The organism is Vibrio cionasavignyae (assembly GCF_050337155.1).
Taxonomy (GTDB): Bacteria; Pseudomonadota; Gammaproteobacteria; order Enterobacterales; family Vibrionaceae; genus Vibrio; species Vibrio nomapromontoriensis.
In genome coordinates, this window is record NZ_JAKJSR010000024.1 from 57,672 (window position 1) to 115,342 (window position 57,671).

At 45.4% G+C, this 57,671-nt stretch carries 54 protein-coding genes and 1 tRNA gene (1 of these 55 only partly in view); 42 read left to right on the plus strand and 13 right to left on the minus strand.

The window, feature by feature from the left end; all coding sequences use genetic code 11:
- On the plus strand, positions 1-522 hold the 3' end of the coding sequence (locus L4D74_RS18960) for an argininosuccinate synthase (RefSeq protein WP_428753994.1). The gene continues 699 nt to the left of window position 1, outside the view; the window shows 522 of its 1,221 coding nt (coding positions 700-1,221); its start codon lies beyond the left edge, outside the window; its stop codon occupies positions 520-522.
- Positions 523-786: 264 nt separating this feature from the next.
- Positions 787-2,661 (plus strand): argininosuccinate lyase, encoded by a 1,875-nt coding sequence (argH, locus tag L4D74_RS18965; RefSeq protein ID WP_428753995.1) that lies wholly within the window; start codon positions 787-789, stop codon positions 2,659-2,661.
- Between the two features lie 213 nt (positions 2,662-2,874).
- On the opposite strand, the gene L4D74_RS18970 is transcribed toward argH, so the two are convergent.
- Complete coding sequence (locus L4D74_RS18970) at positions 2,875-3,603, minus strand: glutathione peroxidase (RefSeq protein WP_428753997.1); 729 nt, start codon at positions 3,601-3,603, stop codon at positions 2,875-2,877.
- A gap of 162 nt (positions 3,604-3,765) precedes the next feature.
- On the opposite strand from L4D74_RS18970, the gene oxyR reads away from it, so the two are divergent.
- On the plus strand, positions 3,766-4,647 hold the full coding sequence (gene oxyR, locus L4D74_RS18975; RefSeq protein WP_428753999.1) for a DNA-binding transcriptional regulator OxyR: 882 nt from the start codon (positions 3,766-3,768) through the stop codon (positions 4,645-4,647).
- 192 nt (positions 4,648-4,839) lie between these two features.
- On the opposite strand, the gene L4D74_RS18980 is transcribed toward oxyR, so the two are convergent.
- The gene (locus tag L4D74_RS18980; protein ID WP_428754000.1) at positions 4,840-7,476 is read right to left on the minus strand and encodes a penicillin-binding protein 1A; all 2,637 of its coding nucleotides are present in this window, start codon (positions 7,474-7,476) and stop codon (positions 4,840-4,842) included.
- Positions 7,477-7,622: 146 nt separating this feature from the next.
- Between L4D74_RS18980 and pilM the strand changes: the two genes are divergently transcribed.
- The 18 genes from pilM to L4D74_RS19070 all read left to right on the plus strand — a co-directional run bounded on the left by pilM (position 7,623) and on the right by L4D74_RS19070 (position 27,832).
- Positions 7,623-8,603, plus strand: a complete 981-nt coding sequence (pilM, locus tag L4D74_RS18985; protein WP_428754002.1) for a pilus assembly protein PilM — start codon at positions 7,623-7,625, stop codon at positions 8,601-8,603.
- On the plus strand, positions 8,604-9,203 hold the full coding sequence (locus L4D74_RS18990) for a PilN domain-containing protein (RefSeq protein WP_428754003.1): 600 nt from the start codon (positions 8,604-8,606) through the stop codon (positions 9,201-9,203).
- Entirely contained in the window at positions 9,200-9,802 is a 603-nt protein-coding gene (locus L4D74_RS18995) for a type IV pilus inner membrane component PilO (protein WP_428754004.1), read from the plus strand. The genes L4D74_RS18990 and L4D74_RS18995 overlap by 4 nt, the downstream gene beginning before the upstream one ends.
- The gene (locus L4D74_RS19000; RefSeq protein ID WP_428754006.1) at positions 9,792-10,301 is read left to right on the plus strand and encodes a pilus assembly protein PilP; all 510 of its coding nucleotides are present in this window, start codon (positions 9,792-9,794) and stop codon (positions 10,299-10,301) included. Before L4D74_RS18995 ends, L4D74_RS19000 begins: the two co-directional genes overlap by 11 nt.
- Positions 10,302-10,314: 13 nt before the next feature.
- A complete protein-coding gene (locus L4D74_RS19005) occupies positions 10,315-12,018 on the plus strand; it encodes a type IV pilus secretin PilQ (protein ID WP_428754008.1) in 1,704 nt (567 codons plus the stop codon).
- Between the two features lie 195 nt (positions 12,019-12,213).
- Positions 12,214-12,732 (plus strand): shikimate kinase AroK, encoded by a 519-nt coding sequence (aroK, locus tag L4D74_RS19010; protein ID WP_428754010.1) that lies wholly within the window; start codon positions 12,214-12,216, stop codon positions 12,730-12,732.
- A gap of 30 nt (positions 12,733-12,762) precedes the next feature.
- Positions 12,763-13,848, plus strand: a complete 1,086-nt coding sequence (aroB, locus tag L4D74_RS19015) for a 3-dehydroquinate synthase (protein ID WP_428754011.1) — start codon at positions 12,763-12,765, stop codon at positions 13,846-13,848.
- Positions 13,849-14,078: 230 nt separating this feature from the next.
- Positions 14,079-15,530 carry an SPOR domain-containing protein gene (locus L4D74_RS19020; RefSeq protein ID WP_428754013.1) on the plus strand — a complete coding sequence of 484 codons (1,452 nt, stop codon included), beginning with the start codon at positions 14,079-14,081 and terminating at the stop codon, positions 15,528-15,530.
- Positions 15,531-15,641: 111 nt separating this feature from the next.
- On the plus strand, positions 15,642-16,538 hold the full coding sequence (locus tag L4D74_RS19025) for a Dam family site-specific DNA-(adenine-N6)-methyltransferase (protein ID WP_428754014.1): 897 nt from the start codon (positions 15,642-15,644) through the stop codon (positions 16,536-16,538).
- 70 nt (positions 16,539-16,608) lie between these two features.
- Entirely contained in the window at positions 16,609-17,283 is a 675-nt protein-coding gene (gene rpe, locus L4D74_RS19030; RefSeq protein ID WP_428754016.1) for a ribulose-phosphate 3-epimerase, read from the plus strand.
- 12 nt (positions 17,284-17,295) lie between these two features.
- Positions 17,296-17,991 (plus strand): phosphoglycolate phosphatase, encoded by a 696-nt coding sequence (locus L4D74_RS19035; protein ID WP_428754018.1) that lies wholly within the window; start codon positions 17,296-17,298, stop codon positions 17,989-17,991.
- Between the two features lie 165 nt (positions 17,992-18,156).
- The gene (trpS, locus tag L4D74_RS19040) at positions 18,157-19,173 is read left to right on the plus strand and encodes a tryptophan--tRNA ligase (protein ID WP_428754019.1); all 1,017 of its coding nucleotides are present in this window, start codon (positions 18,157-18,159) and stop codon (positions 19,171-19,173) included.
- Positions 19,174-19,436: 263 nt separating this feature from the next.
- The gene (locus L4D74_RS19045) at positions 19,437-22,052 is read left to right on the plus strand and encodes an ExeM/NucH family extracellular endonuclease (protein ID WP_428754020.1); all 2,616 of its coding nucleotides are present in this window, start codon (positions 19,437-19,439) and stop codon (positions 22,050-22,052) included.
- A gap of 147 nt (positions 22,053-22,199) precedes the next feature.
- The gene (locus L4D74_RS19050) at positions 22,200-22,778 is read left to right on the plus strand and encodes an aminodeoxychorismate/anthranilate synthase component II (RefSeq protein WP_428754022.1); all 579 of its coding nucleotides are present in this window, start codon (positions 22,200-22,202) and stop codon (positions 22,776-22,778) included.
- A gap of 393 nt (positions 22,779-23,171) precedes the next feature.
- Positions 23,172-24,383 (plus strand): aspartate aminotransferase family protein, encoded by a 1,212-nt coding sequence (locus L4D74_RS19055; protein ID WP_428754023.1) that lies wholly within the window; start codon positions 23,172-23,174, stop codon positions 24,381-24,383.
- An 82-nt stretch (positions 24,384-24,465) separates the two neighbouring features.
- Positions 24,466-25,485, plus strand: coding sequence for an arginine N-succinyltransferase (astA, locus tag L4D74_RS19060; RefSeq protein ID WP_428754024.1), 1,020 nt, complete (start codon positions 24,466-24,468; stop codon positions 25,483-25,485).
- Between the two features lie 87 nt (positions 25,486-25,572).
- The gene (gene astD, locus L4D74_RS19065; RefSeq protein WP_428754026.1) at positions 25,573-27,030 is read left to right on the plus strand and encodes a succinylglutamate-semialdehyde dehydrogenase; all 1,458 of its coding nucleotides are present in this window, start codon (positions 25,573-25,575) and stop codon (positions 27,028-27,030) included.
- A 10-nt stretch (positions 27,031-27,040) separates the two neighbouring features.
- Positions 27,041-27,832 (plus strand): DUF1338 domain-containing protein, encoded by a 792-nt coding sequence (locus tag L4D74_RS19070; protein WP_428754027.1) that lies wholly within the window; start codon positions 27,041-27,043, stop codon positions 27,830-27,832.
- Positions 27,833-27,900: 68 nt separating this feature from the next.
- Here L4D74_RS19070 and crp read toward each other — a convergent pair whose 3' ends face one another.
- The 5 genes from crp to L4D74_RS19095 form a co-directional block, all read right to left on the minus strand.
- Complete coding sequence (gene crp, locus L4D74_RS19075) at positions 27,901-28,533, minus strand: cAMP-activated global transcriptional regulator CRP (RefSeq protein ID WP_009602948.1); 633 nt, start codon at positions 28,531-28,533, stop codon at positions 27,901-27,903.
- 244 nt (positions 28,534-28,777) lie between these two features.
- Entirely contained in the window at positions 28,778-29,647 is an 870-nt protein-coding gene (locus tag L4D74_RS19080; RefSeq protein WP_265676873.1) for a phosphoribulokinase, read from the minus strand.
- A 235-nt stretch (positions 29,648-29,882) separates the two neighbouring features.
- Entirely contained in the window at positions 29,883-30,095 is a 213-nt protein-coding gene (locus tag L4D74_RS19085) for a YheU family protein (RefSeq protein ID WP_250617910.1), read from the minus strand.
- A gap of 61 nt (positions 30,096-30,156) precedes the next feature.
- Complete coding sequence (locus tag L4D74_RS19090) at positions 30,157-31,155, minus strand: hydrolase (RefSeq protein ID WP_428754030.1); 999 nt, start codon at positions 31,153-31,155, stop codon at positions 30,157-30,159.
- Positions 31,152-32,540 carry an aminotransferase-like domain-containing protein gene (locus L4D74_RS19095; RefSeq protein WP_428754031.1) on the minus strand — a complete coding sequence of 463 codons (1,389 nt, stop codon included), beginning with the start codon at positions 32,538-32,540 and terminating at the stop codon, positions 31,152-31,154. Before L4D74_RS19095 ends, L4D74_RS19090 begins: the two co-directional genes overlap by 4 nt.
- Before the next feature lie 130 nt (positions 32,541-32,670).
- Here L4D74_RS19095 and L4D74_RS19100 point away from each other — a divergent pair, with 130 nt between their 5' ends.
- On the plus strand, positions 32,671-33,267 hold the full coding sequence (locus tag L4D74_RS19100; RefSeq protein WP_428754033.1) for a LysE family translocator: 597 nt from the start codon (positions 32,671-32,673) through the stop codon (positions 33,265-33,267).
- A 90-nt stretch (positions 33,268-33,357) separates the two neighbouring features.
- Here L4D74_RS19100 and L4D74_RS19105 read toward each other — a convergent pair whose 3' ends face one another.
- Both L4D74_RS19105 and L4D74_RS19110 read right to left on the minus strand, forming a co-directional pair.
- On the minus strand, positions 33,358-33,837 hold the full coding sequence (locus tag L4D74_RS19105; RefSeq protein ID WP_428754035.1) for a TIGR02444 family protein: 480 nt from the start codon (positions 33,835-33,837) through the stop codon (positions 33,358-33,360).
- Positions 33,837-35,756, minus strand: a complete 1,920-nt coding sequence (locus L4D74_RS19110; RefSeq protein ID WP_428754037.1) for an ABC transporter ATP-binding protein — start codon at positions 35,754-35,756, stop codon at positions 33,837-33,839. The genes L4D74_RS19105 and L4D74_RS19110 overlap by 1 nt, the downstream gene beginning before the upstream one ends.
- Before the next feature lie 145 nt (positions 35,757-35,901).
- Here L4D74_RS19110 and kefG point away from each other — a divergent pair, with 145 nt between their 5' ends.
- From kefG to rplI, 8 genes are all read left to right on the plus strand, one after another.
- Entirely contained in the window at positions 35,902-36,513 is a 612-nt protein-coding gene (gene kefG / locus L4D74_RS19115) for a glutathione-regulated potassium-efflux system ancillary protein KefG (protein ID WP_428754038.1), read from the plus strand.
- A complete protein-coding gene (kefB, locus tag L4D74_RS19120; protein WP_428754040.1) occupies positions 36,500-38,296 on the plus strand; it encodes a glutathione-regulated potassium-efflux system protein KefB in 1,797 nt (598 codons plus the stop codon). Before kefG ends, kefB begins: the two co-directional genes overlap by 14 nt.
- Positions 38,297-38,336: 40 nt before the next feature.
- Positions 38,337-38,540 carry a YheV family putative zinc ribbon protein gene (locus tag L4D74_RS19125; protein WP_102469739.1) on the plus strand — a complete coding sequence of 68 codons (204 nt, stop codon included), beginning with the start codon at positions 38,337-38,339 and terminating at the stop codon, positions 38,538-38,540.
- A 100-nt stretch (positions 38,541-38,640) separates the two neighbouring features.
- Positions 38,641-39,228, plus strand: coding sequence for a peptidylprolyl isomerase (slyD, locus tag L4D74_RS19130; protein ID WP_428754042.1), 588 nt, complete (start codon positions 38,641-38,643; stop codon positions 39,226-39,228).
- A 104-nt stretch (positions 39,229-39,332) separates the two neighbouring features.
- Positions 39,333-40,274: an isoaspartyl peptidase/L-asparaginase family protein gene (locus L4D74_RS19135; protein ID WP_428754044.1), complete on the plus strand. Its 942-nt coding sequence runs from the start codon at positions 39,333-39,335 to the stop codon at positions 40,272-40,274.
- Between the two features lie 188 nt (positions 40,275-40,462).
- A complete protein-coding gene (gene rpsF, locus L4D74_RS19140; protein WP_250617921.1) occupies positions 40,463-40,852 on the plus strand; it encodes a 30S ribosomal protein S6 in 390 nt (129 codons plus the stop codon).
- A 179-nt stretch (positions 40,853-41,031) separates the two neighbouring features.
- Positions 41,032-41,259, plus strand: a complete 228-nt coding sequence (gene rpsR / locus L4D74_RS19145; RefSeq protein ID WP_000090472.1) for a 30S ribosomal protein S18 — start codon at positions 41,032-41,034, stop codon at positions 41,257-41,259.
- Between the two features lie 33 nt (positions 41,260-41,292).
- Positions 41,293-41,745, plus strand: a complete 453-nt coding sequence (gene rplI / locus L4D74_RS19150) for a 50S ribosomal protein L9 (protein ID WP_265676863.1) — start codon at positions 41,293-41,295, stop codon at positions 41,743-41,745.
- A gap of 140 nt (positions 41,746-41,885) precedes the next feature.
- Here rplI and L4D74_RS19155 read toward each other — a convergent pair whose 3' ends face one another.
- The gene (locus L4D74_RS19155) at positions 41,886-42,653 is read right to left on the minus strand and encodes a DUF481 domain-containing protein (protein ID WP_428754047.1); all 768 of its coding nucleotides are present in this window, start codon (positions 42,651-42,653) and stop codon (positions 41,886-41,888) included.
- Positions 42,654-42,827: 174 nt separating this feature from the next.
- Here L4D74_RS19155 and L4D74_RS19160 point away from each other — a divergent pair, with 174 nt between their 5' ends.
- Together L4D74_RS19160 and alr are read left to right on the plus strand one after the other, a co-directional pair.
- Entirely contained in the window at positions 42,828-44,222 is a 1,395-nt protein-coding gene (locus L4D74_RS19160) for a replicative DNA helicase (RefSeq protein WP_250617938.1), read from the plus strand.
- Between the two features lie 18 nt (positions 44,223-44,240).
- Entirely contained in the window at positions 44,241-45,332 is a 1,092-nt protein-coding gene (gene alr, locus L4D74_RS19165) for an alanine racemase (protein WP_428754069.1), read from the plus strand.
- Between the two features lie 93 nt (positions 45,333-45,425).
- On the opposite strand, the gene L4D74_RS19170 is transcribed toward alr, so the two are convergent.
- Positions 45,426-45,857, minus strand: a complete 432-nt coding sequence (locus tag L4D74_RS19170; protein ID WP_428754050.1) for a secondary thiamine-phosphate synthase enzyme YjbQ — start codon at positions 45,855-45,857, stop codon at positions 45,426-45,428.
- A 305-nt stretch (positions 45,858-46,162) separates the two neighbouring features.
- Here L4D74_RS19170 and pgi point away from each other — a divergent pair, with 305 nt between their 5' ends.
- Positions 46,163-47,815, plus strand: coding sequence for a glucose-6-phosphate isomerase (pgi, locus tag L4D74_RS19175; RefSeq protein ID WP_428754051.1), 1,653 nt, complete (start codon positions 46,163-46,165; stop codon positions 47,813-47,815).
- 73 nt (positions 47,816-47,888) lie between these two features.
- Here pgi and L4D74_RS19180 read toward each other — a convergent pair whose 3' ends face one another.
- Positions 47,889-48,362 (minus strand): RDD family protein, encoded by a 474-nt coding sequence (locus tag L4D74_RS19180; protein ID WP_428754053.1) that lies wholly within the window; start codon positions 48,360-48,362, stop codon positions 47,889-47,891.
- Between the two features lie 193 nt (positions 48,363-48,555).
- Here L4D74_RS19180 and L4D74_RS19185 point away from each other — a divergent pair.
- The 4 genes from L4D74_RS19185 to L4D74_RS19200 all read left to right on the plus strand — a co-directional run bounded on the left by L4D74_RS19185 (position 48,556) and on the right by L4D74_RS19200 (position 52,072).
- A tRNA-Leu gene (locus tag L4D74_RS19185) sits at positions 48,556-48,640 on the plus strand.
- 264 nt (positions 48,641-48,904) lie between these two features.
- Positions 48,905-49,864, plus strand: a complete 960-nt coding sequence (locus L4D74_RS19190) for a hypothetical protein (protein WP_428754054.1) — start codon at positions 48,905-48,907, stop codon at positions 49,862-49,864.
- Positions 49,865-49,906: 42 nt separating this feature from the next.
- Complete coding sequence (locus L4D74_RS19195) at positions 49,907-50,686, plus strand: hypothetical protein (protein WP_428754056.1); 780 nt, start codon at positions 49,907-49,909, stop codon at positions 50,684-50,686.
- A 126-nt stretch (positions 50,687-50,812) separates the two neighbouring features.
- Positions 50,813-52,072: an HD-GYP domain-containing protein gene (locus tag L4D74_RS19200; RefSeq protein ID WP_428754057.1), complete on the plus strand. Its 1,260-nt coding sequence runs from the start codon at positions 50,813-50,815 to the stop codon at positions 52,070-52,072.
- An 11-nt stretch (positions 52,073-52,083) separates the two neighbouring features.
- On the opposite strand, the gene L4D74_RS19205 is transcribed toward L4D74_RS19200, so the two are convergent.
- On the minus strand, positions 52,084-53,370 hold the full coding sequence (locus tag L4D74_RS19205; protein WP_428754059.1) for a polysaccharide deacetylase family protein: 1,287 nt from the start codon (positions 53,368-53,370) through the stop codon (positions 52,084-52,086).
- A gap of 191 nt (positions 53,371-53,561) precedes the next feature.
- Between L4D74_RS19205 and L4D74_RS19210 the strand changes: the two genes are divergently transcribed.
- From L4D74_RS19210 to chbG, 5 genes are read left to right on the plus strand one after another with little or no spacing between them, the layout of a single operon-like run.
- Entirely contained in the window at positions 53,562-53,867 is a 306-nt protein-coding gene (locus tag L4D74_RS19210) for a PTS sugar transporter subunit IIB (protein WP_428754060.1), read from the plus strand.
- A 37-nt stretch (positions 53,868-53,904) separates the two neighbouring features.
- Complete coding sequence (locus L4D74_RS19215) at positions 53,905-55,230, plus strand: PTS sugar transporter subunit IIC (RefSeq protein WP_428754062.1); 1,326 nt, start codon at positions 53,905-53,907, stop codon at positions 55,228-55,230.
- 22 nt (positions 55,231-55,252) lie between these two features.
- The gene (locus tag L4D74_RS19220) at positions 55,253-55,564 is read left to right on the plus strand and encodes a PTS lactose/cellobiose transporter subunit IIA (RefSeq protein WP_428754063.1); all 312 of its coding nucleotides are present in this window, start codon (positions 55,253-55,255) and stop codon (positions 55,562-55,564) included.
- Between the two features lie 4 nt (positions 55,565-55,568).
- A complete protein-coding gene (locus tag L4D74_RS19225) occupies positions 55,569-56,885 on the plus strand; it encodes a 6-phospho-beta-glucosidase (RefSeq protein WP_428754071.1) in 1,317 nt (438 codons plus the stop codon).
- 22 nt (positions 56,886-56,907) lie between these two features.
- Positions 56,908-57,627: a chitin disaccharide deacetylase gene (gene chbG, locus L4D74_RS19230; RefSeq protein ID WP_428754064.1), complete on the plus strand. Its 720-nt coding sequence runs from the start codon at positions 56,908-56,910 to the stop codon at positions 57,625-57,627.
- The last annotated feature ends 44 nt before the right edge of the window (positions 57,628-57,671 follow it).

Below are 57,671 nucleotides of genomic sequence, written 5' to 3' on the forward strand. Positions count from 1 at the left end.
GCGGTCGATGGTGAAACGATGACGCCATACAATGCGTTGGTTTACCTTAATGAAAAGGGTGCTAAACATGGCGTTGGTCGTATTGATATCGTTGAGAACCGTTTAGTAGGCATGAAGTCTCGTGGCTGTTACGAAACTCCAGGTGGCACCATCATGATGGAAGCGTTGCGTGCTGTGGAGCAATTGGTTCTGGATAAAGCGGCGTTTGAGTTCCGTGAAGAGTTGGGTGTGAAAGCTTCTCACCTTGTTTACGATGGTCGTTGGTTTACACCGCTTTGCAAATCAATTCTTGCCGCAACGGAAGAGCTTGCGCAAGACGTAAATGGCGAAGTGGTTATCAAGCTTTACAAAGGTCAAGCGACGGTGACTCAGAAGCGTTCAGACAACAGCTTATACTGTGAAGAATTTGCGACCTTTGGAGAAGATGAAGTGTATGACCAAAGCCATGCCGAAGGCTTCATCCGTCTTTACTCACTTTCAAGCCGTATCCGCGCATTGAATGAAGTGAAGAAAAATAAATAATAAAGTGTAGAAAAACAAATAATGCCAACATAGGCGATTTGGATTAAGGTAAACCCACTTGCAGTGCAAGTGGGTTTCTTGTTTTATAAGGATAAAGAAAACAAGAATATGGAATTGCGGTGAATAATTATGTGAAATAAGTGAATTTTTACTTTATTTTCTTTTTGATTTGCCGTAAGTTGAACCTATCAAAAAAACAAACTGACTTTGATTAGATTCCATCGTTAGACAAGCAGTGAATACCGAGCAGTTAGGAGAGTGACAATGGCATTATGGGGCGGAAGATTTACCCAAGCAGCAGATACGAGATTCAAAGACTTTAATGACTCATTACGCTTTGATTATCGATTAGCTGAGCAAGACATTGTCGGCTCAATTGCTTGGTCTAAGGCACTGGTTTCAGTGGATGTATTAACCGTTGATGAGCAGCAAAAGCTGGAATTGGCGTTGAACGAGCTGAAACTTGAAGTGATGGAAGACCCTGAGCAGATTTTACGCTCCGATGCGGAAGATATTCATAGCTGGGTTGAACAGCAACTGATCAGCAAAGTCGGCGATTTAGGCAAAAAGCTGCACACAGGCCGTTCACGTAACGATCAAGTGGCGACTGACCTTAAATTGTGGTGTCGCCAGCAAGGGCAACAGCTTTTAATCGGTTTGGATAGACTACAAACCCAAATGGTGGATGTGGCGAGAGCACACCAAGAAACAGTACTGCCTGGTTATACGCACCTTCAGCGTGCTCAGCCGGTGACATTTGCTCATTGGTGTATGGCTTATGTGGAAATGCTTGAACGTGATTACTCTCGTTTGGAAGATGCCATTAAGCGTTTGGACACTTGCCCGCTGGGTTCGGGTGCACTAGCGGGTACTGCTTATCCAATGGATCGTGAAGAGCTAGCACATAACTTAGGTTTTCGTCGTGCGACGCGCAATAGTCTAGATTCTGTTTCCGATCGTGACCATGTGATGGAGTTAATGTCGATCGCCTCTATTTCGATGTTGCATCTTTCTCGTCTCGCAGAAGATATGATTTTTTATAATTCAGGTGAATCTAACTTCATCGAATTGGCAGATACGGTAACCTCTGGTTCATCGTTAATGCCACAAAAGAAAAACCCCGATGCACTGGAACTGATTCGTGGTAAAACCGGGCGTGTTTACGGTTCGCTTGCGGCGATGATGATGACGGTAAAGGCATTACCACTGGCATACAACAAGGATATGCAAGAGGACAAAGAAGGCCTGTTTGATGCGCTCGATACATGGAATGATTGCATGGAAATGGCGGCGCTTTGTTTCGATGGCATCAAAGTGAATGGTGAGCGTACGCTAGAAGCGGCGAAGCAAGGTTACGCCAACTCGACAGAGCTTGCTGACTACTTGGTAGCAAAAGGTATTCCTTTCCGTGAAGCACACCATATTGTCGGTGTGGCGGTTGTCAGTGCGATTGCTAAAGGCTGCGCACTAGAAGAGCTCTCCATTGCTGAGTTGCAAGAATTCTCGCCAGTCATTGAGCAAGATGTTTACGATATTCTGACCATTGAAAGCTGCCTTGAGAAGCGTAACGCTTTGGGTGGGGTCGCACCTCAACAAGTCGCGTACGCCGTGGACCAAGCTGAGAAACGTCTAAGCTCTCGAGATAACTCGGCGGTGAAAGTTCGCTCAGCTCGTCTAACCGACATTGATGCACTAGAAAGCATGGTGGCATATTGGGCAAACCAAGGTGAGAATTTACCAAGAAACCGCAATGAGTTAGTACGTGATATTGGCTCCTTTGCTGTCGCAGAGCACCATGGTGAGGTCACAGGTTGTGCTTCCTTGTATGTGTATGACTCAGGGTTAGCCGAAGTTCGTTCTCTAGGGGTTGAAGCTGGCTGGCAAGGTCAAGGTCAAGGTACCGCGATTGTTCAGCACTTAGTTGAGAAAGCCCGTAAGATGGCAATTAAGAAAGTCTTTGTACTGACGCGTACCCCTGAGTTCTTTATGAAGCATGACTTCATACCAACATCGAAGACGTTATTGCCTGAGAAAGTGCTAAAGGACTGCGATCAATGCCCAAGACAACATGCGTGTGATGAAGTAGCGCTAGAAGTGAACCTAGCAGAGCAAATTATCGCAAAAATGAATGTCGCATAAGTTATTGAAAGGTATGTATTTAATAAAAAGATCGAAAAAGTTTTAAAAAAAGATCATTTTTAAGGGAACAAATGAGAAAAAGCCCGGTCTATTAAAGTACCACTGCTTTTTCTTAGAAGAATCTAAGAAGGCCCCAAGTCAGATTTGACTTTGGGGCTTTTTTCTTTTTAGCGTTCTAGAAATGAGGCGCTATCCACTCGATAAGCAAAGTCACTAGCCTAAATAGGCTTCTAGCTCTTCGCTTCCACCAATGTGCTTACCACCAATAAACACTTGCGGTACGGTAGTGCGACCACTTACGGCGCGTAAGGTAACCGTTGTTGCATCTTTACCCAATACAATTTCTTCGTATTGCAGGTTGTTATCAATCAAGTTTTGTTTCGCTTTCATGCAAAATGGGCAACCTGGTTTAGAGAAAACAGTAATGGACTGTTGTGTCTTGTGATCTGGTGCGATGTACTTAAGCATTGTATCCGCATCTGACACTTTGAACGGGTCGCCTGGCTCATTTGGTTCGATGAACATTTTTTCTACTACGCCGTTTTTAACCAGCATGCTGTAGCGCCATGAGCGTTTGCCAAATCCAATGTCATTTTTCTCAACTAACATACCCATACCATCAGTAAAGTCGCCGTTGCCGTCTGGGATAAAGGTGATGTTTTCCGCTTCTTGGTCCGCTTTCCATGCATTCATCACGAAAGTGTCGTTGACCGATACACAGACGATTTCATCTACGCCATGTTCTTTAAACACTGAAAATAGTTCGTTGTAGCGAGGCAGGTGGCTTGATGAACATGTCGGCGTGAATGCGCCCGGTAGGCTGAATACGATTACCGTTTTATCTTTAAACAGCTCATCGCTTGTCAGGTTAACCCATGCATCGCCTTGGCGAGTTGGAAAGGTAACTTGTGGAACCGGCTGACCTTCTTTTGATGCAAACATAATGATGTCCTTAAAAATTCGCAAATTGAAACTGATTAATAATTCGTAGTGAGCTTAGCTTGTACTGCTCTGTTTCGTTGGGATCATTATCAAAAAAACACGTTGATAGTTCCAATCGTTTGTTGTTATGGTATCGATAGTTATTTTCTATCTGGGATCGCAATGAATATTCGAGACTTTGAGTACTTAGTCGCGCTAGCTGAGCATAAGCATTTTCGAAAAGCCGCAGAGGCGTGCTTTGTTAGTCAGCCTACATTAAGTGGGCAGATACGCAAACTGGAAGATGAAATTGGTACGTCATTGTTAGAGCGCAGTAGTCGGCGTGTGTTGTTCACCGATTCTGGTTTGCAGCTAGTCGAGCAAGCTAAGCGTATATTGAAGGAAGTCAAAACCTTTAAAGAGATGGCTGCTGGGCAAAGTGGTGAAATGACGGGACCGATGCATATTGGATTTATTCCTACAGTTGGGCCCTATTTATTGCCGAAAATTGTGCCAAAACTCAAAGAGGCCTATCCGGAACTCGAGCTTTTTCTTCATGAGGCGCAGACTCATCAACTGGTTCGGCAGTTAGAAGAAGGTAAGCTTGACTGCCTCGTTTTAGCATCAGTTGCTGAAACGGCGCACTTTAAAGAAATTGAAGTGTATAACGAGCCACTGAGCGTCGCGGTACCTTGCGGCCATGAATGGGCCGATCAGCTTGAAGTTGATATGCATGAGCTTGAGGGGCGTACAGTATTGGCGTTAGGAGATGGACATTGCCTGCGAGATCATGCTCTTGGTTTTTGCTTTGCGGCGGGAGCAAAGGATGATGAACGCTTTAAAGCGACCAGCTTAGAAACGCTTAGAAACATGGTGGCAGCTGGAGCTGGCATTACCTTGCTTCCTGACCTTTCATTGCCTAAAGAGCGTGAGAAGGATGGGGTGTGCTATGTCAGAGCGGTCAACCCAACGCCTTCAAGAAGTTTGGTGTTAGCGTATCGTCCGGGCTCACCGCTACGAGTTCGATTCGAAAAAATAGCGGCGGCGATCGCCAGCTATTTATAGCTGGTCTGATTCAGCACGTCAGACTAACTTTGCTTGGTGCGCTCATTCGGCATAGCGTACTAATTCGGCATAGCGTACTAATTCGGGATGTGCACTAATACGGGATAGTACAAAAAAAGCCCTCTGAAAGAGGGCTTTAATGATGACTTGCCAAAGATTAGTTTTGGCGGTGTCTGATGAAATACATCATCGCTAAAACAGGCTTTCCCCTTCCGAGGTATCACTGGAGTACAAAGTATCCGTGAGACTTTCTTGAACGTATTCTTTTGGTTCAGTGCCAATCTCAAAGTACTCAAACATAGACGATGAATCGGTTTTGTTTGATAGTAATCCTGAGTCACGATCAATACGCACTCGAGATATCCCATTAGGGATAGCTTTGGAAGCTTGTGGTTTGTCATCCAGTGCAATACGCATGAAATCGACCCATGCCGGTTGTGCCGTTTTTGCTCCTGCTTCCGCGCCCGTGATTTGTTCTTTGCCTAAATTACTGTTGGTTGTGGTTCGGCCGAGCTTTCTTTGGTGATCATCAAAACCAACCCAAGCAGTCGCCACAATGCCTGGTCCATAACCGTTGTACCACGCATCTTTTGAGTCGTTTGTCGTCCCTGTTTTTCCACCAATATCGCGACGTTTTAACACTTGAGCTCGCCAACCCGTGCCGTTCCAACCAGTACCATCACGCCAGTTTCCACCGCCCCAAATGTTGCTATACATCATTTCACGAGTGAGGAATGCCGTTTGCTCAGAGAGAACTTGTGGCGCGTAATTAGGCTCGTTTGTATTAACATCTTCCTCATTGAAGTTGGCCATGTCGATTGGCTCAAGCGCTGTTGCATTCGTCGCTTCTTCAATACTCGGAGCAATGTCATCACTATTTGATGTGAATGTCTCGGGTGTTGGCACTTGTGAACAGCCAGTTTGGCAAATGACATTCGGGTGCGCTTCATACTCAACCTTACCAAATGGGTCTTCTACTCGGCTGATGTAGTAAGGTTCAACATAGTACCCCCCATTAGCAAAGACCGAGAAACCTTGCGCCATTTGAATGGGCGTTAAGCTTCCCGCGCCCAGTGCGATCGTCTCTGAACGTGGCACCTTGGTTTTATCAAACCCGAAACGCGTTAAGTACTCACGTGTATCATCCAGTCCGACCTCACGCAGTACACGGACAGCCATAACGTTTTTAGACTGGGCTAGGCCGATACGAAGTCGAGTTGGGCCGGTATACGTCGGAGGTGAATTTTTTGGACGCCAAGCGGTGCCTGCACTCTTGTCCCATTTGTTAATTGGTGCATCATTCACCAAGCTTGCCAGTGTCATGCCTTTATCAAGCGCTGCAGCGTAGATAAATGGTTTGATACTAGAGCCGACTTGACGGACAGATTGTGTCGCACGGTTAAACTTGCTGTGAACAAAGTTGAAACCGCCCACTAGCGAAAGGACCGCGCCATTTTCTGGATTGATTGCGACAAATGCAGTGTTGGCATTGGGCACCTGACTTAAACGCCATACGATGGCTTTTTCTGGAGCCACTTCTGCGTTTTCTGTTGGTTCAACATCAGTGACGTCTTCAAGAGCATCAATGTGGCTTGCGCGTACCCAGATTTGTTCGCCGACTGCGGTTACGTCACCTGCTGATTTCGGTGCGGCACCTTGGCGGTCATCGGTTCTGAACTTACGAGCCCATTTGATGTTATCCCAATCTATGGTTTGCTCTTGGTAACCCTTCACCCAAACCTTAATAGATTTGGCGTTAACTGCAGTGACAATGGCAGGACGCAGTTCACCATAAGTTGGTTGTTTACGTAGGTACTTTGTCATGTCTTCAGTTGACATCGCTGGCTGGTTCGCCTTCCAAACTACTTTTTCCGCACCACGATAACCGTGTCGCTCATCGTAGGCCAAAAGGTTGTTGATGGCAGCAGTGTGCGCGGCTTTTTGCAATTTAGAATCTACCGTCATAGTGATGCGCATACCGGATTCGTAGGCATCCTCACCGTAACGATTGACCATCCATGCTCGAGCGATTTCAGCGACGTACGGCGCTCTTAGTTCGATTTCAGCACCATGGTACTGCGAAATAATTGGCTCTTCTCGGGCTTCATCGAACTGTGCTTGAGTGATGTACTTTTCACTTAGCATTCGAGCAAGTACTACATTTCGACGATGAGTGGCGCGCTCGATTGAGTAGATTGGGTTCATGGTTGACGGCGCTTTGGGCAGTCCGGCGAGAACGGCAATTTCACTTAGCGTCAACTGATCAAGATCACGGCCAAAATACGCTTGAGCGGCAGCGCCAAACCCGTAGGAGCGGTAGCCAAGAAATATCTTGTTAACGTATAGCTCCATGATCTCTTGCTTGCTTAGCAGCTGCTCAATATGCACGGCAATGAAGATTTCTTTCACTTTCCGCATAATTTTCTTCTCATTAGACAAGAAGAAGTTACGGGCTAGCTGTTGAGTAATAGTACTCGCGCCCTGTGACGCGCTACCAGAAGCAATAACGGCCACTGCAGCTCGAGTGATACCAATAGGATCAAAGCCAAAGTGGTCGTAGTAACGACTGTCTTCCGTTGCGATTAATGCATGGATTAAATCCTGCGGGATTTCGTCATAGGAAAGCGGGATGCGTCGTTTTTCGCCAAATTGTGCGATCAACTTCCCGTCTTGGCTATATACCTGCATTGGGGTTTGGAGCTGAACGTCTTTCAGTGTTGCGACGTCAGGCAGTTCTGGTTTTACGTAGTAGTAAAACCCAAAAATTGTACTCACTCCAAAGAGTATGCAAATAAATGCAAATACCAACAGTCTCTTTATGAACTTCACCGGAGATTCCCTGATTGATTAAGGTTATGGGTAGGCAGTTACTTGTACTCTAGTCCAAAAAACTACCTATAGGGTTAATTAACGCTTATTTGGGCGTCAATCTCAACCTTTTCACATGGTTATTGTATTTGTTGAGGTTATTTCTTATGACTAAGAAATGGATTACGGGCATTGATATTGGACGTTACAGCGCCAAAGCCGTTGTGCTGATGGTTGATGGCGCCACGTTGACCGTCATTAACCACCTTGAATTAACAGGCTCTGACGCTATTTTCTCTGATTCTCATACATTAAAGCATCAAGAAACTGTAAAGAATCTAAAAAACTTTAAGAAACTGCCACCTATCTTTCGGAAAAAAGCGGCGATCGTCATTCCAGATAGCGCAGCAATCAGCAAAATCATTTCAGTGGAAAGGGGATTGAAAGGGCGTGAACAAGAGTTTGCTGTGTTTCAAGCCATGAGCCACCAAACCCCTTATCCGCTAGAAGAGTTGGCTCTCGATTTTTATAAGGCATCACCAATATCTGAAGGACAAGCCGAAGCATATCGAGTGCATGTGGTTAAGCAGTCTATTGTTGATAATTGGAGTCAGACCATTAAGAAGCTGGGTTATGAACCGCAGTATATGGACACTAATATCAACGCACTTCGTGGGCTACAGACCATGTTGAGTCACAATCAAGGTGTATTTGATAATTGGGGAGTATTAGATTTAGGGAGCCAGCAAGCCGCATTATGTCCACCGAAAAATATGCCGTTAGATATGGCAAAACAATGGCTTTATGACGGCACCCATCAGCATGACCAGCAAGCGAGGGGAGTGAATCAAAAAAGCGAAGCAGAGCAGGCATTTGATCAGGTAGCCAGTAAAGTGATGTCACAAATACAGTTGTATCGTTCTGTGCAGGGTGGCCTGGCTTTGGAAGGTTTATTGGTGTGTGGTGGGCACGCTAACTCACCACAACTTATGGATTTTATTGAGCGTAAATTAGGTATGCCAGCTAAAGCTTTACCTCTTCACAATGCTGTGGCGGTGAGCAGCAAGGAAGCAGCACTGCTAAGTAGCTCGTTTGCGGTGGCGTTAGGGGTGGCCTATAACGCTAGTCAGTGGATGGAGGCGCATTAGATGGAGATGGTTAACCTGCTTCCCTGGCGTGAGAAAAGGCGCCATCAACATCGCCAACGTTTTGTTGTTGTACTCATTGCAGCGGTGGTCATTGCTGCTGCGACTGTGCAAACGGCTATGTGGTATGTGTCGATGCAAATAGAGGAGCAGCAGGCGAGGCAGCGTTATCTTCAGCAAAAGGTGACGGGCTATCAAAAAGACATAGCATCATTGGTGAAAGTGACTCAATTCCATGCTGCATTGGAGCAGCGCCTTGGTTACGTGGAAATGCTGCAAATACAGCGCAATAAAACCACATTAGTGATGAATGCGTTACCGACTTTAGTACCCAGTGGGGTTTATGTGGACAAAGTTCGCATGGAAGGGACGAACTTTAAGTTAAGCGGTATTAGCAGTAGTACGGCTAAGCTAGCTCAAATGCTGGAGCGATTTGAGACCTCTGCTCTACTACAAAATGTCGACATGCATTCGATTGTCCATGGCAACCAACGTTTTGGACAAAGCTACCAGTCTTTCAATATCTCTTTTCAGTTCAACTCGAATTCATTAATGGATAGCACCTCAGCCGCTCCTAACATGGATGAGGAGCTGCCAAAATGAGCCTTGCAGACTTAGAGCTTGATGAAATGCCGGATTGGCCTTGGGTCCCACAAATGCTAGTCGCTTTGTTACTACTGTTATTACTACTCGTTGCAGGGGCGTTTTTTGTCGTAAAGCCAGCTTTAGATGAACTGGAACATCATAAGCAACAAGAGCAAGAGCTGAAACAAACACTAAGTCGGGTGGCTAAAAAAGCCGCGTTACTGCCGCTGATGCAAGCGCAACTCAATGAGCTTAATAGTCACTATGATTTCTTACTGCAGCAATTGCCAGAACAAAAAGAGTTAGCCAGCTTATTGGCAGCGATGAATGAAGAAGGGTTGAATAATGATTTAACCTTTACTCGAATTGATTGGGGGAAGCGCGTTGCTCAGGATTTTTTATTGAAGCTGCCCCTCGATATCGAATTGACTGGCAGTTACAACAATATTGGCGATTACGTGCAGGCTATTGCCCAGTTACCGCGAATTATATTGCTTGAAAATGCGGAGTGGCAAAGGGTGAGTCAAGAGAGTAGTACGCTGCACTTTCGTGTTAGGGCTTACACCTATCAGTTTAAACAGGGCGAACAAAATCAGGAGCAAGGGCATGGAGGCTAGTCGTTGGATGCTACTTTCTATTGGTTTAGTAGGGTGTCAGGCCAATGATGACTCTTTAACGGATTTTGTTGCAAAAACGGAGGCGGAGATTGTCATTGAAGTGGCGCAGCTTCAGCCTCGTTATTCATTTAATGCCGTACCGTTTACGTACTCTAAGAACGGTACGCCTTTTGATTTGCCTAAGTTAGCTCAAGCTCAAGCTCAAAGACCCGCCAATAATCAAGCTTGTTGGCAACCCAAAGCAAGGGGCAAAGGTAACTTAGAGCAATATCGTTTGACGGAGCTGAGACTCAAAGGGGTGATGAGTAAAGGGAAGGGGTTAACGGGTCTATTGCAACTTCCTAATCGCCAACTGGTTAAGGTGAGTGCTGGGCAATATATTGGTGAAAATAATGGTCAAATAAAACAAGTGACCCCAGATAGCCTTATTGTCAATGAAACCTTATCAGACGGTTTAGGCTGTTGGTTTCAAAGGCAAGTTAAGCTCGCGTTGAATTAATGGAGAAGTGGTAATGCCAAGGGATGTGAGCAATGTATTCAAAGGGCTATTGATGATGGTGACCCTGTGGTGGGCGGGGGAAAACTTAGCCGCGGAACCCATGAACGCCATTAAAGGGGTTTCGTTTGAACTCAATGAGTTAAAGCAAGGGGTAGTGATTGTTAATTTAGCTGAAGTTGGCAGTGTGGTTGATGTGGAAACGATGGCCAATGGGATAAGCATTGTCTTGAAGCAGACCAAGATACGCCCTGAGCAATTGTCTATTATCGATGTTAAAGATTTTGCTAGTGAAGTGAACCAGTTAGAACTGTTTGATGATTCGCCAGATGTTAAGCTGTTGGTGGAAACCAAAAACAATGTGGACTACTCATACGAAATAAATAACAAGCAGTTAAGAGTGACGTTGTTGCCGTTGTCCAAAGAGAAAACCGATGAGAAAAAATGGCTGCTCGCCCATCAAGGAAAATTGACGTCTATTAATTTTCAAGACATCCCGGTTAGGAACGTGTTGCAGTTACTCGCGGACTACAATGATTTCAATCTTGTGGTGTCAGATAGCGTTCAAGGCAACCTCACTCTTAGGTTGGATGATGTGCCATGGACCGAGGTGTTAGACATTATTTTACGTGTGAAAGGGTTAGATAAGCGGGTAAATGGCAATGTGGTGCTTGTCGCGCCTAAGGCGGAGCTTGATCAGCAGGAAAAAATGGCGTTAGAGAAAAGTCTGCTCACGGAACAGATTGGGCAACTTAGATCGGAAATCATTAAAATTAGCTACGCTAAGGCTTCAGATGTTGCAGCAATGCTGGGCGGTGAAGGGGAGGTGAGCATGTTATCGGAGCGCGGCTCAATTGCGATTGATGAGCGAACCAATTCATTGCTGATCCGCGAACTGCCAGACAATATCGCGGTGATCCGTGAAATAATCGCTTCCTTAGATGTACCAGTAAAGCAAGTTCAAATTGAGGCTCGGATTGTCACCATCAATGAGGGCAACATGGATGAACTTGGCATTCGCTGGGGGGTCACCAAGGTGAGTGGCGATACCACGATTGGTGGTTCGATTGAAAATAATCTAGGCACGATAGGATTGTATGATCAAGAAGATGGCGATGCGTTTGTTGACGACTTCCTTAATGTTAACTTAGGGGCGACATCCGACAGTGCAGCGCGACTGGCGTTTCAAGTAGCGAGTCTGGGTTCGAACGTCTTACTTGATCTGGAGTTATCTGCGCTGCAGCAAGAATCCAAAGCAGAAATTATTTCTAGCCCAAGGCTGATCACCACGAATAAGAAGTCGGCTTACATCGAACAGGGGACAGAAATACCTTATCTAAAAGCAGCCTCAAGTGGGGCGACATCCGTCGAGTTTAAGAAAGCGGTATTATCGCTCACCGTGACGCCACAAATTACCCCAGATAATCGTTTAGTGTTGGATCTTCATGTGACTCAAGACAGACCTAGCCAAGTGGTAAAAACAGAGGAAGGGGAAGCCGTTGCGATTGATACGCAAAGAATAGGAACACAAGTTCTGGTGAACAATGGAGAAACGGTCGTTTTAGGGGGGATCTTTCAACATAGTATTACCAATAGCGTGGATAAAGTGCCGTTGTTAGGGGATATTCCCGGTTTGGGGGCGTTATTTAGGCGAACCTATGAAAAAGTAGGGAAAAGTGAATTACTAATCTTTGTGACACCGGAAATAATAGTTAACTAAGTTGTTGTAAATATAGGGCTTATTGAAAATAGTGAAAAATAAAGTTGCATTCGGGTCACCTTACCTTGATAATTTCGGGTCTTATCACGTCTTGTCTGTGAGGAATCGGTGTCACAAGCCCTTTTCCCGATGCTTTTTTTTCGGTATTTTCTTGTGGCGATGTCATTGAATTAACGTTGTAAATTACTGCTAAACATGGCTGAAAAACGTAATATTTTCCTTGTTGGCCCTATGGGCGCCGGCAAAAGCACTATCGGTAGACACCTAGCTCAACAACTTCATATGGAGTTTGTTGATTCTGATACCGTTATTGAAGAACGCACTGGTGCAGACATCTCTTGGGTGTTTGACGTCGAGGGCGAAGAAGGCTTCCGCAAACGCGAAGAGTCAGTGATTAATGATCTGACAGAGGAGCAAGGCATTGTCCTTGCAACTGGTGGTGGTTCGGTTAAGAGTAAAGAAAACCGTAACCGTCTCTCTGCACGCGGAATCGTTGTATATCTAGAAACCACAATTGAAAAGCAGCTTGCTCGCACAAACCGCGATAAAAAGCGCCCATTACTGCAAACGGATGATCCGCGCGAAGTATTGGAATCGCTAGCGGATGAACGCAACAACTTGTACAAAGATGTGGCCGACTACACTGTTCGCACTGATGATCAAAGTGCAAAAGTGGTAGCCAACCAAATCGTAAAAATGCTAGAAGAAGGTTAATTACAACCTTCTTTAAACGGAGAGCAAACCATGGAACGGATTACGGTTAATCTTGGTGAGCGTAGCTACCCTATTTCAATTGGTGCCGGGTTATTTAATGACTCGGCGCAATTTTCTCAAATTCCAGATGGAAAATCGGTGGTACTGATTACCAATACCACGGTTTCCCCTCTTTATAGCCAATCCATTCTGTCTCAACTGGATAACAAAGGTTGTAAAACCTCTTTGTTAGAGCTTCCAGATGGTGAACAGTATAAAACCCTCGATACCTTTAATACCATCATGACGCACCTACTGTCTGGCAATTATGGCCGAGATGTTGTGGTTGTCGCGTTAGGCGGTGGTGTGATTGGCGATCTTGTTGGATTTTCTGCGGCGTGCTATCAGCGCGGTGTTGATTTTATTCAAATTCCTACCACATTGCTTTCTCAAGTAGACTCATCTGTGGGTGGGAAAACCGCTGTTAATCATAGTTTAGGTAAAAACATGATTGGGGCTTTTTATCAGCCTCAGTCGGTGATTATTGATATTGATTGCTTAAAAACGCTACCCGAGAGAGAGTTTGCTGCGGGAATGGCGGAAGTGATTAAGTATGGGATTATCTATGATGCGGACTTTTTTGATTGGCTTGAAGCGAATTTAGACAGTTTGTATCAATTGGATCAAGCGGCGTTGACGTATGCGATTGCGCGTTGTTGTGCTATTAAGGCGGAAGTCGTGGCGCAAGACGAAAAAGAGTCAGGTATTCGAGCGTTATTGAACCTAGGTCATACATTTGGTCATGCCATTGAAACTGAACTGGGGTATGGTAAATGGCTACACGGAGAAGCAGTATCATCGGGCACAGTAATGGCTGCTCATACCGCTCATTTGCTGGGAGATATTTCTGCAGAGCAAGTTGCGCGTATTATTGCCATACTCAAGCGAGCGAACTTGCCCGTTCATACGCCAGATTCTATGACATTTGATGATTTCATGAGTCATATGATGCGAGATAAAAAAGTATTGTCCGGTCAATTGCGTTTGGTGTTACCAACGACGATAGGTGATGCGCAAGTGGTCTCTGATGTACCCAATGAGTTGATTGAAAAAGCGATTGATCTCTGTCGCATCTAATCTTATTCATTAGATTAGCGCGCGGTATTTGTCGACAAAAGGCTCCTATTTGGGGCCTTTTTTAGATCTTAAACTCATCAAGTTTTTCGCCTCTGATACAAAGGTGAGTAACTTTGATATTGAGAGCCGTGAATTTTAAAGCGGTTTAAAGCTATCTGTTTTTTAGGTTATTTGTTTTAAGGCCAGCGGTGTCTGCCGCTATTGGCTTTGCAGGCTAAGAGTGATCGCCAATGAGTTTATCTTATGAAATGCGGGTGATGGAGTTGGACTCTCAAACCCATTTACTGGAAAGACTGCAGCTGTTAACTCAGTTTTCGTCTAATTTTGTCTCGATTATTGGTGAAGTCGGCATAGGAAAAACTTGGTTGGCTCATCGTTACTTGGAATCATGGGCACACGGTAAAAATCAGTCATTGGTGACCTGCTTTCCTCATCAAGAGGATCAGGTGATTCGCGGTAATATTCTCCGCCAACTCTTTCCTCATACGCTTTACAGCGAAACAGATACACTGCAGGACAGCATTGAGCGTATTTTAGAAGGTGAGGCGTGCGATATTGTCATCGTTGTCGACGAAGCGCAGCATTTGTCTCAGGCATTATTGGCCGAGCTTTGGTTATTAGTGCTCACCACTCACACTATTGGGCAGCAAAATGTGAGTGTCGTGCTCTTTAGTGCCAGCCATGCCACGCACAGTCGAGTATCCCGTCTTAGTCATGGTTTGGATAGTAAACCTATTGAACTCGAAGTCGATGAACTCTCTGATTCGGAAGCGACACAGTTTTTTGAGACATTAGTACTGCGCTACCTTGATGAAAGTGTTGAAAAAAGAATCAAAACTGCGTTTACTAAGACGAAGCCCATTCCAGGGGATATATTGGCGCTCGGGGAGCAAACAATGGAAAAGAAAGTGATAATTCGTTCGCTGGTTGGCTCGCCGACTAAGATTGCCGCGTTGGTTGTGGTATTGATGATTATAATTTTTATGGGCTATCGCAGCTTATTGACGTCGCCAGATACGGCGGATGATGCACAACCGACGGTTACCGTGGAAGAGACAGAGAACTCCGCGACTGAGCCCAAAGTAGATGCGTCATCAGCAGAGCAAATTGCCAATGCCAATCAAGAAATGCCAGCCGTAGAAGCGACAACGGATGACTCTATGGCGTTACCTCCACAAGTGACTTCCGAGACAGCCAGTGTTGGTGTGTCTGAAACGGGAGAGCGAGTGGTGATTACTTCTGACGTCGTTGATGCTTTGTTGGAGGATAATACCGCAGTAGCCGTGGCAAATGCCGCAGAAATTCAAGCGGTGGTGTTACCACAAAATACCGTGGTGGATGTAGAGAGTTCTCCAGTATTGCAAACACCCATTACTTTTTCGTTTGCCCGCGATGAGCTCAAAGCGATGGCGGCCAATACGTATACGCTACAGATTTCTGCGATGACGCATCTTGATGATGTACAACAGTTCCTGAATAAGCATACTTTTGATAAACCAGTACGTGTTTACCCGACGATCCGTAATGATGAAAAGTGGTATATCGTGACTTACGATCAATACGCCAGTATTCAGGCGGCTCGTGATGCGGCGGAAGCGTTACCTAAAGAGTTGCGTTCATTAGGCGCCTGGGCGAAATCGTTAAGCCAAGTTCATCGTGAAATTGATCGCTGGCAAGACTAAAAACCGTAGTGAACCAAAGCGAGTGTTGATGCGAGAAAGGTCAACATAACAGATTGAATTATGATATATTCCCCTCCCTTAAATTTTGGGTGGCAGTAAATAGAGCAAGCAATGAAAAAGCAACGCGCCTTTCTAAAGTGGGCTGGTGGAAAATATGGCTTAGTCGAAGATATTCAAAAGCATTTGCCAGACGCAAGAAAGTTGGTGGAGCCTTTTGTTGGCGCCGGTTCGGTTTTTTTGAATACGGACTACGATCAATATCTACTTGCCGACATTAATCCAGATTTAATTAATCTCTACAATTTGCTTAAAACAGAGCCAGAAAAGTACATTGAAGAGGCGAAACGCTTCTTCACGCCTGAGCACAACCAAAAAGAGGTGTATCTTGGGGTTCGCGCTGATTTCAATCAAAGTGATGATGTGCTGTTTCGTTCGGTTGCCTTTTTGTACATGAACCGCTTCGGTTTTAATGGCTTATGTCGTTATAACAAAAAGGGGGGATTCAATGTCCCGTTTGGTTCTTATAAAAAGCCTTACTTCCCTGAAAAGGAACTGATTTTCTTTGCGGAAAAAGCCAAGAAGGCTACGTTTGTCTGTGAAGGCTATCCTGAAACCTTTCGCCGTGCCCGTAAAGGCAGCGTGGTGTATTGCGATCCACCTTATGCACCGCTGTCGAATACCGCCAACTTTACCTCGTATGCGGGGAACGGTTTTTCATTGGATGACCAAGCGGCTCTCGCGGATATTGCTGAACATACGGCATTTGACCGACACATCCCGGTGTTGATTTCTAATCACGATACTACGCTCACGCGCCGCCTTTATCATGGTGCGCAGTTGAATGTGGTGAAAGTGAAACGCACCATCAGTCGCAATGGCTCTGGACGTAACAAAGTGGATGAACTGCTGGCGTTATTTGAAGCCAAAGTCCAACCAGAAGCGAAAAGTACAGTTGAGTCTAAAGCCGACAATGCAGCAAAAGTGATGTCTGATTTGGATAAGCGCTAGGATTTAGCCACTGGCTTCGGTAGAATTGCGCGCAATTATTGCTCGCTAATCCATTCTATTGAGGTCAGGTATGACAGATTTTCTAATTGCGCCATCTATTTTATCCGCTGATTTTGCTCGTCTTGGTGAAGACGTAGAGAAAGTCCTTGCCGCTGGCGCTGATGTTGTCCACTTTGATGTGATGGATAACCACTACGTACCTAACCTCAGTTTTGGTGCGCCTATCTGTAAAGCGCTGCGCGACTACGGTATTACCGCGCCTATCGATGTGCATTTGATGGTGAAACCTGTTGATAGTCTAGTGCCAGAGTTCGCTAAAGCGGGCGCGTCGATGATTACGTTCCACGTTGAAGCGACAGAGCATGTTGATCGTACGCTGCAGCTTATCAAAGAACATGGCTGTAAAGCGGGCGTAGTCCTTAACCCTGCCACTCCATTAACTTGTCTTGATTACATTCTTGATAAAGTCGATATGATTTTGTTGATGTCAGTGAACCCTGGCTTCGGTGGTCAATCTTTTATTCCTTCAACACTTGATAAACTGCGCGCGGTTCGTCGCCTAATTGATGCGTCTGGTCGTGATATCCGTCTTGAAATTGATGGTGGTGTTAAAGTAGATAACATTCGTGAAATCGCAGAAGCGGGTGCGGATATGTTTGTGGCAGGTTCCGCGATTTTCAATCGCCCTGATTACAAAGAGGTCATTGATGAAATGCGCGCAGAACTTGCGAAAGTAAAGAAGTAAGAGAATTAATGAATGCAGTCTATCAAATTAGTCGTTTTTGATCTCGATGGTACGCTACTCGATAGTGTGCCTGATCTTGCCCTTGCCGCTGATCAAGCGGTGCAGGCGTTGGGCTATCCAAGCGTCACCGAAGAGCAAGTCCGTGATTATGTTGGCAACGGCGCGGATGTGCTTATTGCTCGCTCATTGAGTCAGAGTGTTAACGTTAACCCAGAACTATCGGTTGAGTTGCGCGAGAAAGCGCGCGTATTGTTTGATGATTTCTATCAAGCAAGTGGCCATAAGCTGAGTCATTTATATGCCAATGTTCATAGTACATTGGATACTCTGGTAGCGAGCGGGTATACCGTGGCTTTGCTGACCAATAAACCGTCTAAATTTGTTCCTGAGTTGCTAGAGCAGCATCAGCTTGAAAAGTACTTCAAGCATGTATTAGGTGGCGATGCGTTTCCTAACAAAAAACCGGATCCAGTGGCACTGAATTGGTTAATGGAGCAAGAGCAAGTGTCACCAAGTGAAGTGTTGATGGTTGGCGATTCACAAAATGACATTCTGGCTGCGCGCAATGCGGGTTGTTTGGCATTTGGTTTGACCTATGGCTATAACCACGGTGAGCCGATTGCCAATGCAAACCCAGATTTTGTTGCTGATGATGTCGCCGATGTTCTAAATGCGGTCAAGAATGGCGTGCCAAGTGCGGTAAATTAGCGTCGAAGGCGGTGCTTGGGGCTAATTCTCTTCCCGAACAATAAAAAAGTCTTCATGGCTATAGCAAAAAATTGGCTAATGGGTACACTGCTAAAACCGCGTAAGAAATTGCGCGGTTTTTCATTATCCTAATTATCTCATTAAGAAGTCGAAGGAATCATAGTTATGAGCAAACCCATTGTATTGAGTGGTGTTCAACCATCTGGTGAACTAAGTATCGGTAACTACTTGGGTGCTCTACGTCAATGGCAACAGATGCAAGACGATTATGATTGTCAGTACTGCGTGGTAGACCTTCATGCGATTACGGTTCGTCAGGACCCTAAAGCGCTGCATGAAGCGACGTTAGATGCATTGGCAATTTGTCTTGCGGTTGGTGTTGACCCTAAGAAGAGCACGCTATTTGTCCAGTCTCACGTACCGGAACATGCTCAGCTTGGTTGGCTTCTTAACTGTTATACCCAAATGGGTGAACTGAATCGTATGACTCAGTTTAAGGACAAGTCACAACGCTACGCTAATGATGTTAACGTTGGCCTTTATGATTATCCTGTATTGATGGCCGCTGATATTCTTCTTTACGGCGCGCACCAAGTGCCAGTAGGAAGTGACCAGAAGCAACACCTTGAGTTAGCTCGAGATATCGCAACGCGCTTCAATAATATTTACACACCAGAAGCTCCACTGTTTACGGTTCCAGAGCCGTACATCCCAACGGTGAATGCACGTGTAATGAGCTTGCAAGATGCGACGAAGAAAATGTCTAAGTCGGATGATAACCGTAAAAACGTGATTACCTTGCTCGAAGAGCCTAAGTCGATTTTGAAGAAAATCAACAAGGCACAAACCGATGCAGAAACGCCACCTCGCATTGCTCATGACTGGGAAAGTAAAGCCGGTATCTCTAACCTAATGGGCTTGTATTCAGCCGCGACGGGTAAGTCTTTTGCCGACATCGAAGCGCAATATGCAGGCGTGGAAATGTATGGTCCATTTAAGAAAGACGTAGGTGAAGCCTTGGTGGCGATGCTAGAGCCAATCCAGAACGAATATAAGCGTATTCGTGCTGATCGCGCTTATATGGATGACGTAATGCGTCAAGGTGCGGAGAAAGCTTCAGAGCGCGCGGCGGTGACGTTGGCGAAAGCTTACAAAGCGGTTGGCTTCGTGACTCGTCCATAGCGACAACAGCAACCGGATAAATGAATAAAAACGCCTGTGCTTTGTGCACAGGCGTTTTTTTATTTCTTGGTAACTATTTCTGTTTATAGTTTGGCACACCCTCAATACTTTCGATTTCAAATGAGATGCCCATCTCAGTTATCTGTATGTTAATTACCCATTTGCAATAAAAATGACAACACTCGTCTCGAAAATACACATTCTCATATTCAACAATGTGCAAAAAGGCAAGGACAGCATTGCCAGTTAATTCGAGGTGAATAATGACAAGCACAAATAAAAAGCAGTGGTTAGCGTTAGTGATTTCTTCCATTTTGAGTGGAGGCGCGAGCGCGGATATTTTTCTTTCGCAATATGTGGAAGGAAGTGGATATAACAAAGCAATCGAAATAGCTAATAGCAGTGACCAAGAGGTGTCACTTTCTGGGTATCAGCTCGCCAAATCTCCCAATGGTAACGGGACGTGGAATACGTTGGATTTGTCGGGCTATACGATTCCCGCTCAATCTGTACTGGTGTTTGCTAATGCCAAGGCTAGCGCGGCTGTAACGGATATCGCTACCGTGACAACGGCGAACCAAGTGTTAAATTTTAACGGTGATGATCCTATCGCACTGCTCGATAATCAAGAGCAAGTAGTTGATATGATTGGCGTGATGGGAGAGCTGTTTGGTCAAAATAAAACCTTGGTTCGTTATCAGCCTTATCAGCAACCTTCAGTATCTTATCAACCTAAGCAATGGGCAACACTTGCCAGTGACGATTTTAGTGGCTTGGGACAGTTAGATACGCTATTGCCACCGCAAGCATTTCAATGTCTCGACAATGGTATCGAGCCGACGTTTACTCCAATACAAAGCATTCAAGGAGAAGGCAGTCATTCGCCTTACATTAGCGGTTACCCGTACATAACGACTGAGCAATATTTTGTACAAGGTGTTGTGTCTGCCGTTACTACTGGCGTGAATCAGGGCTTCTATCTGCAAGCCCTTGAGGATGACCACAATCCCCTGACCTCTAATGGTCTGTTTGTTTATACTCAGGCGAATCCGGAGCTCTCCGCGGGCGATGTGGTATGCGTGAGAGGCAATATCCAAGAATACTATAGCCAAACACAGTTGAAATTAAATGAGCGAGATTGGCATAAGCTGGGGCAACAAGCGGCACCAACGGCAACGGCAGTTGAAGTGATAGATTCCGACGAAAACTTTGAGCAAACGCTTGAGCGTTATGAAGGGATGTTGGTGAGTTTACCTCAAGCATTGGATATGCGCGTAAGCCGCACGTTTGGTTATGATTATTCCGCGCGTCGCAATAATATGGTTTTGGCTCATGAGCGAGTGAATTTACACCCCAACCAGCAATATGCGGCGGGCTCTAGTGAAGCGAAGGCACAAAGTGAAGACAATGCAACGCGCCGTCTTTATGTTGAGTCGGTGAGTCCAGCTGCGAATGGTGAAATCCCTTACTACCCAGAATTTGGTCGCAGTGATATTGATCAAGATGGTAGTACAGAAGACTACGTGCGTATTAATGACACCTTGTTTGGCATCGAAGGTGTGATTGGTTATAGCTACGGTGACTATCGCCTATTTGTGACCAATACCATCGCTAGTGATAACTTTGTGCGTAATACCCCAAGAACGATGACGCCAGAACTGTATGAATCGCCATGGAATAAAGCCGATTTACGCGTGGCAACCTTTAATGTCCTTAACTATTTCACTTCTCCTTTTGGTGGCGATGAAAACCGATTTGGCGGCAATCGTGGTGCTAACACAGTCGAAGAGTTTACTGCCCAGCAGCAAAAGATCATTAACGCGTTAATTCAACTTGATGCTGACGTGATTGGTTTGATGGAAATCGAAAATAATGGCTTTGGCGACAACGGGGCTATCGCGCAATTAGTGAAGGAGTTAAACGCGCAGCTTGAGTATAAAAAGCAGCACTATGCTTATGTGTCGGTGGATAGCAATCAAGATGGCCAGATTGATGCCCTTGATGCTGTCGGGACGGATGCGATTACCACAGGGGTGATTTATCGTCCGAAGGCGGTGAAGCTTAAGCAGGTAAATGTGTTTGAAATGCCTCGTCAGGTTGCACCTGAAGTGCTTGATGATAACGGTAAGGTTATTGAAGACGGCAAGAACTATCAACGCGACACACTAGCACCGACGTTTAAAGTTAAAGGTGGCAAGGAAACGCTGACGGTCGCGGTGAATCACTTTAAATCGAAAGGGTCAAAATGCTGGGAAGATGCAGCGCCTGAATCCGCTGGTGGTCAAGGGGGACAGGACTTGGATCAGCAAGGCGCTTGTGAGCAGTTTAGAGTGGCAGCCTCTGTGGCGCTCGGTGAGGCGTTGACGGCGATTAAAGGGCATAAAATTGTGTTGGGGGACTTCAATGCTTACGGCAAAGAAGACCCAATGCTAATTTTGACCGATTATAGCCAAGAGAAGTACGGCAAATCGATTCGTGCGGCGCGCAATACCTTTATTGGTGAAGCGCAGCAGTTTGGCGATGAAGGGGCGGTGATCACTCACAACTATGGTTACATTAATGTGCTTTCAGAGATGCACCCTCAAGGTTGGAGTTATTCATACAATGACGAGGTCGGTGCTCTAGATCATATCTTAATTAGCCCAAGTCTTAGCAAGCGTGTTGTTGATGCGACGGAATGGCACATCAATGCAGCAGAGTCGACACTGTTTGATTACAACGGCGAGTACAAAGGGGACTTACCTAAGTATCTCGATCATTATCGTTCATCTGATCATGATCCAGCGGTGATTGACTTGAATATGAATGGCGGCTCCATCGGTTTGATAGGACTTTCTATCATGGGTGTGATGGGATGGCGCCGACGTAAGCTGTATTAATATCGATGTAAATATATCAACACAGACCAGCAGTAAAGTCGTTATAGGCTTTGCTGCTGCCTTTCTTCCTCTTTTTACTTGCCTTTCTGCCATCTTGTTGCAAAATACCGCCTTATTTTTGGCAAATTCAATTTTACAGCGAGCGCTATGCTACTCATCATTGATAACTACGACTCCTTTACCTACAACCTATTTCAGTATTTCTGTGAATTGGGTGTAGACGTTAAAGTCGTGCGCAATGACGATATTGATATCGCTGGTATTGAAGCACTTAACCCTTCTCACCTTGTCATTTCACCGGGCCCTTGTACGCCGAATGAGGCCGGAATTTCACTGGATGCTATCCGATATTTTGCCGGAAAGTTACCACTTCTTGGGGTATGTTTGGGGCACCAAGCGATTGCTCAAGTCTTTGGCGGCGACGTTATTCGTGCTCGTCAGGTGATGCACGGTAAAACCTCGCCAATTAAGCACAACAACCGCAGTGTGTTTGCCGGACTCAACAATCCGCTGACTGTCACCCGCTACCATTCACTGATCGTGAAGCGAGATACGCTCCCAGATTGCTTCGATGTTACCGCGTGGACTGAGCTACCTAATGGTGAATTTGATGAAATTATGGGCTACCAACATCGAACGCTGAACATTCATGCCGTACAATTTCACCCTGAATCCATCAAAACGGAACAAGGTCATGAGCTATTGAGTAATTTCTTACACGCTTAGTTTCTGATCAAGATCACCCTTTCATCTTTTCTTATCCTTCATTAGTTTTACTTATGAAGATGCAAAACTATTCGCTAATTCTGATGCAGATAGCTGACAGTGCCCTCCCTGTTCATTTATTTGATAAATCATGAAAAAACACTTCATTTAAATTCAAAAATAACGCATAAATACTCATTAGCTTATACCTTGATTAAGTAGATTGATGGTGGAAAAGCATTTTCTGCTATTGTGTTAGTTAAATAATTGTAAATACAATGCTGCATCTATGAGGAGTGGTGAGAAGTTTTATCTTCACTAGAAAGCGTGAAGGTTCGTTCTATATTTGTAATAGACCTAACGTGAATATGATGCCCCCCTTTTCTCATGCGCAGTAATTAAAAGGAACGTGTTATGACAATGGAAAAAACAGTATCCCGTGAATGGTTTGATGAGGTAATGGTGCCTTGTTATAACCCAATGGAAATGATCCCGGTTAAGGGTGAGGGTGCACGCGTATGGGATCAGCAAGGTAATGAGTATATTGATTTTGCTGGTGGTATCGCGGTGAGTTGTTTGGGGCATTGTCACCCTGCGATGGTCAATGCTGTGACTGAGCAGGCGAATAAAATTTGGCATCTAAGTAATGTGATGACGAATGAACCGGCACTGCGCCTAGCAAAAAAATTAACCGACGTCAGTTTTGCTGAACGCGTGTTTTTCGCTAACTCTGGCGCGGAAGCCAATGAAGCAGCATTAAAACTGGCTCGTCGCTGGGCTGTGGATGTACATGGTCCGGAAAAATCAGAGATCATTGCGTTTAATCAAGGGTTTCACGGTCGAACGTTCTTTACCGTTACCGTAGGTGGACAAGCGGCGTATTCCGATGGGTTTGGTCCTAAGCCCGGCGATGTAAAGCATGTTCCTTACAATGATATTGCCGCGCTAGAAGCGCAAATGTCGGATAAGACCTGCGCCATTATGATGGAGCCACTGCAAGGTGAGGGGGGGATTATTTCGCCACAACCTGAATTCGTACAGGCGGTTCGTGAGCTCTGTGATAAATACAACGCGCTGCTGATTTTTGATGAAGTACAAACTGGTAACGGTCGTACTGGACAATTTTACGCGTATCAAGGTCTAGGTATTACGCCAGATATTCTTAGCACGGCGAAGTCGCTAGGGGGCGGTTTCCCTATTGGTGCGATGTTAACGACAAAAGCGTTAGCTGCTCATATGAAAGTGGGTACGCACGGTTCAACCTATGGCGGTAATCCACTAGCATGCGCTGTTGCTGAAGCCGTAGTGGATGTGGTGTCTTCTCCTGACGTTCTAGCGGGGGTCTCTGAGCGTGAGGTATGGTTCCGTGAAGGATTAGAAGCCATTAATGCGAAATACGATATCTTTAGCGAAATTCGTGGCAAGGGGCTATTGCTCGGCGCAGCACTGAATGAACAGTGGCAAGGGCGCGCACGTGATGTATTAGTGGCCGCAGGTGCGCAGGGCTTGATGGTACTCGTTGCGGGAATGAACGTGGTTCGTTTTACCCCATCACTTGTCATCACCAAGCAAGAAGTTGAAGCAGGTTTAGCGAAGTTAGATAAGGCAATCAGTACTCTCGTTTAACGGGTACTCTCATTTAACTCGTATTTAAATGGCTCTCTTGGGTGTGGATGTACCAAGAGAGTTTGCGTCGGAGGGATTATTGATGCTTGTTGTTCGTCCTATTACGATGTCGGATTATGATGCCCTGCACACTTGTGCAGTTGAGTCTGGTCACGGCTTTACCTCTCTTCCTGTTAATGAAGAGCTTCTTACCAATCGCATTACTCACTCAGAATACAGCTTTAGTAAGCCGGACGTCTCAGGGCCGACGGACGAAGGCTACCTGATGGTGGGCTATGACCGTGACACTGGCGAGGTGGCTGGTACTACGGGTATCGAAGGGGCGATAGGTTGGGATGTGCCATTTTACTCCTATCATATCAGCACAGTGGTGCACTCCTCTCCGAAGCTAGGCGTGAATAACGTGGTGAAATTGCTGACGTTTGGCAATAACTACACCGGTTGTAGTGAGATCTGCACATTATTCTTACGACCTGATTATCGAGCGGGGCTTAACGGCCGCTTGATGTCGAAATCTCGTTTTTTAATGATGGCTGAACACCCGCATCGTTTCTCAAAAACCATTTTTGCCGAGATGCGCGGCGTGTCTGATGCCGAAGGTAACTCGCCATTTTGGCAATGGCTGCAAGAGCACTTTTTCTCCATTGATTTTACTATGGCGGATTATTTAACGGGTATCGGTAAGAAAGGCTTTATTGCGGACTTAATGCCAAAACTACCGATTTACGTCAACTTGTTAAGCAAAGAGGCGCAAGCGGTGATTGGTCAAGTGCATGACAATACCAGACCCGCTTTAAAGTTATTGGAAAGAGAAGGCTTCACGTGTCGTAACTATGTCGATATTTTTGATGCAGGTCCGACGGTGGAGTGTGACCTACAGAACATTCAGGCGATTCGTAACTCATTCCGCGCCAAGGTCACTATTGCCGAGCATGCTAGTTCGCAAGATTACCTTATTGCCAATACGTCATTTGAACACTTTAGAGCGACAGCGGCAAAAGCGGCCTATGACGCTGAAAGTCAGCATGTATTGCTGGCACCTGATGTCGCTGACGCCTTGAACCTTTCTGAAGGCGATATGGTTCGTATGTTGGCGCAATAACGCGCGTTGCTGCATCTCTGTCGTACTTATCACGACACAATATGGAGATGCAGGCTCTTCACTATTTACTAGGTTAAGGAATTTTCGATGACGCAATGGATCGCAGGACAATGGATCGCAGGACTGGGTGAGCAATTTCACTCGCTGTCGCCGTACAACAATGAGGTGATTTGGCAGGGGCAGTCTGCCACACCAGAGCAGGTTGAATCTGCTGTCGACGCAGCGAGACTCGCTTTTGTCAGTTGGAAAAAACGCTCGTTTGAAGAGCGCGAAGCGGTGGTGCTGGCGTTTGCGGAAAAACTAAAGGCTCGTAGTGAAGATATTGCAATTGCGATTGCCAAGGAGACGGGTAAACCATTATGGGAAACCCGAACGGAAGCAGGAGCAATGGCAGGTAAAATCGCCATATCAATCCGAGCGTATCATGATAGAACGGGCAGTTCGCAGCGAGAGGCTGCGGGTAATCAAATTGTGCTGCGCCATCGTCCTTTAGGAGTAATGGCGGTCTTTGGCCCCTATAACTTTCCGGGTCATTTGCCTAACGGACATATTGTTCCGGCGTTATTGGCTGGTAATACCGTGGTGTTTAAGCCTTCAGAACAAACCCCATTAGTGGGTGAACTTGCTATGCAACTCTGGCAAGAAGCTGGGTTACCAGATGGTGTGATTAACCTTGTGCAAGGCGGTAAAGAAACCGGCATTGCTCTGGCTGACGCCAAAGGCATTGATGGGGTGTTGTTTACTGGTAGCGCGAATACCGGGCACGTATTACACCGTCAATTTGCCGGCCAGCCTGACAAAATGTTAGCGCTAGAAATGGGAGGAAATAATCCGTTGGTCGTGAGTGATGCCTACGGTGAGCTTGATGCGACGGTCTACACTATTATCCAATCTGCCTACATCAGTGCCGGACAGCGCTGTACCTGCGCTCGTCGCTTGTATGTGCCGTTTGGCGATAAAGGTGACCAACTTGTTGACGCATTAGTGGCCGCGATAGCCAAGATTCGGATTGATGAGCCATTCGCCACCCCTGCGCCTTTCATGGGGCCGCAGATTTCCATGCAGGCTGCTCAGCATATTATTCAGGCACAAGCGACGTTGCAATCGCTAGGTGGCAAGAGCTTAGTGGAATCGAAACAATTACAGGCCGCGTTTGTGACACCCGGTTTGATAGATGCCACGGCAATAGCGACGTTACCGGATGAAGAATACTTCGGCCCATTATTGCAGCTTGTGCGTTACGAAACACTACAACAAGCTGTTGAGCTTGCTAATGACACTCGATTTGGTTTATCTGCGGGCCTGATTTCAACCAATGATGATGAGTGGCTGTATTTTGTTGACCATATTCGCGCAGGTATTGTGAATCGCAACCGTCAGCTAACCGGAGCAAGTGGTGATGCACCATTTGGTGGTCCGGGTGCGTCAGGTAACTTGCGACCAAGCGCTTATTATGCGGCAGATTACTGCGCTTACCCGATGGCGTCGATGGAAGGGGAGCAAACAGTGCTGCCTGCGACATTAAGCCCAGGTCTCGATCTTTAAGGAGCAAAAGATGACGGCAGAACAATTATTTGAGCAGTTGTGGCAAGACTACACTCAGCGATTATGTCCTTCAGCAGCAAAAGTACAGGCGTTGTTGAAAGAGGGGGAGGCACTGATCAATGATCATATCGCGTTGCGTACCTTTAATCTCTCGCCCGTGGGCATTGAAATATTGGCAAAACCGTTTCTTAAGCTTGGTTATCAACAAGCGGGTGAGTATGACTTTGCAGCGAAAAAACTGTCTGCGATTCACCTACAACATAGTGATGAGTCATTGCCGAAAGTGTTTATTAGTGAGCTTCGCGTTGAACAGTGCTCAGCAGAGCTGCAAGCCATTGTGGCAAAACTCGTTAGCCAAGTAGATAACTTGCAGTTGGCCGCTGAAGACTTTCTGTTTGGTGGACGTATGTGGGCGCTCAGTTATGACGATTATCAAACGTTAGCCAAAGAGAGTGAGTACGCTTCTTGGCTTGCTGCACATGGTTTTGGTGCCAACCACTTTACTGTTAGTGTGAATCAGCTTAATCGTTTTGGAGAAGTGAGTGAGGTCAATAACTATTTGCGCCAAGCAGGTTTTGATATCAATGAGTCTGGTGGTGAAGTGAAAGGATCGCCAGAGGTCCTTCTTGAGCAATCTTCGACGATGGCAGACAAAGTGGGCGTATCATTTTCAGATGGGGAACAGCAGATACCTGGTGGTTTTTATGAATTTGCTAAGCGCTACAAAATGAACGACAACAAGTATTATCAAGGCTTTGTCGCAGCGTCAGCCGATAAGATTTTTGAGAGCACGCATCAATAAGTTATCAGAGTTAACGTCTAATAAAAAAGCCACCTTGCGGTGGCTTTTTGAGTATCTAAAGGCGTCGATTAACGAGTGCCGTAGACCACAATAGTCTTACCGTGAGCAGAAATAAGGTTCTGCTCTTCCAGCATCTTAAGAATACGTCCTACTGTCTCACGAGAACAACCAACGATTTGGCCGATTTCTTGACGAGTAATCTTGATTTGCATGCCGTCAGGGTGAGTCATTGCATCAGGTTGTTTCGCTAGGTTAAGTAGCGTCTGAGCAATACGACCAGTTACGTCAAGGAACGCAAGGTCACCCACTTTCTGGCTTGTCACTTGTAGGCGACTTGCCATCTGAGAAGATAAGCGCATGAGAATATCAGGGTTAACTTGGATAAGTTGACGGAATTTCTTAAATGAAATCTCAGCCACTTCACAAGGTGATTTAGCTCGCACCCACGCTGTACGTTCTTGGTCTTCTTCAAATAGGCCTAGTTCACCGATGAAGTCACCTTGGTTAAGGTAAGACAAGATCATCTCTTTGCCTTCTTCATCTTTAATAAGTACAGCAACAGAACCTTTTACGATGTAGTAAAGTGTTTCTGCCTTCTCGCCCGCATGAATCAACGTGCTTTTTGAAGGGTACTTGTGAATATGACAATGTGAAAGGAACCACTCTAGCGTTGGGTCGGTTTGAGGTTTACCTAGAACCATATTTCTTACTTCCTCTGCAGGGTATGCTTGCTGCTTTCCATATATAATAGCAAGTCCATTGTGTTAGGACTTACTAGCATAAAAGCACTTTGAAGATGGCGCAAGCGATCTTCTGTTTCAAAGAAATAGTATCCTTTTTTGCGCGGACTTTCTTGATTTTAATCGTGTCATCAGACCATTTTTCTATACAAAACTGTGCACATGATCACGGTATAAAAAATCATCTAAGTTTAGGCGCAAAAAACTAACCTATTTTCCCTGTTTCTATTAACTGCTGTAGTATAGGTCGGACGATTAATTCCATCGCAAAGCTCATTTTTCCACCAGGCACGACAATGGTGTTGTGACGTGACATAAACGATCCATCTATCATGGCAAGCAGGTAAGGATAGTCGACATTTTTTATCCCTCGTAAGCGAATGACCACAAAACTTTCATCAAGGCTTGGGATTCCTTTGGCATTGAGTGGGTTTGAGGTGTCGACAGTCGGTACGCGCTGAAAGTTGATATGAGTACGCGAAAACTGCGGGGTAATGTAGCTTAGGTAGTCATCCATAGAACGTACGATTGAGTCGGTCACCGCTTCGCGAGAGTGACCTCTGTCACGCGTATCGCGTACGAACTTTTGAATCCACTCAAGGTTGACGATAGGTACCATGCCGATCAGTAGATCAACATGCTGAGCGGCATTGATCGCCCCATCAACGACGCCGCCATGCAAACCTTCATAAAATAAAACATCGGAGTTTTCTGGTAAATCCTGCCAAGGCGTAAAAGTTCCTGGCATTTGATTGTAAGGGACCGCTTCATCAAACGTATGCAGGTAACGTCTAAATTGACCCACTCCGTTTTGCCCGTAGTTTTTAAAGAAGGTTTCGAGTGCGGGAAAGTCATTCGCTTGAGGGCCAAAATAACTGATGTGCTTTCCTTGTTCTTTCGCTTTACGGATCTCTACGTCCATTTCTGGGCGCGTAAAACGGTGAAAGCTATCACCTTCAATGAAAGCAGGTTTGATGCTCATCATATTGAACATCTTGCGGAACGCTTCTGACGTTGTTGTGGTACCGGCTCCTGAGGAGCCTGTCACCGCGATAATCGGGTGTTTGGCTGACATAACACTTCCTGTGTAATTTTCTAGTTATTGTCTCTTCCTGTGTGTGGGAGAGAGTTATCGTGAAACTGATGCCGAGTCTTAAAGCTTAAATCTTAGATCTTAAACTTTGGAGCTTAAACCATGGTGCCGCGATGTTAGCGCCAATGGACATCGCTATCGTCGACGTGGCATTTTCAAATAATGAGAGGCTTACTATAGCACTTCATTACGCGACGCGTGTCCAAAGGCGGGACATTTACAGCGAGTGACGCAATTTGATGTCGACCGTTTCATGCAGTTCAGAGAAAACAATGACGGCTTCGCCTGACTCGAGTTGGCCTCTGACGTGCGCTAATTTGTCGGCTAGACTGAATTCGCTTTCACCGTAATCCGTTCCTTCACGCAACACAAACTCTTGGATCAGATTATCCAGTGTTTCAGGTGCGATTTGTTGCCATGGAATGATCATAAATACCTCTCTCTTTCATGATGGCGTGAGTATATCAGAGTTCGTGAGTTCTTAAGTTAAATCAAGATGTCGGCGCGACTCGCAGGTGTTGATAGTACTTAGGCAGCACGTCTTCAAGCCAAAAAGTAGGCTTTAACCAACTGCCAGACAAAAAGCCAACATGACCGCCTCGTTCGAGTAAGTGATAGCTGAGGTGTGTTGGTAGTTCATAGCTAGGAATGACGTCATCGTTCATGAAAGGGTCGTCTTTCGCGTGGATGAATTGAGTCGGAATCACGATATCATTTAGCCGTGGTAATGCTGAGCATTGCTGGTAGTAATCGTCGGCGTTTTTAAACCCATGTAGTGGGGCGGTGATTAAATTATCGAACTCATAAAGCTTCGTCATACCCTGGACATGCTCAGCGGTGAGATCAAGAGCCTCGCTCAAAAGGTGTATTTTCTTTAATGCGTTCCTTTTTAATGAGGACACGAGATACTTACGGTAAACCTTTGAAAATCCTTGCTCAATACGTTTAGAGCAGGCCGCAAGGTCAAGGGGAGCAGAAACGATAGTTGCACTGGTCAGTTTGGTGTCATGCTTATAATAGGCAAGGTAATTGCTGAGCATATTGCCGCCGAGTGAAATGCCTACGGCAACCTTATTGGCATTTGGGTAACGATGATCCAAAAGCTCAATGAAGTGTCGAGCATCGCCAATTTCTCCCGAGTGATATGCACGAGCCAGTCGGTTTGGTGTTGGACCACAGCCGCGAAAGTGCATCATGACCGCTAACCAGCCTTGATTGGCAAATGCGTGCATTAAGCCATTCGCGTAAGGGCTATCAAAGCTGCCTTCTAAGCCATGAAACAGGATGAAAATAGGTTTGTTTTTGGCGCTTTCGTGGTGTGGGTCTTCACTCCAAGCTAACTCGACAAAGTCACCATCTGGCGTATCGAGTGTTTCCCAAGTTGGAGTGAATAGTGTACCTCGACGAATAAAGCGCGGAATTAAGGTCTGAATATGTGCGTTGCCAAGTCCCTTGGCAGCGATAAACGGCAGCAGTCTTGGTGTGTTCATAGCGTAAATTCATTGATTGGATTGGATAATAATAGCGTGTTAAGTTTTTCTACGCCGACTTTGAGTTGTTCGATCGTTTGTGGGGAGCTTAACGAAAGGCGTATTGCTGGTGCGACTGTGCCACCGGGTGGTGCGAATAATTCCCCTGATTTAACAATCACGCCAGATTCCGCCGCTTTTTGTACAAACTCACTCAGTCGCCACTGTTCAGGCAGAGTCAGCCAAACGTGAAAACCACCTTGTTCATAGCGCATGTTAAAGGCACCAAGTACTTGCGTTGCCGCGGCCATTCGTTGGCGCATTTCGTTGCGAATCATGGCAATGTTGCGCTCTGCGTCCCCGGATATCAACATTTCGCATGTCAAAGCAATCAGCAAAGGACTGATCATCCAACTGTGGTTTTGCAATGTCATAACCAGTGGTGGGTACAGCTTTTCTGGGGCGCAAAGGTAACCAACGCGAAGACCTGGTGCCAAGTATTTTGAGAACGCACCAATATAAATGACATGGTCGGGTGCCAAGTTCACCAGAGGTTCTGGCGCAGAATCTAGCAATAATCCATTGATGTCATCTTCAATAATATAAACGTTATACGCTTGGCAAATGGTGACGATAGCTTGTCGTCTCTGCGGTGACATAATGGCAGTCGTCGGATTTTGTAATGTCGGTGTTAGATAGAGAAAACGCGGCGAGTAGCGGTTGCAGCATACTTCTAATGACTCGGGAGTGATTCCCTCATCATCCATCTCCACGCCCTTGAGTGTGAGCTGATTCTGCCGAGCGAGACTGATCACTCCAGGATAGGTGTATTGTTCGACCAACACGGTATCGCCGGGGCGTGTAAAGGTGTCTAACACCATTTGGATGGCATGTTGGGCTCCGGAGCTAAACAGTAGCGTATTGACATCTAAGTGGACGCCTTTGTCGTTTAGCCATTGGCTTACGATAGCGCGGTGGCTATCAAATCCTGCTGGTGGTTGATAGAGCATGAGTTGATTCAGGTGTTGGGGGGATTGACTAATACGCTGCATGGCCTGTTTCAACATATCACTGCGATCGAGGCGTGGGGGAATATTGTAACTAAAGTTACATTCGCTCGCGTCGTCGGCGATCTCTTCAAACAACCAAGTTGGTTTGTTGTTATCCGTGACATAGGTACCCGCCCCGACCCGTGCTTCGACTAAACCTCGGCGCTCGACTTCAGCATAGGCTCGAGTGATGGTACCTACTGTAACCGATAGTTTATCGGCTAACCAACGATGGGTAGGGAGCTTTTTATTGCTTTCTAGGCTGCCACTTTCAATCTTTTCACTGATTTGATCGGCGATCTGTTTATAGATCGGCACGGGATCTTGTTTGAATACGGTAATATTTTCGATTGTCATGGTGACAATAAACCTTTTGCGTCGAGTTTAATCCATTGTTATGGTTATTTTGTCGGCTATTTTACATTTTATCAACACTTATTTGTAAGATTGTGTCGGTACAATTTAATTTTGGATTAAGGAGAGTGTGATGGAGTGGTCATTTATTGTCTCTGTTGCTTTATTTGCAGCAGTCATGACAGGAACTCCGGGGCCAAACAACGTGATGTTGACCGCTTCTGGAGCGAATTTTGGTTATGTAAAAACCCTGCCGCACTGCTTGGGGATTGGCCTAGGACTCATTAGCTTGATATTGCTCAATGGCGCGGGGTTAGGGGTGGTATTCACGAACTATCCTGTGGTCCAAACGTTATTGAAGTGGTTAGGGAGTGGTTATTTGTTGTATTTGGCGTGGCGGATTTTATCCGCGGGGATCAATAAAACGGGTCAAGATGATCAAGCGAAACCGATGACATGCCTTGAAGCCGTGCTGTTTCAGTATTTAAACCCCAAAGCGTGGTTAATGTCGGTCACAGCGGTGAGCTCATTCTCGTTAGCGGGTGAACACTATTGGTTTTCATTGCTGGCTATTTCAGTGATTTTTTTATTGATTCAACTTCAGACGTCATCGGTGTGGATTGGATTTGGCACTGTGATTCGTCGTTGGTTGTCGACACCAATCGCGTGGAAGCGTTTTAACTCGAGTATGGCCATGCTGACGGCATCATGTGTGCTGTTTATTTGGTAGCAAGTTTATTTAGTGAAGAAGTTTATTTAGTTGGATAAGTTTATTGGGCAAGCCGTCTACTGGCTAACAAGGCTTGTAGGGTCGGAAACGTCATTTGCTAGGAAAGTATACCGAGCATGGCGTCACAAATATCGGGCTTAGATGTTCAGCACCGAGCTGCTGGCAATATTTACTGACCAAGGGTTGGTGTTGATTGGTGGTGAGGGTGAGTGAGTTGATACAATCGACAAGGTCAGATTGTTGCTGTTTCTCTACACTCAGTTCAAAGGCGAGTGCTTCGCGATAGAGATTGTCACTAACATTATTTTTAAGTTGTCGACGCAAGCGACGAAAATGATGAAGAAGCTGTTCAGTGCGACCCAAACAGCTTTGAATGAGATGCCAATCTTCGGCAGCAAAGTGGCGCTGTTGTTCATCAAGCCATTTGAGCATCAACAGCAGGTTCACGTTGCCATGGTAGTGATTTTGGATAGTCAGACACGCCTCTTTTATCTCCCTCACACCATAGTATTGCAGACTAAACTGCCATAAGTGTTCGAGAGATAGATGTTCGAGGTGTGCTTTATCCATTATCCACAGAACTCCTGTTCCATTGCTTCTAGTTCTTCTTGAAGCCCCATCCACTCCATTTCAACATCTTCAAGTTCGGATTTACTTGTTGATTGTTGTGCGAGTACTTTAGTTAGTTTAGCTTTGTTTTCGGCATCATACAGTGATGATTCGGATAATTGCGTTTCCGCCTCACTTAGCAGCGCGCTCAGTTGGTCCATTTTCTTTTCAAGCTTTTCAAGCTGTTTACGAACCGGCGCGGTTTGTTTACGAAACTCGGCCTCTTTGCGTTTTTGCTCTTTTTTTGATGCTGCACTGTGTACGGAGGTTTTGTTTGGCTCGTTGTCTTGGGTTTCTTTGCGCTCAAGCTTTTGTTGCTCGGTTAGCCATTTATAGTAGTCCGTTAAGTCGCCATTAAATGGTGCGACTTGGCGATCATGGACTAAATAAAGATCATCGGTGGTCGCACGCAATAAATAGCGATCGTGACTGACAATAACCATGGCCCCTTCAAAGGTTTGCAGTGCAAACGTCAAGGCTTGACGCATGTCTAAATCTAGGTGGTTAGTCGGTTCATCAAGCAGCAATAAATTCGGTTTTTGCCAGACAACTAAGGCTAACACTAAGCGAGCTTTTTCTCCGCCAGAGAACGGCGCCACTTTATCGAGCGCTTTTTCACCTTGGAAGCCAAAGCTGCCTAGATAGTCGCGAAGCTGTTGCTCGGTTTGGTTGGGAGCAATTTGCATCATATGCTGCAATGGGGTTTCTTCTGGATGAAGCGTTTCAAGCTGGTGTTGGGCGAAGTAGCCAATTTTTACACCTTGAGAGTAAGTAAAATCACCGCCTTTCGCGGCGAGCTCTCCAGATAGCAGCTTGATAAGTGTGGACTTACCAGCACCATTGCGACCAAGCAAACCAATACGGCTACCCGGTACTAAATTAAGTCTAATCTTTTCCAAAATTAGGTTATTGTCATAGCCTGCAGAGACGTCGTCCATCATCATAATAGGATTCGGTAGTGCGGCTGGCTCTCTAAACTCAAAGCTAAATGGGTTATCCAGCTGAGCGGGTAGGACTTTTTCCATTCGCTCAAGCGCTTTAATGCGGCTTTGCGCCTGACGAGCTTTAGAGGCTTTGTAGCGGAAGCGATCGATGTAGCTTTGCATGTGCGACATCTGCTTTTTCTGCTTTTCAAACATCGCTTGTTGCAAGATGAGCTTTTGCGCACGTTGCTCTTCAAACGAAGAGTAGTTGCCGGTGTATTCATTCAGTGCTTGATTTTCGACATGAATAATTCGGCTGACGATCGGATCAAGAAAGTCGCGATCGTGCGAGATCAGGATCAAGGTGCCCGGATAGTTTTGCAGCCAGCGCTCTAGCCACATGACGGCATCGAGATCCAAGTGGTTGGTGGGCTCATCAAGTAGCAATAGGTCTGAGCGGCATAGTAGTGCTTGTGCTAGGTTAAGACGCATGCGCCAACCACCGGAAAACTGCGTCAGATTCCAGCTCATTTGCTCTTGAGTAAAGCCTAAGCCGTCCAGCAACTCTGCCGCTCGGGCACGAATGCTGTAACCACCAATGACTTCAATTTTTCCGTGTAATTCAGCGACAAGGTTACCGTTGTCGGCTTGCTCGGCTTTTAGCAGAGCTTGTTCTAGCCCACGGAACTCTCTATCACCATCAATCACATATTCAATTGCGCTACGGTCTAGGGCTGGTGTTTCTTGTGCAACCCAAGCCAGTTCCCAATGGGAAGGCTGATGAAACGTGCCAGCATCAATAGAAAGTTCATCTTTTAGTAATGCAAACAGTGTAGATTTGCCACAACCATTTTTCCCAACGAGACCCACTTTGTCTCCTGGGTGAATGGTGGCAGAGGCTTGGTCGAGGAGAGGCTTTCCACCTCGAAGCAATTGAATGTCGGAAAAGGTGATCATAAGGCTATAACTAACGGTGAGTTTGAACTTTGGAATACTAGGGGCAAAGTGGATAAATGTCGATCATTATCCGTTTTGCGTTATGATGGATCAAACTTATAACAAATATCTTACTGCTAGGTAGTACAAGGAACGATTTCACGGAATGACGTCTTTACAAACAAGCTCAGTTCCCTCTCCGAAAGTTCTGGTTATTTATGCCCATCCAGAGCCGCAAAATTCGATTGCCAATCAAGTCATGCTTAACAAAATTCGCTCCCTTGATCATGTGACGCTGCGCGATCTCTATGCGCTTTATCCTGATTTTTTTATTGATGTAAATGTCGAGCACCAATTGTTGCTTGAGCATGATGTGATTGTTTTCCAGCACCCTCTCTATATGTATTCATGCCCTTCATTACTCAAAGAGTGGATAGATCGCGTCTTGGGCAAAGGCTTTGCGTTTGGCGATGAGTGTGCGCTAGAAGGTAAGTATTGGCGTAGTGTGATCACAGCTGGAGGCAAGGAAGAGGCATTCAGTCAAACGGGCTATAATAAGTATCCTCTTGAACAAATTTTGCAACCTTTTGAATTATCTGCAGCGCTTTGCAAAATGCATTGGGTAGAGCCTTTGGTGCTGTATTGGTCACGGCGTGTCGATGATATAGAGCGTTATCAGCATGCCGATCAGTATCGGCAATGGTTGATGAATCCCTTGGGAAATGCGCACATTCTTCCTAATTATTTATTACCGGAGCATAAAGATGGCAGCGACTAGTGATCTCTTGCAAAACAGTGTCATCTTTTTATCGGCTGCGGTGGTGGCGGTACCCATTGCCCAGCGGTTTGGTTTAGGATCGGTTCTAGGCTATCTGTTAGCTGGGGTGGCCATTGGCCCATGGGGGCTTGGTCTTATTAGTGATGTCAGTGAGATATTGCACTTTGCTGAATTTGGCGTGGTCCTGCTGCTGTTTCTGATTGGTTTGGAGCTAAACCCCAAAAAACTCTGGCAAATGCGAGTGCCTATATTGGGTTTAGGTGGGGCGCAAGTGCTGCTGACGACCTTGGTGCTATCCGGTATTGCTTCACTGTTTGGACTGAGCTGGCAAACCAGTCTCGTGATTGGTATGGGATTAGCGCTGTCATCGACGGCGATTGCTCTCAAGGTGATTGAAGAGCAAGGGCTAGCGGGTGGCGAAACCGGGCAATCTGGTTTTGCGGTGCTGCTATTTCAAGATATCGCGGTGATTCCGATGCTGGCGTTATTACCCTTGTTAGCGGGCAACACGTCGGGCAACTGGGCGGACATTGCTTGGATGTTTGCTGGTGTGATTGGCTTGCTGGTGGCTGGACACTTTTTAATTCGCCCTTTATTCCGCTATGTCGTGATGAGTGGTGTACGAGAGCTGTTTACGGTGGCGGCGTTACTACTGGTTGTTGGCATTGCCGTATTCATGCAAAAGCTGGGGTTGTCGATGGCGTTGGGTACGTTTTTAGCCGGCGTTTTATTGGCAGAAAGCGAATATCGCCATGAGTTAGAAATTGCTATTGAGCCATTTAAAGGTTTGTTACTAGGTTTGTTCTTCATTGCCGTGGGGATGGCGGTTAACCTTGGACTGTTGGTTTTAGAGCCGTTTAAGGTCTTGTTAGCAGTGACTGCGCTGGTGGTGATTAAAGGCTTGCTGCTGTATGTCTTAGCGCGTTTGTTTGGCACTCGCCCTAAAGCGCGCAGTAAGATGGCGGCGATTTTGAGCCAAGGCGGGGAGTTTGCTTTTGTTATCTTTACCGCGGCAAGTGCTCAAGGTCTATTGTCGAGAGAAGAGTCTGCGTTTCTTTTAGTCGTGGTAAGTTTATCTATGGTGACGACTCCGCTGCTATTGATGGCTCAGAAAAAGTGGTTTGAGAAATCGTTAAATAATACCGAAGAAGCTTCGATTGAAAGTGATGTCCATGATAGACAGCCTCGCGTCATCATTGCCGGCTTTGGGCGTTTTGGGCAGATTATTGGCCGATTGATGTACGCCAACAAAATCAAAATTACGGTTTTGGAAAGCGACGCTAGCCAGATCCACCTGTTACGTAAGTTTGGCTATAAAGTGTTTTATGGTGATGCGACACAGCTTGATTTGTTGAGAGCGGCAGGCGCGAATAGTGCCGAGGCGATTATCATCTGTACTGACTCTCCGGAGGAGATTATGGAGGTGGTCGATCTTTGTCATGCTCATTTCCCAAAACTTAAAGTGTTGGCTCGGGCGCGCAGTCGTGTCGAGGCATATCAACTTATGAATCATGGTGTCACTAGCTATTCAAGAGAAACGTTTTTAGGGGCACTCGATTTAGGTCGACAAACACTCATTGAGTTAGGGTTTCATCCATATGAGGCTAAGCGCGCAGAAGCACACTTTAGAAAGTTGGACAATGCGATGCTTAAAGAACTGTTGCCGTTGCACAGTGAAGATACTCAGCTGGCTCAGCGCTCTAAAGAAGCTCGTAAAGAGTTAGAAGAGATTTTTGGTAGAGAAATGGAAAATGATCGCCAATCTAGAAATTTTTGGGATTAGCCCCAGAGTTTTGGTATTAGCGCTACAGTTAGGAAGCAAAATGACGCGTATTAAAAAAAGATTCATCGCGGGCGCAAGTTGCCCCAAGTGCAGCACTCAAGACAGCTTACGTTGGTGGATTGAAAATAATGTAGAGTGGGTAGAGTGTGTTGAGTGCGAATTTCTAGAGCAGCGTACACCACAATCGGTCGAAAAAAGTGAGCGCGGCGAAGAAGCCTTAATTGGCATTTTTAAGCCTGAGTGATTGAGTTTCTCAATTTCATCCCCATAATGTGCACATAAGCCGTATAAACGGTGATTATTTTGTGAGGCATAGCCTCAAGTGCCAATCCTTTGGAGTTCACATGAAAATTGCTAAGAACGTAGTCGTTAGCGTCGCGTACCAAGTAAAAACTGAAGACGGTGTTGTTGTTGATCAATCAACAGTTGAAGCGCCTCTTGATTACCTTCACGGTCACAACAACCTTATCGTGGGTTTGGAAAAAGAGCTAGAAGGCAAGGAAGTCGGTAGCAAATTTACTTCTGTCGTAGCGGCTGAAGAAGCATACGGCGAGTACAATGACGCGCTAGTACAACGCGTTCCTGCAGACGTATTCCAAGGCGTTGACGTAATTGAAGTAGGCATGCGCTTCCTAGCGGATACAGATCAAGGTCCTATCCCTGTAGAAATTACGGAAGTTGACGGCGACGAAGTTGTTGTTGATGGCAACCATATGTTAGCTGGTCAAACGCTAACTTTTGATGTGGAAGTGGTTGCGTTACGTGAAGCGACAGAAGAAGAAGCGGCGCACGGTCACATTCACCAAGAAGGTGGTTGTGGACACGATCATGACCACGATCATGAAGGCGGTTGCTGTGGTGGTGACGAGCACGGTGAGAAAGCTGAGAAGAAAGATGGCTGCTGCGGTGGCGGTGGCTGCGGTTCTCACTAATAGCAAGAGCTGTTATTAAAAATATGATTTTAAAGGCCTCCTTCACGGGAGGTCTTTGTGTTTTTATCGCTTTATTTAGCAGAGAGCAGACAAGGGACGAGAGAATGACAAAGCCTTTTTCTATTGCGATTCATGGTGGTGCGGGCACGATTCTTAAAGAACAGATGTCTGCGAAACTTAAACGAGAAATTATTGAAGTATTGTCAGCATCCGTTAAAGCGGGGGAACGAGTTCTATCCTCTGGTGGGGATGCGCTTGATGCCGTGGTGGAAGCGGTAAAAGTGATGGAGGACTCACCTCATTTTAATGCAGGGAAAGGCTCGGTACTGACTCACAATGAAATGGTGGAGATGGACGCTTCTGTCATGCATGGTGCGGAAATGGATGCGGGCGCCGTCGCAGGTGTGCGTCATATTCGAAACCCTATTGAGCTAGCTCGCGATGTCATGCGCGATAGTGACCATGTTTTACTTATCGGTGAAGGCGCTGAAAAGTTTGCGTTTGAGCATCAGCATCCCTATACCGAGCAAGATTATTTCTTTACTGAGCGTCGCTATGAACAATTGCTTTCCATGAAAGAAAAAGGTTTGTTTGCGCTGTCTGAGTCGAAGTATCCAGATGACAAAAAATACGGCACAGTAGGGGCGGTGGCGCTTGATAGCCATGGCAACCTTGCTGCGGCGACCAGTACTGGTGGGGTCACGAATAAGAAATATGGCCGTGTCGGGGATACCGCGATTATTGGCGCGGGTACTTTTGCTGAAAACAATAACGTAGCAGTATCGACGACGGGAATGGGCGAATACTTTATTCGTAAGACGGTAGCCGGTGATGTCGCAGCGCGTATGCGCTATTTAAACGAAGATGTCCATACTGCCTGTGAAGTGATCATTCAAGGCGAACTCAAGACGATGGGCGGAGAGGGGGGCTTAATTGCGATGGATGCACAGGGCGATATTCATTTTGCGATGAATAGTTCTGGAATGTATCGAGCATCCATTGATACTAAAGGTGAGTTGACGGTCAAAATCTATGCTGATGAATAAAAAGGATTTTTAGGTTCTAGCTTCTGGACCCTAGGAACCTTTGTTGTTAAGCATCGAAATTACTTGCTTATTTTCCGTTCTTTCTATAACATTCGCGGTCCTTAATTCTCGGTCTTATTTATTCGTTCCTTGCTTCCTCTGGACGACCGAGCCACTCGTGGAAGCTAATAATCCGTAAGGAGCAACCTATGCGTCATTACGAAATCGTATTCATGGTGCACCCTGATCAAAGCGAGCAAGTTGCTGGCATGATCGAGCGTTACACTGGTTCTATCACTGAAGCTGGCGGTACTGTACACCGTCTAGAAGACTGGGGTCGTCGTCAACTGGCTTACCCAATCAACAAGCTTCACAAGGCGCATTACGTTCTTATGAACGTTGAAGCACCTCAAGAAACTATTGATGAACTAGAAACTGCTTTCCGTTTCAACGATGCAGTTCTACGTAACATGGTTATGCGTACTAAAGCGGCTATCACTGAGCCTTCTATCATGCTTAAGCAGAAAGAAGAACGTGCAGAGCGTGCTCCTCGTCGTGAAGAGCGCAGCGAAGCTAAGCCAGAAGCAGCTGCTGAGTAATTCTTTGCTTGACCATTGTCTCTGCCTTTAAGGTTTAGATAGGTCATCAAGAACACTCAACATTTGGTACAAGGTAGTGACATAGCAAGGATAAGAATACGTTCTTATCACCATCTGAAAAGTTGGACTGTTATGTAGCTTACCGACAACAGACTTAATTTAAGATCAGGAGATAGCCCATGGCTCGTTTCTTCCGTCGTCGTAAATTCTGCCGTTTCACTGCAGAAGGCGTACAAGAGATTGACTACAAAGACGTAGCAACTCTTAAAAACTACATCACTGAAGCTGGTAAAATCGTACCTAGCCGTATCACTGGTACAAGTGCTAAATATCAGCGTCAACTAGCTCGCGCTATCAAGCGTTCACGCTACCTAGCTCTACTGCCGTACACTGATAAGCATCAGTAATCGGCACCGTTTATTTAGATAGAGGATTAAACAATGCAAGTTATTCTACTTGATAAAATCGGTAACCTAGGTGGTCTTGGCGATACAGTTAACGTTAAATCTGGTTACGCTCGTAACTTCCTTATCCCACAAGGTAAGGCTGTAATGGCAACTAAGAACAACGTTGAGATGTTTGAAGCTCGTCGTGCTGAACTAGAAGCTAAAGTTGCTGAGCAACTAACTGCTGCTGAAGCTCGCGCTGAAAAAGTTAACGCTCTTGAAGCAGTTGTTATCGCTTCTAAAGCTGGTGACGAAGGCAAACTATTCGGTTCTATCGGTACTCGTGACATCGCTGATGCAATTACTGCAGCTGGCGTTGAAGTGGCTAAAAGCGAAGTTCGTCTTCCTGAAGGCGCTCTACGTAACACTGGTGAATTCGAAATTAGCGTTCAACTTCACTCAGAAGTTTTCGCTACAGTAACACTACAAGTTGTTGCTGCTGAGTAATCTCAGTTAAGACACCGATAAAAACACCAGCCTCGGCTGGTGTTTTTTTATGTCTGAAATAAATGAAGACAGTTAGAAAGGTTGGAGTTAGAAATTAAGCGACGACTAAAAGTTAGGTAATACCAAAAGCCGAGACGACACTAAAAATTAAAGAGTAGGTTTACGGTAAAGATAGAATCTCTTTTGCTTAGGTCGCCTGGTACTTGGTCATGATATTTACTGCTATACGCAACCTTGAGCGCAATGGTTTCAGTGATATCGTTGGTGACGTTTAATTCAGTATCAAAACGGGTATTACTTTTACCCGCAATCACAGTGAGCTTACTGCCTATTGTTAGGTTAGTTAGCGGCTTCCAGAGAACATTAACGTTACCTCGAATGATCGCTTCGCGCACCACGTTTGGGAAGACAATGTCTTTATCGCCAATCTCGTCAATATTAGGTTCTTGGTAACGAAAACCCGGACCGATTTCCGTCTCTAATAGTAGGGTTTCTGTATTCGTGATCTGATAACCCAGACCGCCAGATACCGTGTGGTCTTCATAATAAGAGCTATATAGAGACGTGAAGCCGTTATAGTTTCCGTATAAATAGGTTCGTTGGCTTAACTTATAATCCGATTGCAGCATGTAGTTTTGCTGATTTTTGTCTTCCACATCGTCTTTATACAGTTGGTAGTATTTCCACTCACCACTGGTACGGTGACGACCTTCTGTATATTCTGCCGCGACTCGAGCATTCAAAGAGCGTGAGTCGGTATTGCCCGTATGCGCTTGAAAGCCAAACTCTACTTCGGACTTTAATGGTGAAGGTGGTGTGTCTTCGCTATCGCTTGATGGCATAAATTCTTCAGCAAAGGCTACTGGCGATGCAAGTAAGACCAAGCTAAATAGCAAATTCTTTGACACTGAAACCTCACGATGATGAAAAGGGCTAGGATTATAATTGTCGTATATTCGGTCATCGTCAACGACAGGTCAATTGTTGATTGACGAATCTCTCTGTTCATAGCACTTTCTTTGCTTTAGCCATCTTTCATTTCGCGTATAATGAAGGGTCTTAGTGTGTTATTGAGTAAAGTCATGGCGGATATCCGAAATCAGAATGGTAAAGATGCTCAGGTGGAAGCAATCAAGCTCCCCCCTCATTCATTGGAAGCAGAGCAGTCAGTGCTTGGTGGTTTGTTACTAGATAATGAACGCTGGGACACTGTCGCTGAGCGCGTGGTGAGCAAGGATTTCTATAGCCGCCCTCATCGGCTGATTTTTGACGGTATCCGAACGCTTTTAGAAGAAAGCCAGCCCCTAGATTTAATTACGCTGTCTGAATTTTTAGAGCTGCGTGAACAACTTGAAGACGTGGGTGGTTTTGCTTATTTAGCCGATTTGGCTAAAAACACACCGAGTGCGGCAAATATCAATGCCTATGCCGATATTGTCGCAGAGCGTGCTTTGGTACGTAATTTGATTGGTGTGGCAAATGAGATTGCGGATGCAGGTTATGATCCACAAGGGCGCAGTTCTGAAGATCTACTCGATCTTGCTGAGAGCAAAGTCTTTGCGATCGCAGAAGATCGCACCAACGAGAATGAAGGCCCGCAAAACGTCGACAACATTCTCGAAAAAACACTAGAACGTATCGAAATACTGTACAAAACACCGCAAGATGGTGTAACCGGTGTGAATACCGGTTATGACGATCTTAATAAGAAAACGGCTGGCCTACAGGGTTCGGATCTCATTATCGTTGCCGCGCGTCCATCGATGGGTAAAACAACCTTTGCGATGAACTTATGCGAAAATGCGGCGATGTCTCAAGAAAAGCCTGTGCTTATCTTCTCTCTAGAGATGCCAGCAGAACAAATTATGATGCGTATGCTTGCGTCATTGTCTCGTGTTGACCAAACCAAAATCCGTACCGGTCAGCTAGACGATGAAGATTGGGCAAAAATCTCTACTTCCATGGGTATGCTCATGGAAAAGAAAAACATGTTTATTGATGACAGCTCAGGTTTGACACCAACCGAAGTACGATCGCGAGCGAGGCGTATTGCGCGCGAAAACGGTGGGTTAAGTCTTATCATGATCGATTACCTGCAATTGATGCGTGTTCCTTCGCTTTCAGATAACCGTACACTCGAAATTGCCGAAATTTCTCGCTCCCTTAAGGCGTTAGCCAAAGAGCTTAATGTTCCTGTTGTTGCGCTTTCTCAGTTGAACCGTTCCTTGGAGCAGCGTGCGGACAAACGTCCTGTAAACTCGGATTTGCGTGAGTCAGGCTCGATAGAGCAAGATGCGGACTTGATCATGTTTATCTATCGAGATGAAGTGTATCACCCTGATAGTGCGCTGAAAGGTATTGCCGAAATCATCTTGGGTAAGCAGCGTAATGGTCCTATCGGCTCCATTCGACTCACGTTCCAAGGGCAGTATTCTCGGTTTGATAACTACGCAGGCCCTGCGTTTGATGAAGAGTAGGGTTGAACGATGAGTTATATGAAAGCCGCGACTGCGCATATTGATTTATCTGCACTCGCACACAATCTGAATTGCATTAAACAGCAAGCTCCTAACAGTAAAGTAATGGCCGTGGTTAAGGCCAATGGCTACGGGCATGGTTTGAAGCATATTGCTAAGCATGCCAAAGGCGCCGATGCTTTTGGGGTTGCACGTATTGAAGAGGCACTGCAATTACGTGCCAGCGGCGTGGTTAAACCTATCTTATTACTAGAGGGTTTTTACTCGCCGAGCGACTTACCAGTTCTAGTAACCAATAATATCCAAACGGTTGTGCATTGTATTGAGCAATTGGAAGCGCTTGAACAAGCAGAATTGGAAACCCCCGTGATGGTGTGGCTGAAAGTCGATAGTGGTATGCACCGACTTGGGGTGCGTGAAGAGCAGTACCCGGAATTTGTTGAGCGCCTGCACGCTTGCGGTAATGTAGCCAAGCCACTTCGTTATATGAGCCACTTTGGGTGCGCCGATGAGCTGGATAAAACGGTGACCACGGATCAAATCAATACTTTCTTGTCTTTGACCGAAGGGTGTAATGGTGAGCGTTCCTTGGCTGCTTCGGCGGGATTACTGGCGTGGCCAACAAGTCAGCTTGATTGGGTTAGGCCTGGCATCATTATGTATGGTGTCTCACCATTCGGTGAGAGAACCGCTGAAGATATGGGTTTTAAGCCTGTCATGACGTTAAAGTCCCACCTTATTGCGGTGCGTGAAGTGAAGCAAGGCGAGAGCGTAGGTTATGGTGCAAACTGGACTAGCGAACGAGACACCAAAGTCGGGGTGATCGCCATTGGTTACGGCGATGGTTATCCTCGTATGGCGCCAAATGGTACCCCTGTGTTAGTGAATGGCCGTAAGGTGCCAATTGCAGGGCGTGTCTCTATGGATATGTTGACGGTAGACCTGGGGCCAGAAGCGTCGGATCGCGTTGGTGATGAAGCGACATTATGGGGTGACGCATTACCATCCGAGGAGGTAGCGGAGCATATTGGCACAATAGCGTATGAATTGGTGACCAAGCTAACGTCTCGCGTTGAGATGAGTTACCGTTCCGATAAATCACACCTTTAATCGACGTCCCTCACCAACTCTAGGTGAGGGAGCATCATTTTTTGGGTATTATAGCCTTATCGGTCACTCATATCCTCCCCAGTTGTAGACATATCATTCTAAGTACGTTTGCCCTTGTAACGTGGCAATAATACGTCGTTCACCACCATGATTCCTATGCTCCCCCAGGTAAATACCCTGCCATGTTCCTAGAGCTAAATAACCCTGACTGATAGGGAGCGAAATACTGGCTCCAAGCAGTGCACTTTTTATATGCGCAGGCATATCATCACTCCCTTCATAAGTGTGCTCGTAGTAAGGGGCGTCTTCTGGCACATAGCGATTGAAGTGGCGTTCCATGTCTTTTCTTACGGTGGGGTCGGCATTTTCATTTAAGCTTAAACTTGCCGAGGTATGCTGGATGAATAGATGTAGTAAACCTACAGAGTAGCCTTGAAGTTGGGGTAGCTGTTGTTTAATTTCATCAGTAATGAGGTGGAAGCCTCGAGGTTTTGCTCGGATAAGTAGGCTCTGCTGTTGCCACATAGACTGTCCTGTGTATTATTGAGGATTGATAGGTCGAGTGCATAAAATGTATTGCTTATATTGTGAACCGTTACGTGACTTAACTCAAGGAGCGTGCTGACGCTCTGGTTCATAATACGACCTGAAAGTTTATTACTAAATTTAAGCCATCGATTTGTAAATGGCAGAGAAATTTTGCTGTGAGTAGCGTGATGTATGCGCTACCTAGCTATATTAGATTTATACGTTTTATTTTCGCTAACCGGGGGTTCCTTTTCCTTGGGGGGATAGGGAACAAAAACCGACAAAAAATTGGGATAGAGACCATGTTGAAAAACATTAATCCAACGCAAACTGACGCTTGGAAAGCACTGACAGCACACTTTGAATCTGCGCAAGATATGGATATGGCAGCGTTATTTGCTCAAGATGCAGAACGCTTCAATAAACTCTCTACAAATTTTGGCTCAGACATTCTTGTTGATTACTCTAAGAACCTTATCAACGAAGAGACCATGAAGCACCTGTTTGCTCTAGCGAACGACACCGAGCTAAAAGCGGCAATCAGTGCGATGTTCTCTGGTGAGGCTATCAACCAGACGGAAGAGCGTTCTGTACTTCATATCGCGCTACGTAACCGTAGCAACTCACCAATTATGGTGAATGGCGAAGACGTCATGCCTGCAGTGAATGCTGTATTAGAAAAAATGAAAAGCTTCTCTGAGCGTATTATTTCAGGTGACTGGAAAGGCTATACCGGCAAAGCGATCACAGACGTGGTGAATATTGGTATTGGTGGTTCAGATTTAGGTCCGTACATGGTGACAGAAGCGCTGTCCCCTTACACTAATCACTTAAACATGCACTTCGTTTCTAACGTTGATGGCACGCACATTGCTGAAACCTTGAAGAAAGTGAATCCTGAAACCACGCTTTTCTTGGTAGCGTCTAAAACATTTACTACTCAAGAGACCATGACGAATGCACATTCTGCCCGTGATTGGTTCTTGGCAGCCGCTTCAGATGAAGCGCACGTAGCAAAGCATTTCGCAGCCCTTTCTACTAACGAAAAATCAGTATCAGAATTTGGTATCGATACCGACAACATGTTTGAGTTCTGGGATTGGGTAGGCGGTCGCTATTCACTATGGTCGGCAATCGGTCTTTCTATCATCCTAGCGGTTGGTTATGACAACTTTGTTGAGCTTCTTGCCGGTGCTCATGAAATGGATAATCATTTTGCTAACACTGAGCTAGAAAATAACATTCCAGTCGTGCTTGCTCTGATCGGTATTTGGTACAACAACTTCCATGGTGCTGAATCTGAAGCGATCCTTCCGTACGATCAATACATGCACCGTTTTGCTGCTTACTTCCAGCAAGGCAACATGGAATCAAATGGTAAGTTTACTGACCGTAACGGTGAGGCTGTGGATTATCAAACGGGTCCTATCATCTGGGGTGAGCCGGGCACTAATGGCCAGCACGCGTTCTATCAGCTAATTCACCAAGGTACTAAGCTGATTCCTTGTGACTTCATAGCACCAGCGATTTCTCATAACCAAGTGAGCGATCATCACCAGAAACTAATGTCTAACTTCTTCGCTCAGACGGAAGCGTTGGCGTTTGGTAAGTCTAAAGAAACAGTAGAAGCAGAGTTCAGCGCGGCAGGCAAAACAGCGGAAGAAGTGAAAAACTTAGTTCCATTTAAAGTGTTTGAAGGTAACCGCCCAACGAATTCAATCTTAGTGAAGCAAATCACACCTCGCACATTAGGTAACCTAATCGCGATGTATGAGCACAAAATCTTCACACAAGGTGTCATTTGGAACATCTTTAGTTTTGATCAGTGGGGCGTGGAACTGGGTAAGCAACTTGCTAACCAAATTCTTCCTGAACTTGCTGATGACAATAATGTGGATTCACATGACAGCTCGACAAATGGCTTAATCAACGCATTTAAGGCGTTTAAAGCTTAGTGATTGCGAGTCATTAGAACGGAAAAAGGTGCCATTATGGCACCTTTTTTTATTATAACGCCTCATTCAAAGGCTATTGTGCTTTAGGCAGCACGACAACTTGTGTTTTTGCCCATATATCTTGAAAGCCGCGCTTTTTAGTATCGATGGGAACGGCGAGGTTAGCGAGTCCAAATGCAGAAGTAGCAAGACGGATTAATGCTTGAGTGACGGTAATTCGTCCACCTTGTAAATTCTGAACTTGCAGTTTCCACGCACGCATTCCTAATGTTTGTCCTGCTTTCGTCCAGAAATAAACAAAGAAATAGACCCAAACCATCGCAAGATATGCTGTGTAAATAGGACTCCAAATGGGGTGACGACTGAGTAAATCGCTTGCATCGGTATAAGAGCCATATGAGATCATCCCGGCAGCAACGAGCGCCTCAAGAATGGCGACGACGAGACCGCCTGCCATCATTACTAACGCCAAAACGACTAAGCTATCGTAAAACAAGGCACCCAAGCGGCGAAAAAGGCCTGCTGGAGGCAAAGGTTGTGTTTTCATTTTATCTACTTTTTAATCTATTAATCTGACCACAGAATAACGATTCTAAAGGGCTTGTGAAAGCCTCCGTTGCGGAAATGCATCACGTTGTGACCAAAAAAACAGCAAACAAATGAATAAACAGTGTTTTGTTCTTGCACGTCATCCAAGCTTACGTATAATGCCAAACATCAAAGGGCAATAGCCTAAAGATGCCGGTGTGGTGAAATTGGTATACACGACGGATTCAAAATCCGTTGCCTTCGGGCGTGGCGGTTCAAGTCCGCCCACCGGTACCATATTTAAACAAAAAAGCCTCGACGAAAGTCGAGGCTTTTTTGTATCTTATCAAAAGCTTATCTGCATTATTATACGCCACTGTCGATAATGATGACTTCCGACGAAGAGTCGATACCTCTGCCTTAGTTATTGCCACAAAGTTCTTGTTTTCAACAAACAGTCTAATTGACGTTAATTGTCTGAAGCAGGCGGAGAGGCTTTAGCTGTACTCGTCTTTCAAGGCGAAAGGCGCTAAAATCAAAGTACTAGATAGGAGAGTGATTGTGAGCGCGAAGTTTACCCATATTGCATGGCAACAAACGAATGTGGAAGCGAGTGAAAAACTTGTATTGCTGAAGCTAGCGGATCTCGCTGGTCACGATGGGAGTGTGTCAATTGCTCTTGCCGATATCGCAAATGAATGTTTGTTGGGTGAGTTTAGATTGGCTGATGTGTTCACATCCTTAGTCAATAAAGGTGTCATGACTAAGTCTCATGTGGAAACAAGAGGCAGAAAGCAAATACATCATCTCAAACTGTTGGCGCCAGAGGGGGAGTCGGTCTCGATTCCTGTTGTGTCGATGCCTGTTGAGCAAGCTAGCGCTCCAATTAAGGTTAGCGCGCAGAATGAATCCAGCGCCCCAGGTTGGTCACACCAACAACTCAACCTATATAAAGTGCCAGCAAATCGTCGAGATGAGGTTTGGCAAAGCTTTATGCAAGAAAGCAATCCATCGCCTACGATGAACATTAACCGACTCGCGGGTCAGTTGGATAACTGGCTTGAGTATGCGAAGCAATCGGGAAATCTTCGTTCAATTATTGGTGTACCTGTCAAGCCACAAGCGACAAACACGTTTCCTTCTGCATCGACCAGACGTAAACAAGGTCAATCACAGGGTGAAAGCCAGCAGTACATTTCAACTCATGAACTGAATGAATTTGTGGTTCCTGAGTGGGCTCAGCAGCCACTGGCATTTTCTCGCTTAGAAATCGATCCGAATCTCTTTTGGGAGAAGTTTGTGGTGTACTATAAAGCTCGTGCGAATGAGTATACTTCGGTTACGCAGATGCTGAATAAGCTACGTCTGTGGATTGTGAACGAGAAACAGGCGGAAGATCGCCGAAAACAGGCTGAAGAAAGAAGACGTCAATCGTATCAAAACAATAAGTCGGTTGATGTTAGTCCTTCTGAAGAATTTAGAGAGTTTTTGAGAGGGCAGGGTAAGAAACCTGACTTTTAGAGCGAATAGCTGCTCCTTTTTACCATAACGTAGGTGTTTAATATGGGTAACGGTAATAAACCAAAAAATGTGGACTTTGGCTCCATGGAGAAAAAGCTCCGTGAGATGGGCGTTAGTGGCAGCTTGGAACACCTAAAGGCTTCAGATCCCAAGCCTACCACATCTGCAGTGGCGAAAACTTCTACTACTACGCCATCTTCGTCTGTGGTATCCCAGCAGAGAGGCCGTTTGCCGACAAAGTCATTGGTTGATGAAGCGCAGCATGAAAGAGTACCAAGTGATTGGTGTAACTATATTTTTGGTACTTTACTTAGCATCTATGAATCGACGTGGCTGAAATCTTATGGCCGTCGACCAACGGGGCGTTTTTTAGATTTTGCTGATAGCGTGACTGAAGCTGAATTGATGCGAATTATGCAGCATTGTCGGGAACGTCTTCAAGCCGGAGAGAAGTGGCCGCCTATTATGGGCGAATTAACGTTACTTAAAAGTCAATTAACCGAATCAGAGCTTATGGAAGCGATGAACCGTGTGGTTGCGAAGACGCCGCAAAATCAATTAGAAACCTGGATTATTCAAAATAAGGGCTACGAACTGAGACGGGTTCCTCAATCAATGATCATTCGGCGCTTCAAAGAGTTTTATCGTGAAGCAATGAGCCTCCAAGAAAAAGGCAAGCTGGTGACAGAAGTACCGAAGGGGCTTGCTCAGCACTCGGTGAAGAATCTTATTGATATTAAGCGAGAAGAATTTGAGCAGTCACATGGTAAGAGTCTAGATCCTAGAATTGCCGCATTATTAAAAAGTAAACCAGTAGAATAAGTACTATTAATTGGCCTAGTTTGACGAAATGCACATAATAGGTTGTATTTTTAAACTTATAGATGAAGATTGACGAGGAGTTCATTAGACTCCTCGCGTGTTTTACTCATTGTTGCATGTGATTTTGTGGCTAGTATAAAAATGTCGGTGAGCCGACTTCAACCAGGCTTACATATTAGGCTCCCCGTAAGGTGGAATGACCATCCTTTCCTCTTCAATACCTTCAAAATAAAATCAGACGAACAAGTACGAGTTATCAAGCAACTCGGAATCAAGTATGTGTATGTTACGCCTGAGTTGAGTGACACAATACCGCTTCCTGCAGAAGAGTCGATAAGTGAATCTTCACATCTATTAACGAATGAGAAGTCTGATGAAGCGGAAAGGTTGTGGGCGGAAAAGCAAGAGCGAATCGAAACGTTAAGTAAATATCGCCGCAGGGTTTCTCAGTGTGAGAAGGAGTTTGATAGATCGCTTGCGCGCATTCGCAGTATTATGGCGAAGTTACGCAGCCGTCCTGAGCTAGCGATTCAAGAATCAGAGTTACTGGTAGAAGATATTGTCGACTCTCTGTTGTCGGAAGATGAAGTCACGCTGCATTTGATGGGCAGTAAAAGTGAATTCGAAGATCTCTACTTTCACTGTCTCAATGTATCCGTGCTTTCGATGATGATAGCCAAAGCGAAAGGATTTAGTGGAGAGAAAATTAAAGCTGTCGGTATGGGGGCACTTTTTCACGATATCGGTAAAGTGAAAATCCCATCGGTTATCTTGCGAAAAACAACCCCGCTTTCCGAGCCCGAGCATAATTACCTGAAGCTGCATACTAAGTATGGTGCCGACATTGCAAGAGCGATTGGTACATTACCTGATGATGTCATTACGGTGATTGAGCAGCATCATGAATTACTTGATGGCTCTGGTTACCCGCTAGGGTTGAAGGGGGACGAAATTGATTCAGTCACTCAAATTATTTCAGTGGCTAATGCTTTTGATGGTTTGTGTCATCATCAGAACCCGAGCGAGAAAAAAATACCGTATGCCGCGCTTTCTTATCTCTATAAGCATAGTAAGCATCTTTACAACGCCGAGAACCTGAATATGCTAATCAAGTATATGGGGGTTTATCCGCCGGGCACGATCGTTAAGCTTTCGAATGATATGGTTGGCTTAGTTATCTCTATCAATAGTGGTAGTTTGTTGTGCCCAAATGTCTTGCTGTACGATCCTAGCGTCCCCAAGCTACAAGCACCTATCATTACGTTAGCACCAAAAGAACTCACCATTGAATCAGTGATTCATCCAGAGAAATTACCAGAAGAGATCCGAGAGTATCTGAATCCTCGAGCTCGAATCTCTTATTATTTTGAGGGTAATGCTACTTAATTAACGATAGATTATTGAGTAGCTGCTAGTAAAAATAAAGATGGTTCTGAATTTGGAGTCCAACTTGCTTGTGATACGTGAGCGGTAATGACAGTGTATTGCAAGCCGTTATATACCACAGAGTCCCCTTGTTCGTAGCTAACGTTTAATTTCCAGTTTGTTGCAGGGTCTGCGTTATACCATAGTGTTGATTGTAAGGACGGTGCCCAGTCGCTTTGAGAGTAATGAGCCTTTTGTGCAATGTAAATGGTACCTTCGTGGTTCACATGTTCTCCCACTGAGTACTGCACTTCTGGTTTCCAGCTAGGAATATAGTTATCTAAAGTATCGAACACATACCCAGCCTTTAGCGCAAGATCTAAGAATTTATCCAGTTTTGGGATATTTTGGGTTTCGCCCATGCCTCTGTGCCCATCTTCAAATAGGAACTCATGGGTGAGAACAATGACCTTGTCTTTATGGAGTGGAGTGTCACATGGAAAATTCTGTGATTTGGAATTAACAGGCTCAATAGTGACAGGTGCACATGTATTGATAGAGGCCTCTACATACTCAAGAAATGGTTCCGGCTCCGTTAAGCTGTTAGCGGGCATTGCGATCCCCCAGTTTTCAGGTGCCCAATCTAGATCCCAGCCGAATAGCTGATAACTGTCATTGGTCAACATATCGGATAGTGTCATAGCATTGCTTGAGCTATTTGATGGATTGTCAGGGTCGCAAACATAGTTAGGATCCCAAGGTAAATAGTCATCTGAAGTTGCACAGAGCCCATCAGCTTTAAAACTTTTAGCTACTCGCCAGCCATTGGTATACGGCAAACGAGCGTACTGATCGGCGACATAATTGTCATAGCTGCTGATGTTAGGAACATGCTGCTCAAGTTTAGCCAGATTTAGCGGGAAGAAGGTGTAATCATAGGCGGGATCACGATAAGAGTTAACGTTGTGCATGCCTGTCGCATTACATGCCGCAGCGGTATTCTCACCGTTCGCACCGTCGCAGTTGTGTACCATATGATCATAGCTATGGTTTGCCACCATATGGCCGGTATTGAGTGCAAGCATCAGAGCCTCTAATGCTCGGTCTTCATTCTCATCCCCGATACCATCGAGGTGCCACGCATTGAAGAAAAACGATCCTTTTACATTGTGCTTATTGAGTGTTTCGATCACTTTAATTGATGCATTTATGGGGCCATCGTCAAAGGTGAGGTAGATAGTGGCTTTAGGATCTTGCGCTATAGCATTGAATGATAGAGGGATAAGTAAGCTACCGATTAAACTAGTGACCTTTCTCATAAATAGTCCTTGTTTTATTGATTAATAATAACGAAATGGAAAAGCTGATATTTAATCTAATGAAATAGTTATGGTAATAAATCAAGTGTTTTTATTTTTGCGATCCACTTCAACCAAAAACGCAACCGGTTGCGCTTTAATGTTAAAGTTGTTTTTGTTAGGGTGGTTATATCACTGGGAATGGAGGTTATATGAAGAGAATACTACTTTGCTGCAGCGCAGGAATGTCGACCAGTATGTTGGTGAAAAAAATGCAAGTGGCAGCGAAAGAAAGGGGTATTGAATGCGAGATTCAAGCAAAGTCCGTGTCGGAGTTTGATGAAGATATTGCTCACTACGATGTATGTCTACTCGGACCTCAGGTAAGATTTCAACTTGATGAGTTACGAAAAGTGGCGACTGAACATGGTAAAAACATCGAGGCAATTTCACCACAAAATTATGGAATGATGAAGGGAGAAGAGGTTCTTGAACAAGCGCTCGCTCTCATTGATTAATTGATTATCAGTTTAACGTAAAATAAAGGAATATATTATGAAGCTTTATGATGCGATTATTAATATCGTAGAAAAGCATATTGCCCCCCTTGCGACTAAAGTGGGTAATCAGCCCCACGTTAGAGCGATGAGGGATGGCTTTATTGTCGCAATGCCATTTATTATTGTGGGTAGTTTTATTCTCGTTTTTGCTTTTCCTCCTTTTACTGAGGAGACCACTAATTCTTTTGGTCGAGCATGGCTCGATCTAGCGACGACTCATTTTGATACCATTATGATGCCATTTAGTATGTCGATGGGGATCATGACGATCTTCGTGTCTCTTGGTGTTGCCTATAGTTTGGCTAAGTCCTATAAGATGGATGGCATAACGAGTGCGACTTTGTCATTGATGTGCTTTCTTTTAGTGGCCTCTCCGGCAAAAGATGGTGGGCTCCCTACTGCTCACATGGGGGGCACAGGGATCTTTACCGCTGTTATTTGTGCCTTCTTTGCTGTCGAGTTGTATCGCTTTATGAAAAAGCACAACATCACGATTCGAATGCCAGAACAGGTGCCGCCAGCGATTGCTCGCTCGTTTGAAGTCTTGCTGCCAGTCCTAGCCGTTTTTTTGATTCTCTATCCACTAAGCCTTTTTGTCCAAACTCAATATGACATGCTCATTCCTGATGCTGTGATGGCAATGTTTAAGCCTCTTGTCAGTGCTTCAAATACACTGCCCGCGATTATTGGTGCTCTGTTGGTATGTCAGCTTCTTTGGTTTGCCGGCATTCATGGTGCTGCGATAGTTGTTGGTCTACTATCGCCAATTTTCTTAACTAATATTAGCGCTAACATTGATGCGTTTGTTGCGGGTGAGCCCGTTCAAAATATCTTTACTCAACCATTCTGGGACTTCTATATATTCATCGGTGGTTCTGGCGCGACGTTCGCGTTGGTTATTTTGATGATGTTTAGTCGTTCTGCGCACCTTAAAAGCTTAGGTCGTATGAGTGCCGTACCTGGCTTATTCCAAATAAATGAGCCGGTAATTTTTGGTAGCCCGGTCGTGCTGAATCCAATTTTGTTTATCCCATTTGTTTTCGCGCCAGTGATTAATGCCACCATTGCTTATTTTGCTGTACATGCAGGCTTAGTAGGTATGGGGGTCGCGACGACACCATGGACAGCACCCGCCATTATTGGAGCATCTTGGGGGTCTGGTTGGACGTTGTCACCCGTATTACTAGTGGCAATCCTGATGGTCATCGATCTATTTATCTATCTTCCATTCTTCAAGATGTTCGAGAAACAACTGCTAGAGCAAGAGCAGCCTCAAGATGAAAGCAAGGTAGTCACTGCAGATAAACCTGCAACAGCATAAAGATAAGGACGAGGAGATTATTATGGATCAAGAATTGGTTGTTATGGAGATTATCTGTAATGCAGGTGAAGCAAGAAGCCTTTGTTTTGAAGCGTTAAGATCAGCCAGGAATCTGGACCTAGCCTCTGCAGAGGGTTCACTAGAAAAAGCCAAAGAGTGCTTGAACAAAGCTCATTTAATTCAAACACAGTTGATTGAATTAGATCAAGGTGAAGGGAAAATCCCAATGACCTTAGTGATGGTTCACGCTCAAGATCATCTTATGACGACCATTCTTGCTCATGAGTTAGCGACGGAAATCGTTGAATTACGAAAGGGCTTACCACAGGGGTAATATGATGACGTCAGGTTCATTGAAAATTGCAGTGATCGGTGGTGGTAGTAGTTATACCCCCGAACTAATAGAAGGGATTTTATTACGTCTTGATCGCTTACCGGTAACCGAGATTTGCTTAACGGATATTAAAGCGGGTGAGGAAAAGCTTTCTATTATTACAGCCTTGACCCAGCGTATGGTGTCAAAGGCGAAGGCGGACATTGTTGTAACTCAAACATTGGATCGAAGAAAAGCGATTCAAGGTGCGGATTTTGTTATGACTCAGTTTCGAGTTGGTGGCTTGGCTGCAAGGCAAAAAGATGAAGCTATACCACTTCGTTACGATAGGGTCGGGCAAGAAACTACGGGCGCTGGTGGATTTGCCAAGGCGTTGAGAACTATACCTGTAATTCTTGATATCTGCAGAGATATTGAAGAGCTCGCTCCAAATGCATGGATGCTTAATTTTACAAATCCTGCTGGACTTGTGACAGAAGCGATTCAAAAGCATAGCCAAGTTAAAACTATAGGGCTGTGTAATGTACCCGTTTCCATGCAGATGATGGCGGCGGATATGTTAGATTGCCAACCTAGTCGGTTGAAAATGAAGTTCGCAGGATTGAATCATTTAGTATGGGTGACGAGTGCCTATTTAGATGGTGAGGATGTTACCCAGGCACTACTTAAAAAAGTGGGAGATGGCGCTAACTTCTCAATGAAAAATGTGTTTGAGGAGCCTTGGGACCCCAACTTTTTGGATGCTTTAGGAGTCATCCCCTGTCCTTATCATCGTTATTATTATCAAACGGACGCAATGCTTGCTGAAGAGCAAGATTCTTATCGAAGTCAAGGCAGTAGAGCGACCCAAGTCATGGAGACGGAAGCGGCGTTGTTTCGGTTATATCAACAAGACTCGTTAGATAGTAAACCAAAAGAACTCGAAGAGCGTGGTGGAGCATATTACTCAGATGCTTCACTCGATTTGGTAGATTCTATTTACAATAATCGCAATGCGTTACATGTGGTAAATGTGAAGAACGGTGGTGTCATTGCAAGTTTACCGAACGATGCTGTAATTGAATGCTCCGCGGTCGTAGGAAGCGAGGGAGCAACCCCGCTTGCCACAGACCCTTTACCACACTACGTCGACAGCCTCATTGCACGAGTAAAAAGTTATGAGATGCTGACTGTGGATGCAGCCGTTTCTGGCAACAAAGAGACGGCGTTATTAGCGTTGGCAACTCACCCACTGGTAAATGATATTCAAGTAGCCAAATCTTTACTTGCAGATATCTTAGTGGAAAATGATAACGACCTGCCGCAATTTAGTGCACGCTAGTTCCAACGTAAGGAGGATATAGGTGAAGTTAATTTTCAATGCAGATGACTATGGATTATGCCGAAAGGTCAATGAAGGAATTATTGATAGTCATCTTAATGGTGTTGTGTCGTCAACGACGATGATGGTAGCGATGCCCGGGGAAAGTGATGCGTTGCTGAGATTAAAGCAAGCGCCTGAACTGAGCGTCGGTATTCATCTGAGGTTGACAGCTGGTGCGCCTATGTCTTCGAATTACCCACTAGTCAATGAAAATGGACTCTTTTTAAGTTATCAGCAATTGATGGTAACAATAACTCCTGAACATGAAGCGGATATATACAAAGAGTTGCGACGTCAGATGGAGCACTTTTTGAGTTATGACATTGAGCTTAGCCATATAGATAGTCACCATCACGTCCATTTGCACCCTGTTGTACGCGAGGTCGTCAAACAATTGAGTGAAGAGTTCGGTGTTCCCTATCGTGCTCAGCCTGAATTGAAGCAGTATTTATTTACTGACGGTTTTTACGATGTCACGGCGACACTTGATTGGTTGATTCCGAATGTACGAAAGTGGGCACTATCGTATTCTGTTGTGGAAGTCATGTGCCATCCGGGTATCGCTGACAAAGAATTGGATTCGATGAGCTCTTATAGCACCCGCCGAGAGCATGAGTTGGAGGTTTTAAAATCGGCAGAGTTACGCTCTTTGCTTACTAGCAATGCGATAACGCTGTCTAACTATAGTGCTGTTGTTTGATCGACACGGTTGTCGATAACCGTGAGTACGTTCCCTAACATTCA

Coding starts and splice junctions, on each gene's coding strand:
- argH (WP_428753995.1), top strand. CDS start 787: ATGGCATTATGGGGCGGAAGATTTACCCAAGCAGCAGATACGAGATTC.
- L4D74_RS18970 (WP_428753997.1), bottom strand. CDS start 3,603: ATGTTTGCATCAAAAGAAGGTCAGCCGGTTCCACAAGTTACCTTTCCA.
- oxyR (WP_428753999.1), top strand. CDS start 3,766: ATGAATATTCGAGACTTTGAGTACTTAGTCGCGCTAGCTGAGCATAAG.
- pilM (WP_428754002.1), top strand. CDS start 7,623: ATGACTAAGAAATGGATTACGGGCATTGATATTGGACGTTACAGCGCC.
- L4D74_RS18990 (WP_428754003.1), top strand. CDS start 8,604: ATGGAGATGGTTAACCTGCTTCCCTGGCGTGAGAAAAGGCGCCATCAA.
- L4D74_RS18995 (WP_428754004.1), top strand. CDS start 9,200: ATGAGCCTTGCAGACTTAGAGCTTGATGAAATGCCGGATTGGCCTTGG.
- L4D74_RS19000 (WP_428754006.1), top strand. CDS start 9,792: ATGGAGGCTAGTCGTTGGATGCTACTTTCTATTGGTTTAGTAGGGTGT.
- L4D74_RS19005 (WP_428754008.1), top strand. CDS start 10,315: ATGCCAAGGGATGTGAGCAATGTATTCAAAGGGCTATTGATGATGGTG.
- aroK (WP_428754010.1), top strand. CDS start 12,214: ATGGCTGAAAAACGTAATATTTTCCTTGTTGGCCCTATGGGCGCCGGC.
- aroB (WP_428754011.1), top strand. CDS start 12,763: ATGGAACGGATTACGGTTAATCTTGGTGAGCGTAGCTACCCTATTTCA.
- L4D74_RS19020 (WP_428754013.1), top strand. CDS start 14,079: ATGAGTTTATCTTATGAAATGCGGGTGATGGAGTTGGACTCTCAAACC.
- L4D74_RS19025 (WP_428754014.1), top strand. CDS start 15,642: ATGAAAAAGCAACGCGCCTTTCTAAAGTGGGCTGGTGGAAAATATGGC.
- rpe (WP_428754016.1), top strand. CDS start 16,609: ATGACAGATTTTCTAATTGCGCCATCTATTTTATCCGCTGATTTTGCT.
- L4D74_RS19035 (WP_428754018.1), top strand. CDS start 17,296: ATGCAGTCTATCAAATTAGTCGTTTTTGATCTCGATGGTACGCTACTC.
- trpS (WP_428754019.1), top strand. CDS start 18,157: ATGAGCAAACCCATTGTATTGAGTGGTGTTCAACCATCTGGTGAACTA.
- L4D74_RS19045 (WP_428754020.1), top strand. CDS start 19,437: ATGACAAGCACAAATAAAAAGCAGTGGTTAGCGTTAGTGATTTCTTCC.
- L4D74_RS19050 (WP_428754022.1), top strand. CDS start 22,200: ATGCTACTCATCATTGATAACTACGACTCCTTTACCTACAACCTATTT.
- L4D74_RS19055 (WP_428754023.1), top strand. CDS start 23,172: ATGACAATGGAAAAAACAGTATCCCGTGAATGGTTTGATGAGGTAATG.
- astA (WP_428754024.1), top strand. CDS start 24,466: ATGCTTGTTGTTCGTCCTATTACGATGTCGGATTATGATGCCCTGCAC.
- astD (WP_428754026.1), top strand. CDS start 25,573: ATGACGCAATGGATCGCAGGACAATGGATCGCAGGACTGGGTGAGCAA.
- L4D74_RS19070 (WP_428754027.1), top strand. CDS start 27,041: ATGACGGCAGAACAATTATTTGAGCAGTTGTGGCAAGACTACACTCAG.
- crp (WP_009602948.1), bottom strand. CDS start 28,533: ATGGTTCTAGGTAAACCTCAAACCGACCCAACGCTAGAGTGGTTCCTT.
- L4D74_RS19080 (WP_265676873.1), bottom strand. CDS start 29,647: ATGTCAGCCAAACACCCGATTATCGCGGTGACAGGCTCCTCAGGAGCC.
- L4D74_RS19085 (WP_250617910.1), bottom strand. CDS start 30,095: ATGATCATTCCATGGCAACAAATCGCACCTGAAACACTGGATAATCTG.
- L4D74_RS19090 (WP_428754030.1), bottom strand. CDS start 31,155: ATGAACACACCAAGACTGCTGCCGTTTATCGCTGCCAAGGGACTTGGC.
- L4D74_RS19095 (WP_428754031.1), bottom strand. CDS start 32,540: ATGACAATCGAAAATATTACCGTATTCAAACAAGATCCCGTGCCGATC.
- L4D74_RS19100 (WP_428754033.1), top strand. CDS start 32,671: ATGGAGTGGTCATTTATTGTCTCTGTTGCTTTATTTGCAGCAGTCATG.
- L4D74_RS19105 (WP_428754035.1), bottom strand. CDS start 33,837: ATGGATAAAGCACACCTCGAACATCTATCTCTCGAACACTTATGGCAG.
- L4D74_RS19110 (WP_428754037.1), bottom strand. CDS start 35,756: ATGATCACCTTTTCCGACATTCAATTGCTTCGAGGTGGAAAGCCTCTC.
- kefG (WP_428754038.1), top strand. CDS start 35,902: ATGACGTCTTTACAAACAAGCTCAGTTCCCTCTCCGAAAGTTCTGGTT.
- kefB (WP_428754040.1), top strand. CDS start 36,500: ATGGCAGCGACTAGTGATCTCTTGCAAAACAGTGTCATCTTTTTATCG.
- L4D74_RS19125 (WP_102469739.1), top strand. CDS start 38,337: ATGACGCGTATTAAAAAAAGATTCATCGCGGGCGCAAGTTGCCCCAAG.
- slyD (WP_428754042.1), top strand. CDS start 38,641: ATGAAAATTGCTAAGAACGTAGTCGTTAGCGTCGCGTACCAAGTAAAA.
- L4D74_RS19135 (WP_428754044.1), top strand. CDS start 39,333: ATGACAAAGCCTTTTTCTATTGCGATTCATGGTGGTGCGGGCACGATT.
- rpsF (WP_250617921.1), top strand. CDS start 40,463: ATGCGTCATTACGAAATCGTATTCATGGTGCACCCTGATCAAAGCGAG.
- rpsR (WP_000090472.1), top strand. CDS start 41,032: ATGGCTCGTTTCTTCCGTCGTCGTAAATTCTGCCGTTTCACTGCAGAA.
- rplI (WP_265676863.1), top strand. CDS start 41,293: ATGCAAGTTATTCTACTTGATAAAATCGGTAACCTAGGTGGTCTTGGC.
- L4D74_RS19160 (WP_250617938.1), top strand. CDS start 42,828: ATGGCGGATATCCGAAATCAGAATGGTAAAGATGCTCAGGTGGAAGCA.
- alr (WP_428754069.1), top strand. CDS start 44,241: ATGAAAGCCGCGACTGCGCATATTGATTTATCTGCACTCGCACACAAT.
- L4D74_RS19170 (WP_428754050.1), bottom strand. CDS start 45,857: ATGTGGCAACAGCAGAGCCTACTTATCCGAGCAAAACCTCGAGGCTTC.
- pgi (WP_428754051.1), top strand. CDS start 46,163: ATGTTGAAAAACATTAATCCAACGCAAACTGACGCTTGGAAAGCACTG.
- L4D74_RS19180 (WP_428754053.1), bottom strand. CDS start 48,362: ATGAAAACACAACCTTTGCCTCCAGCAGGCCTTTTTCGCCGCTTGGGT.
- L4D74_RS19195 (WP_428754056.1), top strand. CDS start 49,907: ATGGGTAACGGTAATAAACCAAAAAATGTGGACTTTGGCTCCATGGAG.
- L4D74_RS19205 (WP_428754059.1), bottom strand. CDS start 53,370: ATGAGAAAGGTCACTAGTTTAATCGGTAGCTTACTTATCCCTCTATCA.
- L4D74_RS19210 (WP_428754060.1), top strand. CDS start 53,562: ATGAAGAGAATACTACTTTGCTGCAGCGCAGGAATGTCGACCAGTATG.
- L4D74_RS19215 (WP_428754062.1), top strand. CDS start 53,905: ATGAAGCTTTATGATGCGATTATTAATATCGTAGAAAAGCATATTGCC.
- L4D74_RS19220 (WP_428754063.1), top strand. CDS start 55,253: ATGGATCAAGAATTGGTTGTTATGGAGATTATCTGTAATGCAGGTGAA.
- L4D74_RS19225 (WP_428754071.1), top strand. CDS start 55,569: ATGACGTCAGGTTCATTGAAAATTGCAGTGATCGGTGGTGGTAGTAGT.